We start from the raw sequence: 56,951 nt of genomic DNA on the forward strand, positions 1-56,951 counted from the left end.
CGCGGCGGGGGTGGTGCTTTTCCTTATTTTATGTAATTTGATCTACCTCTTTGCCCACGTAGGGGGCGCCGTCCTCGGGGTCGGCCTCGGGGCGCCGGGGGGGGGGGGGGGGCCCCCCCCCCCCCCCCCCCACCCCACGCGTATGTGGGCCTTCGCACACTCTCCCTTCGCAGGTCAACACGCAGTTGACGGCCGTTCTCGCCCCGTGGTGGACTGCCGGAGCCAAGTACGGCGGCATGAGAGGAAGCCGGTGCGAATCCGGCGCGGTCCCGCCACTGTCATCGGGGAAGAAACTCCCCGGGAGCCAGGAACTCTCACCGCCGGTCTCGTCGAACCAGGGCGTGGACACCCTGAGTGAGGACATATCGCCATGCGCGGCTGCCCGTTGCCCGTTTCGCTGAGTACAAGGGTTCCACTCCACCCCACGGCCGGCTGACCCCGTGCGTGCCGATCGCGTCTTCGCGTACGGCGCCGCCGCCGGCCTCCTCGGCGACCTGCTGCTCGGCGATCCCCGCCGAGGGCATCCGGTCGCCGCGTTCGGGCGGGCCGCCGCGACCGTGGAGCGGGCACTGTGGCGGGACCACCGCGGGTGGGGCGCGCTGCACACGGCCGTCTGCGTCGGCGGTGCCACCGGTCTCGCCGCGCTCGCGAGTCGTTCCGTACGCACCTCACGTACCGCCTCCGTCGCCCTGACCGCCGCCACCACCTGGGCCGTCGTCGGAGGGACCTCCCTCGGCCGCGAGGCGCGGGCGATCGCCGGCGCGCTCGAGGCCGGTGACCTCGAAGTGGCCCGGGAGCGGCTGCCGCATCTGTGCGGGCGCGACCCGCAGGCGCTGGACGCCGACGGCGTCGCGCGTGCCGTCGTCGAGTCCGTCGCCGAGAACACCTCCGACGCGGTGGTGGGCGCTCTGGTCTGGGGCGCCGTCGGCGGTGTGCCGGGGCTCGTCGCCTTCCGCGCCGCGAACACCCTCGACGCCATGGTCGGGCACAAGTCCCCCCGGTACCGGCGCTACGGCTGGGCCTCCGCCCGGCTCGACGATGTCGCCGGCTGGCCGGGAGCCCGGCTGACCGCCGTCCTCGCCGCCGTGGCCGGGTCCGACCCGCGGGGCGCCGTGCGCGCCTGGCGCTCGGACGCCCGCAGACATCCGAGCCCCAACGCCGGTCCCGTGGAGGCCTCGTTCGCCGGAGCACTAGGCGTGCGGCTCGGCGGAACCCTCTCGTACGGGGGACGGGTCGAACACCGGCCCGTACTCAATGACGGGGGGCGCGCCGTCCAGGTCCAGGACATCGAACGGGCCGTACGGCTCTCCCGCCGCGTCGGCCGGCTCGCGCTCGGCGTGAGCGCCGCCGGACGGGTTCTGCTCACGGTTCTGCTCACCAGGAAGGGGCGTACCGCATGAGCGGCGGGCTGCTGATCGCCGGGACCACCTCCGACGCGGGCAAGAGCGTCGTGACCGCCGGGATCTGCCGGTGGCTGGTGCGCCAGGGCGTCAAGGTCGCGCCCTTCAAGGCGCAGAACATGTCCCTCAACTCGTTCGTGACGCGCGAGGGCGCCGAGATCGGGCGGGCGCAGGCCATGCAGGCGCAGGCCGCCCGGGTGGAGCCGACCGCGCTGATGAACCCCGTGCTGCTCAAGCCGGGCAGCGACCGCAGCAGTCAGGTCGTCCTGATGGGCCGGCCGGTGGGCGAGATGAGCGCCCGCGGGTTCTTCGGGGCGTCCGGGCCCGCGGCGGAGGCACCGTCAGCCGCCGTGGCCCCCGGGGACAGGCTGCGCGGCGGGCGCCAGGAAGCACTCCTCGGGACCGTCCTCGACTGTCTGGCCCAGTTGCGGGGCACGTATGACGCGGTGATCTGTGAGGGGGCCGGCAGTCCGGCCGAGATCAATCTGCGGCGCACCGACATCGTGAACATGGGGGTGGCGCGGAACGCGGGGCTTCCCGTGCTCGTCGTCGGCGACATCGACCGGGGCGGTGTGTTCGCCTCGTTCTTCGGGACGGTCGCCCTGCTGTCGCCGGAGGACCAGGCGCTCGTCGCCGGGTTCCTCGTCAACAAGTTCCGGGGTGACGTCTCGCTGCTGGAGCCCGGTCTCGACATGCTCCACGGCCTCACCGGGCGGCGCTCCTACGGCGTCCTGCCCTTCCAGCACGGTCTCGGCATCGACGAGGAGGACGGGCTGAGGGTCTCGTTGCGCGGGGCCGTCCGCGAGTCGGCGGTCTCCTCCCCCGTCGGGGCGGACATCCTGCGCGTCGCGGTCTGCGCGATCCCGCTGATGTCCAACTTCACCGACGTGGACGCGCTGGCCGCCGAACCGGGCGTCGTCGTGCGGTTCGTGGACCGGGCCGAGGAGCTGGCCGACGCGGATCTCGTCATCGTGCCCGGAACCCGGGGCACGGTGAAGGCACTGGCATGGCTGCGTGAACGCGGCCTCGCCGACGCGATCGCGCGCCGGGCCGCCGAGGGCCGTCCCGTGCTCGGCATCTGCGGCGGCTACCAGATCCTCGGACAGCACATCGAGGACGAGGTCGAGTCGCGGGCCGGTCATGTCGAGGGACTCGGACTCCTGCCCGTACGCGTGCGGTTCGCGCGGGAGAAGACGCTGACACGACCGGTCGGCGAGGCCCTCGGCGAGCAGGTCGAGGGGTACGAGATCCACCACGGTGTCGCCGATGTGAGCGGCGGCAACGCGTTCATGTGCGACGACGAGGGAAACAGCCTGGACGGGTGCCGGGTCGGCGCCGTCTGGGGCACGCACTGGCACGGATCACTGGAGTCGGACGGCTTCCGGCGGGCCTTCCTGCGCGAGGTGGCGGCCGCCGCGGGCCGCCGTTTCGTACCGGCGGCCGACACGTCGTTCGCGGCGCTGCGCGAGGAGCAGCTGGACCGGCTCGGCGACCTGATCGAGGAACACGCGGACACGGACGCGCTCTGGCGGCTCATCGAGTCCGGCGCACCGCAAGGACTGCCCTTCATTCCACCGGGAGCACCCGCATGAGCACAGTGTTGTTGTTGTCGACCGCCGACACGGATCTGCTGGCGGCCCGTGCCAGTGGCGCCGCCTACCGGATCGGCAATCCGACCCGGGTGGACGTCGCGGGCGAACTCCCCGCGCTCGTCGAGGGCGCGGACGTGGCCGTCGTACGGCTGCTCGGCGGCAAGCGGGCCTGGGAGGACGGGCTGGCCTTCCTGAAGACGTCCGGCATCCCTACCGTGCTGCTCGGCGGTGAGTCCGTCCCCGACGCCGAGCTCATGGCCGAGTCCTCGGTGCCCGCCGGAGTGGTGGCGGAGGCGCTGCGCTATCTCGTCGAGGGCGGCCCGGCCAACCTGACCGAACTGGCCCGGTTCCTCTCGGACACCGTGCTGCTCACGGGCGAGGGCTTCGAGGCGCCGCACAAGTCGGCGGAGTTCGGCGTCCACGGCGAACGCGCCTTCGTCGAGGGCCGCCCGACCGTCGGTGTGCTGTTCTACCGGGCCCACGAGCTGTCCGGGAACACCGCGTTCGTGGACACGCTGTGCGACGCGATCGAGGCCCGCGGCGCCAACGCCCTTCCCGTGTACTGCGGTTCGCTGCGCGGAGCCGACCCGGCCCTGTACGAGATCCTCGGCCGGGCCGACACGCTCGTCGCCACCGTCCTCGCGGCCGGCGGCACCCACGCCTCGCAGGCCTCCGCGGGCGGCGACGAGGAGGCCTGGGACATCGGGGCGCTCGCCGACCTCGACATCCCGGTGCTCCAGGGGCTCTGTCTGACCTCGTCGAAGAGTGCCTGGGACGCGTCGGACGCGGCCCTGTCCCCGATGGACGCGGCGATGCAGGTCGCGATCCCGGAGTTCGACGGCCGTCTCATCACCGTGCCGTTCTCCTTCAAGGAGCAGGGTCCGGACGACGTGCCGGTGTACGTCGCCGACCCCGAGCGGGCCGCCCGGGTCGCCGGAATCGCCCTGCGGCACGCCCTGTTGAAGCACAAGCCGAACGCGGAGAAGAAGCTCGGGATCGTCTTCACCGCCTACCCGACCAAGCACTCCCGGGTCGGCAACGCGGTCGGTCTCGACACGCCCGCCTCCGCCGTACGGGTCCTCGACGCGCTCCGGGACGCGGGCTACGCCCTCACCGAATACCCCGACAACGGCGACGAGTTGATCCACCGGCTCATCGCGGCCGGCGGTCACGACGTCGAGTGGCTGACCGAGGAACAGCTCGCCGCCGCTCCGGCGCGCGTGCCCCTCGCCGACTACCGGGCCTGGTTCGAGACGCTCGACCCCGCGCTGCGCGAGGGGATGCTGGAGGCCTGGGGCGAGCCGCCGGGCTCCCTCTACATCGACGGCGACGACATCGTGCTGGCCTGCCTGCAGTTCGGGAACGTCGTCGTGATGATCCAGCCGCCGCGCGGCTTCGGCGAGAACCCGATCGCGATCTACCACGACCCGGACATGCCGCCGTCGCACCACTACATGGCGGCCTACCGCTGGCTGGAGGCTGAGTCTTCTCAAGGCGGTTTCGGCGCTGACGCCGTCGTGCACATGGGCAAGCACGGCACGATGGAGTGGCTGCCGGGCAAGGGACTCGGGCTCAGCGGCGGCTGCGCGCCCGACGCCGTCCTCGGCGAACTCCCCCTGGTCTACCCGTTCATCGTCAACGACCCCGGTGAGGGCACCCAGGCCAAGCGCCGCGGTCACGCCACCGTCGTCGACCATCTCGTACCGCCGATGGCACGCGCCGACACCTACGGGGATCTCGCGAAGCTGGAGCAGCTCCTGGACGAGTACGCGCTCGTGTCCGACCTGGACCCGACGAAGGCCCCCGCGGTCCGCGCGCAGATCTGGACCCTCGTCAAGGCGGCCGAGCTCCATCACGACCTGCACGTCGACGAGCAGCCGGACGACGGCGACTTCGACGAGTTCGTGATGCACATCGACGGCTATCTGTGCGAGATCAAGGACGTGCAGATCCGCGACGGCCTGCACATCCTGGGCGGCGGTCCGGAGGCCGAGCCGCGGGTGAACCTGGTGCTGGCCGTGCTGCGGGCCTCGCAGGTCTGGGGCGGCGCGGCGAACGCGCTGCCGGGTCTGAGGGCCTGTCTGGCCGAGTACTTCGGCCTGGTGGAGAAGGAGTTGCTCGCCGAGCCGGGCGCTCCGCTGAAGGTGCCCGTCGAGCTGACGGACCTCGTCGAGGGCCCGGCCCGCACGGCGGCCGACGCGATCGACCTGCTGGAGCAGCTGTGCCGCCGGGCGGCGCTGGGCATGGAAGAGCGCGGCTGGGACGCGGCCGCCGTCCCGGCACTCGTGCGTGACGTGCTGGGTGTCGAACTCCCGGACGCCGTCGCGGTGCTGGAGTTCGCGTGCCGCGAGGTCGTGCCGCGGCTCGCCCGGACGACGGACGAGATCGGGCACATCCTCAAGGCCCTGAACGGCGGTTACGTCCCGGCGGGCCCGTCGGGTTCACCGACGCGCGGCCTGGTCAACGTCCTGCCGACGGGCCGCAACTTCTACTCGGTCGACCCCAAGGCCATTCCTTCCCGGCTCAGTTGGGAGGTCGGGCAGTCCCTCGCGGACTCCCTCGTGCAGCGGTATCTGCAGGACACGGGCGCCTACCCGACGTCCGTCGGGCTGACGGTCTGGGGCACGTCCGCCATGCGCACCCAGGGCGACGACATCGCGGAGATCCTCGCGCTGCTCGGCTGCCGTCCGGTGTGGGACGAGGCCTCGCGCCGGGTCACCGGCTTCGAGATCGTCCCGCTGGACGAACTCGGCCGCCCGCGCATCGACGTCACGGTCCGCATCTCCGGCTTCTTCCGGGACGCGTTCCCGCACGTCGTCGGTCTGCTCGACGACGCGGTGCGCGCGGTCGCCGAACTGGACGAGCCCGCCGACCGGAACTACGTGCGCAAGCACGCCGACGAGGACACCGCCGAGCACGGCGACCGGCGGCGCGCGACGGCCCGTATCTTCGGCTCCAAGCCGGGCGCGTACGGCGCGGGTCTGCTGCCCCTGATCGACGCCCGCAACTGGCGCTCGGACGCCGACCTCGCCGAGGTGTACGCGGTGTGGGGCGGCTACGCCTACGGGCGCGGGCTCGACGGGCGGGCGGCGCGCGGCGACATGGAGACGGCGTTCAAGCGCATCGCGGTCGCCGCGAAGAACGTCGACACCCGCGAGCACGACCTCGTGGACGCCGACGACTACTTCCAGTACCACGGCGGCATGGTCGCGATGGTGCGCCATCTGACGGGCACCAGCCCCGAGGCGTACGTCGGCGACTCGGCCGTGCCCGACCAGGTGAAGACGCGCACCCTCGGCGAGGAGACGCACCGTGTCTTCCGCGCCCGGGTGGTCAACCCGCGCTGGATGGCCGCGATGCGCCGGCACGGCTACAAGGGCGCCTTCGAGATGGCGGCGACCGTCGACTACCTCTTCGGGTACGACGCCACGGCCGGGGTCGTGGACGACTGGATGTACGAGAAGCTCAGCGCGGAGTACGTCTTCGACGCGGAGAACCGGGACTTCATGAAGAAGTCCAACCCGTGGGCGCTGCGCGGCATCACCGAGCGGCTCCTGGAGGCCGCCGACCGCGGGCTGTGGGCCGAGCCGGACGCGGACACGCTGGAGCGGCTGCGCGCCACCTATCTGGAGCTCGAAGGCGACTTGGAGGGCGACGACCAGTGAGTACCCCGTTCCCGTTCACGGCGGTGGTCGGCCAGGACGACCTGCGCCTCGCGCTGCTGCTGAACGCCGTGTCGCCCGCCGTGGGCGGCGTGCTGGTCCGCGGCGAGAAGGGCACCGCCAAGTCGACGGCCGTACGCGCGCTGTCGGCGCTCCTGCCGGGCGTCGACGTCGTCACCGGGTGCCGGTTCTCGTGCGACCCGGCCGTCCCGGACCCGGCCTGCCCCGACGGACCGCACGAGCCGACGGCGTTCGAGTCCCGTCCCGCCCGCATGGTCGAGCTGCCCGTCGGTGCCTCCGAGGACCGGCTGGTGGGCGCGCTCGACATCGAGCGGGCGCTCGCGGAGGGCGTGAAGGCCTTCGAGCCCGGACTGCTGGCCGACGCGCACCGCGGCATCCTGTACGTGGACGAAGTGAACCTGCTGCACGACCACTTGGTCGACCTGCTGCTGGACGCGGCCGCGATGGGCGCCTCGTACGTGGAACGCGAGGGTGTCTCCGTACGGCACGCGGCACGGTTCCTGCTCGTCGGGACCATGAACCCCGAAGAGGGCGAACTGCGGCCGCAGTTGCTCGACCGGTTCGGTCTGACGGTCGAGGTCGCCGCCTCGCGGGAGCCCGACCAGCGGGTCGAGGTCGTCCGGCGCAGGCTCGCCCACGACGACGACCCGGCCGGCTTCGCGGCGCGCTGGGCCGACGAGGAGTCCGCCGTGCGGGCCCGGATCGTGGCGGCCCGCGCGCTGCTGCCCTCCGTGCGGCTCGGCGACGGGCCGCTGCGGCAGATCGCGGCGACCTGCGCGGCCTTCGAGGTGGACGGTATGCGCGCCGACATCGTGATGGCCCGGACCGCGACCGCGCTCGCCGCGTGGGCCGGACGGACCGAGGTGATCGCCGAGGACGTACGGCAGGCGGCGCTGCTCGCGCTGCCGCACCGGCGGCGGCGCAACCCCTTCGACGCGCCGGGACTCGACGAGGACAAGCTCGACGAGACGCTGGAGGAGTTCGGCGGCTCGGACGGCGGACCGGACGACGAGACGGACCCCGACCCCGACCCGGACGGGCCCGGGGGCGGCGGGCAGCCGCCCGAGGACGGGCCGGACGACGGCTCCCCCGCCGGTGACGTCCCCGCGCAGGGCGAGCCGTCGGACGACGGGCAGGCCCCGGCCGGGCAGGGCGCCGGCGAGCAGTCGCCCGTACGGGCCGCCGAGCCCTTCCGGACGAAGATGCTGAGCGTGCCCGGACTCGGCGAGGGCGCGGCCGGGCGACGTTCGCGCGCGCGGACCGAGCACGGCCGCACGACCGGGTCGCGGCGTCCCCGGGGGACGCTCACCAAGCTGCACCTGGCGGCGACCGTCCAGGCCGCCGCCCCGCATCAGCTGGCGCGCGGGCGGTCGGGGCGCGGCCTCGTCGTACGGCGGGACGATCTGCGGCAGGCGACGCGCGAGGGCCGTGAGGGCAACCTCGTGCTCTTCGTCGTGGACGCCTCCGGTTCGATGGCGGCACGGCAGCGGATGAGCGCGGTCAAGGGCGCCGTGCTGTCGCTGCTGCTCGACGCGTACCAGCGGCGGGACAAGGTGGGCCTGGTGACCTTCCGCGGGTCGGCCGCCGAGGTCGCCCTGCCGCCCACCTCGTCGGTGGACGCCGCCGCCGCCCGGCTGGAGTCGCTGCCGACCGGCGGCCGGACGCCGCTCGCGGCCGGGCTGCTGCGGGCCCACGAGGTGCTGCGGGTGGAGCGGCTGCGGGACGCCGCCCGGCGTCCGCTGGTCGTCGTCGTGACCGACGGGCGGGCCACCGGCGGAACCGAACCCGTGGCGACGGCCGGGCGCGCCGCGCGGCTGTTCGCGGCGGACGGGGTCGCGTCGGTGGTCGTCGACTGCGAGTCGGGGCCGGTACGGCTCGGGCTCGCGGGGCAGCTCGCCGGGGAGCTGGGCGGTACGCCGGTGACCCTGGACGCGCTGCGGGCCGATTCCATCGCCGGGCTGGTCCGGGATGTGCAGGGGACTTCGAGGAGGGCCGCGTAGTGCCGCAGGGGCAGCCGAGTGTCGTACCGGACGACGGACTGACGACTCGTCAGCGCCGTAACCGGCCGCTGGTCGTCGTGCACACGGGGATCGGCAAGGGCAAGTCCACCGCCGCGTTCGGGCTCGCGCTGCGCGCCTGGAACCAGGGGTGGCCCATCGGGGTGTTCCAGTTCGTCAAGTCGGCGAAGTGGAAGGTCGGCGAGGAGAACGCGCTGCGTGTGCTCGGCGCCTCCGGCGAGGGCGGGACCGTCGACTGGCACAAGATGGGCGAGGGCTGGTCCTGGGTCCAGCGGGACGCTCAGATGGACAACGAGGAGAAGGCCCGCGAGGGCTGGGAGCAGGTCAAGCGTGACCTCGCCGCCGAGACGTACAAGCTGTACGTGCTCGACGAGTTCGCGTACCCGATGCACTGGGGATGGATCGACACCGACGAGGTCGTCGCGGTGCTGCGGGACCGGCCGGGCACCCAGCACGTCGTGATCACCGGGCGCAACGCCCCGGAGAAGCTGGTCGACCTCGCCGATCTCGTGACCGACATGTCCAAGGTCAAGCATCCGATGGACGCCGGCCAGAAGGGCCAGAGGGGCATCGAGTGGTGACGTCCTCCGTTCCCCGGCTGGTCATCGCCGCGCCCTCCTCGGGCAGCGGCAAGACCACCGTCGCCACAGGGCTGATGGCGGCCTTCGCCGCGCGGGGGCTCGCCGTGTCCCCGCACAAGGTGGGGCCCGACTACATCGACCCCGGGTATCACGCGCTCGCCACCGGGCGCGCGGGACGGAATCTCGACGCCTATCTGTGCGGGGCCGAGTTGATCGGGCCGTTGTTCGCGCACGGGGCGCGCGGATGCGATCTCGCGGTCGTCGAAGGCGTGATGGGGCTGTACGACGGGGCCGCGGGCGAGGGGGAACTAGCGTCCACGGCGCAGGTGGCGAAGCTGCTGCGGGCGCCGGTGGTGCTGGTCGTCGACGCGTCCTCGCAGTCGCGGTCGGTGGCCGCGCTGGTGCACGGGTTCGCCTCCTGGGATCCCGCGGTGCGGGTCGCGGGGGTGATCCTCAACAAGGTGGGGTCCGAGCGGCACGAGGCCATGCTGCGGGAGGCGCTGGACGCGTCCGGGGTACCGGTGCTCGGCGTACTGCGGCGGGCTCCACAGGTCGACACGCCGTCGCGCCATCTGGGGCTGGTACCGGTCGCCGAGCGGCGCTCGGAAGCGGTCGAGGCGGTCGCCGCGATGGCCGCGCAGGTGCGCGCCGGATGCGATCTGGACGCGCTGCTCGCGCTGGCGCGCGCTGCGGGTGAGGTGCCGGGGACGGCGTGGGACGCGGCTGAGGCGGTGCGTTCGCAGGACGGAGCCGAGGCGGTTCGCTCCTCGGTCGCGGCCGGGGTGAAGCGGGTAGCCGTCGCCGGTGGTCCCGCCTTCACCTTCTCCTATGCCGAGCATGCCGAACTGCTCACCGCCGCCGGAGCCGAGGTCGTCACCTTCGATCCGCTCCGGGACGAGCAACTGCCCGACGGGACGGGCGGGTTGGTCATCGGCGGCGGCTTCCCCGAGGTGTACGCACCCGAGTTGTCGGCCAACGAACCGCTGCGCAAGGCCGTGGCCGAGCTGGCGTTCGGCGGGGCGCCGGTCGCGGCCGAGTGCGCCGGACTGCTGTACCTGGCGCGGGAACTGGACGGGCGGCCCATGTGCGGGGTCATCGACGCGGAGGCCCGGATGCACGAGCGGCTCACCCTCGGCTACCGGGACGCCGTGGCCGTCAGCGACAGTGTGCTCGCCGCGGCCGGTACGCGGATGCGCGGGCACGAGTTCCACCGGACCGTCGTGGAGCCCGGCGCCGGGGCCGCTCCCGCCTGGGGGCTGCGCGCCCCCGAGCGGCGCGTCGAAGGTTTCGTACAACAAGGTGTGCACGCCAGTTATCTGCACACGCACTGGGCGTCCGAGCCCGGTGTGGCCCGTCGGTTCGTGGAGAGGTGCCTGACGTCATGAGCAGCAAGCTGATCGGAGTCGGGGTCGGTCCCGGCGACCCGGAGCTGGTGACCGTCAAGGGCGTCAACGCTCTGCGTGCGGCGGAGGTCGTCGTCGTCCCCGTGATGGCTGCGCCGGACGGGAAGGACGGCGGCGAGCGGGGGCGGGCCGAGGCGACCGTCCTGCACTACGTGCCCGAGGAGAAGGTCGTCCGGGTCGTGTTCGCGCTCAACGAGCGGAGCGACCGGGGGCGGCGCGAGGCCGCCTGGAACGCCGCCGGCGCACGGGTCGCGGGCCTTCTCGGCCGGCACGGCACGGTCGCCTTCGCCACCATCGGCGACCCCAACGTGTACTCGACCTTCACCTATCTCGCCCACACCATCGGGGAGCTGGTTCCCGGCACGGTCGTGGAGACGGTGCCCGGCATCACCGCCATGCAGGACCTCGCCGCCCGGTCGGGGGCCGTGCTCACAGAGGGGACCGAGCCGCTCACGCTCGTCCCGGTGACCGCGGGGGCCGCCGTGCTCAAGGACGCGCTGAACGGGCCCGGCACGGTGGTCGCGTACAAGTTCGGGCGGCAGGCCCAGGAGGTCGCCGAGGCGCTGCGGGACAGCGGGCGGATCGACGACGCCGTCTGGGGGTCGGCGCTCGGCCTGGAGGACGAGTCGATCCGGCCGGCGGCCGAGCTCGACGGGGAGCCGCTCCCCTACCTCTCGACACTCATCGCGCCCGCGCGCCGCGACGGGAAACGCGGCGGAAAACTGTGACCCGCACCCCCGCCCGCACCCGCCACGCGGCCGCGGCCCCCGCGGCGTCCCGCACCGGCCCACGTCCGGCCCGTCCGGCACACCCGGCGACCCGAGCGGGCTCAGGCCGCGATGCCCACCACCAGCCAGATGAAGGCCACGCCCGCGACCGTGCACAGCAGGGTCGAGCGGGCGGGGTGCTCGTGGTGTGCCTCCGGGAGGATCTCGGCGGCGGCGAGGTAGAGCAGTACGCCGCCGAACAGGCCGAGATAGCCGCCGAGCAGCCGCTCGGGGATGGTGAAGAAGAGGGTGGAGGCGGCGCCGATCATGGGGGCCGCCGCGTCCGCGTACAGCATGAGCAGGGCCTTGCGGCGGGCGTTCCCGTACAGGCTCGTGATCGTGTACGTGTTGAAGCCGTCCGCGAAGTCGTGGGCGATCACTGCGAGCGACACCGCGAGCCCCATGCCCCCGCCGACCTGGAAGGCGGCGCCGATCGCGACGCCGTCCATCGCGCTGTGGCCGACCATGGCACCGGCCGCCGTGAGGCCCACCTCGGGCGCCCGTCCGTCGTGCTCCTCCCCGCCGTGCGCGGCCTGGCGGTGGGCGAGCAGGCGTTCGACCAGATGGGCCAGCAGAAAGCCGGCCACGAAGAGCAGCAGCGCGGCCGGTACGCCGAACACCTCGGTGCCCGCCGCGGCCAGTGCCTCCGGCAGCAGATCGAGGCCGACCACGCCGAGCATCAGTCCGCCGGCCAGGCCGAGGACCAGATGACGGCGGTCGGTCACGCGCTGTGCCGTCCAGCCACCGGCCAGCGTCATCAGGAACGCGCCGAGCGCGACGAGGACCGCCATAGGCCCTTGCTATCCGATCAACCCCCGTTCGCGCACCTCCGGCGACGGCCCCGAGCCCACTGAACTTTCGCAGCACCCCTGATTTTTCGTAGGAGAGGACCGATTCCCATGGCCGATGCCCCCACCGGCAAAGTGACCTTCGTCGGTGCCGGCCCCGGCGCCGCCGACCTGCTGACGTTCCGCGCCGCGCGCGCCATCGCCGAGGCCGACGTCGTGATCTGGGCGGCGAGCCTGGTGCAGGCCGAGGTCCTCGACCACGCGCGCGAGGGCGCCGAGATCCTCGACTCGGCGAAGATGTCGCTGGAGGACGTCGTCGCCGTGTACGAGCGGGCCCGTGCCGAGGGCCTGCGGGTGGCGCGGATCCACTCCGGCGACCCGGCCCTGTGGGGCGGTACGCAGGAACAGGTCGACCGGTGCGCCGAACTCGGCATCGAAACCGAGATCGTGCCGGGCGTCTCGTCCTTCTCCGCCGTGGCCGCGATCGCGCAGCGCGAGCTGACGATTCCCGAGGTCGCGCAGTCCGTGATCCTCACCCGGCTCGGCGGCGGCAAGACGCCGATGCCGCCCGGGGAGGACGTACGGGAGTTCGCGAAGCACGGCACGACGATGGCGCTGTTCCTGTCGGCGGCCCGCAGCGGCCAGCTCGTACGGGAGCTGCTGGAGGGCGGCTATCCGACGACCACGCCGGTCGTGGTGGCCTACCAGGCCACCTGGCCGGAGGAGCTGATCGTGAAGTGCACGATCGGCACGCTGGAGGAGACCGTCAAGGAGCACAAGCTCTGGAAGCACACCCTCTTCCTGGTCGGCCCCGCGCTCGACGCGAGCGGCACCCGCTCGCACCTCTACCACCCCGGCCACTTCCACGGCTTCCGCAAGGCCGACCCCGAGGCGCGCGCCGAGCTGCGCGCCGCGCGCCGGAGCGGTGCGCAGGGCCCCGCGTCGTGAGCGTGGACGTCGTCGGCGCGGAAGGGGAGTCCGTCGGCGCGGAGGGAGAGTCCGTCGGCCCGGCGGACCGCTCCGTGGTGATCACCGTCGTCGGTACGGGCACGGGGGCGCCGCTGTCCCCGGACGCCCGCGGGGTGCTCGCGGAGGCCGGGCTGGTCGTGGGTGCCCGACGGCATCTGGCGGCGGCCGGGCTGCCCGAGCGGGCCGAGCAGGTGGTCCTCGGGCCGCTGGCACCGGCGCTCGACCGCATCGCGCGCTACGCGGACGAAGGAACGGGCGGGGGCCCGGTCGTGGTGCTCGCCTCGGGGGACCCCGGGTTCTTCGGGATCGTACGGGCGCTGGCCGAGCGGTTCGGGGCGGAGCGGCTGGACGTCCGCCCCGGTGTCTCGTCCGTGGCGACGGCCTTCGCCCGGCTCGGGCTGCCCTGGGACGACGCGGTGGTGGTCAGTGCCCACGGCCGTGAGCTGCGTACGGCCGTCCAGATCTGCCGGTCGCAGCCCAAGGTGGCCGTGCTGACCGGTCCGGGGTCCGGGCCCGCCGAGCTGGGTGCCGCGCTCGTCCACCGCGGCGCGGAGCGCGTCCTCGTCGTGGCGAGCGCCCTCGGCGACCCGGAGCGCGAGAGCGTCGAGCGGGTCACGCCCGCCGAGGCCGCCGCCCGCGACTGGGGCACGGCGGTCAGCGTCGTGCTGTGCCTGGACGAGGCGCGGGCCCTCGCTCCCGTGCGGACCGTCGCCGGGCCGCGTCCCGGGCCCGACCGTTGGGCTCTGGACGAGGACGAGTTCGCCCACCGCGACTCGATGATCAGCAAGTTCGAGGTACGGGCGCTGGCGCTGGCCCGGATCGGACCGCGGCTCGGCGAGCTGGTCTGGGACGTCGGCGCGGGCTCCGGTTCCGTCGCCGTCGAGTGCGCGCGGTTCGGCGCCGCGGTCACCGCGGTCGAGAAGACCCGGGACGGCTGCGACCGCATCCGCGCCAACGCCGCCGCGCACGGCGTGGACGTGCGGGTCGTGCACGGGGCCGCGCCCACGGTGCTGTCCGACCTGGACGATCCGGACGCGGTCTTCATCGGCGGCGGCGGACGCGAACTGCCCGCCATCGTCACGGTGTGCGCGCGCCGGGCCCGGCGGGCCGTCGTGATCGCCATGGCCTCGCTCGACCGGGTGCCGGCCGCCCGGGACGCGCTCACCGCCGCCGGGTTCGCCTGCGACGGCGTCCTGTTGCAGTCGTCGCGGCTCGCCCCGCTGCCGGGTGACGTCTCCCGGCTCGCGGCGACCAATCCCGTCTTTGTGCTGTGGGGCGTCCGGCCTCCGGCCCCTACCGAAGGAGTCCTCCAGTGATCGGCCTGATTTCCGCCACGGCGGCGGGCGCGGCGGCCCGTGACCGGCTGGCCACGGCGTGGTCCACGCGTGCCCGGGTGTACGACGGACCCGTGGCGGACGCCGTGCGGCGGGCCTTCGCGGAGTGCGACCAGGTGGTGTGCTTCCTCGCCACGGGCGCGGTCGTACGGCTCGTCGCGCCGCTGCTCGCCGACAAGGGATCGGACCCCGGGGTGGTGTGCGTCGACGAGGCGGGACGGTTCGCCGTGTCACTGGTCGGCGGCCACGCGGGCGGGGCGAACGAACTCGCCCGCGAGGTCGCCGAGTTGCTCGGCGCCGAGCCGGTGGTGACGACAGCGACCGACGCGGTGGGCGTGCCCGGTCTCGACACCCTGGGCTTCCCCGTGGAAGGCGATGTCGCCGGGGTCTCGCGGGCCATGCTGGACGGTGAACCCGTGGTGCTGGAGGCGGAGTCGCCCTGGCCGCTGCCCGCGCTGCCGCCGAACGTGGGGAGCCCGGCGGAGTCGGGCGCCGCCGTCCTGCGGATCTCCGACCGCGACCGGGAACCCGCCGCGCGCGAAGTCGTCCTGCGCCCGCCGTCCCTCGTCGTCGGTGTCGGCGCCTCCCGGGGCGCGCCCGCGGAGGAGGTCCTCGGACTCGTCGAGGACGCCCTGCGCGATGCCGGTCTCTCCGTGCGGTCGGTCGCCGAACTCGCCACCGTCGACGCCAAGTCCGAGGAGCCCGGCATCGTCGGGGCCGCCGCGCGGCTCGGGGTCCCGGTCGTCACGTACAGCGCCGAGGAGCTGGCGGCGGTGGCGGTCCCGAACCCCTCCGACGCGCCACTCGCCGCCGTGGGAACCCCGTCCGTCGCGGAGGCCGCTGCGCTCGTCGGCGGGGGTGAACTCCTCGTCCCCAAGCGGAAGTCGGTGCGGGCGGACGGACAGCCCGCGATGGCGACCTGCGCGGTGGTGCGCCGGCCGGCCCGCGGGCGGCTCGCGGTCGTGGGCCTCGGCCCCGGAGCCCGCGATCTGCTCACGCCGCGCGCGACGGCGGAGCTGCGGCGGGCCGCGGTGCTCGTCGGGCTCGACCAGTACGTCGACCAGATCCGCGACCTGCTGCGGCCCGGCACGCTCATCCTGGAGTCGGGGCTCGGCGCCGAGGAGGAGCGGGCGCGCACGGCGGTGGCCGAGGCGCGGCGCGGGCAGGCCGTCGCCCTGATCGGCAGCGGCGACGCGGGCGTGTACGCGATGGCGTCGCCCGCACTGGCCGAGGCGTCCGACGACATCGACGTCGTCGGGGTGCCGGGGGTGACCGCGGCGCTCGCTGCCGGGGCGATCCTGGGGGCACCGCTCGGCCACGACCATGTGTCGATCAGCCTGTCCGACCTGCACACACCGTGGGAGGTCATCGAGCGCCGGGTACGGGCGGCGGCCGAGGCCGACATCGTCGTGACCTTCTACAACCCGCGCAGCCGGGGCCGGGACTGGCAGCTCCCCAAGGCGCTCGCGATCCTCGCGGAGCACCGGGAGCCGACGACGCCGGTCGGTGTGGTGCGCAACGCCTCCCGCCCGGACGAGTCGAGCCGGGTCACGACGCTGGGGTCCCTGGATCCGGCGATCGTCGACATGATGACCGTGGTGACCGTGGGCAACACGGCGACCCGTGAGATCGCCGGGCGCATGGTGACCCCGCGCGGCTACCGCTGGCAGGAGGAGGCCAAGTGAGCCAGGTGTTCCCCGGGACCCGGGTCGTGCACCCCATCGAGCAGGAGTCCTTCCGGCGGCTGCGCGCCCGCCTGGACACCTCGCACTTTCCGCCGCTGACGCGGGCGGTGGTGGAGCGGGTGATCCACTCCGCCGCCGATCTGGAGTACGCGGACGATCTCGTCACCGACGAGGACGCCCTGCTGCGGGCGCACGCGGCGCTGCACGCCGGCGCACCCGTCGTGGCGGACGTCGAGATGGTGGCTGCGGGCATCACGCGCCGCGCCACCGTCTGCCGCCTCAAGGACGCCAAGTCCGGCCCCGGCCTGACCCGTTCGGCGCACGCGGTGCGGCTCGCGTACGAGGAGGTCGGGCCCGGCGCGCTGTGGGTGATCGGCTGTGCGCCCACCGCGCTGGAGGAGTTGCTGCGGCTGGACGCCGAGCCGGCGCTCGTCATCGGGCTGCCCGTCGGCTTCGTCGGCGCGGCCGAGTCCAAGGCCGCGCTCCGCGAGAGCGGCCTTCCCGCCGTCAGCAACGTGTCCGAGAAGGGCGGTTCGGCGGTCGCGGCCGCCGCGCTCAACGCCCTGCTGTACCACCCTGTTCCGCAGGCCGCCCAGGCCTCGAAGACCGATCGGGCCGAGACGGCCTCGACGACCGCTGAGGCCACCTCGGCCGCCAAGGAGACATCGTGACCACCCCGCCCCCCGCGCTGCTCATCGCCGGACACGGCACCCGGGACGAGGCCGGAGCCGAGGCCTTCCGCTCCTTCGTACGGGAGTTGGGGCGCCGCCATCCCGAACTGCCCGTCGCCGGGGGGTTCATCGAGCTGTCGCCGCCGCCGCTCGGTGACGCCGTGAGCGAACTGGTCGAGCAGGGGGTACGGCGTTTCGCCGCCGTGCCGCTGATGCTGGTGTCCGCCGGGCATGCCAAGGGCGACATCCCGGCGGCGCTGAACCGCGAGAAGGAGCGGCACCCCGGGATCTCGTACACGTACGGGCGTCCGCTGGGCCCGCATCCGTCGCTGCTCGCCGTGCTGGAGCGGCGGCTGGACGAGGCCCTCGGCGGCCGCGCGCGGACCCCCGAGGACCGGGCCGATGTGACCGTGCTGCTGGTGGGCCGCGGGTCCACCGACCCGGACGCCAACGCCGAGGTGCACAAGGCCGCGCGGCTGCTGTGGGAGGGCCGCGGGTACGCGGGCGTCGAGACGGCGTTCGTGTCCTTGGCGGCACCGGATGTGCCGTCCGGCCTCGACCGCTGCGTGAAGCTGGGCGCGCGCCGGATCGTGGTCCTGCCCTACTTCCTGTTCACCGGCATCCTCCCGGACCGGGTGCGGCGGCAGACGGAGGGCTGGGCCACGGCGCACCCGGAGATCGAGGTGCGCTCCGCCGACGTCATCGGCCCCGAGCCCGAGCTGCTCGACCTGGTCATGGAGCGCTATCGGGAGGCCGTCAAGGGCGACCTGCGGATGAACTGCGACTCCTGCGTCTACCGGATCGCGCTGCCCGGCTTCGAGGACAAGGTGGGGCTCCCCCAGCAGCCGCACTTCCACCCGGACGACGACGGCCACCACGACGGCCACGGTCACCACCATCACGGGGGACACACGCACTCCCATGCGCACTGACGAGGCCGCCGAGGGCGGGCACGATCTGCGGCACCACGGGGACGCCGAGGTGCGCGACGACGGTTCCACGCTCACCGATCTCGCCGTGAACGTACGCGCGGACACCCCGCCCGCGTGGCTGCGCGAGCGGATCGCCGCGTCGCTGACGGGGCTCGCGGCCTATCCGGACGGGCGGGCCGCGCGGGCCAAGGTGGCGGCACGGCACGGGCTGCCGGTGGAGCGGGTGCTGCTCACGGCGGGCGCGGCCGAGGCCTTCGTGCTGCTCGCGCGCGCCCTGAAGGTACGCCGGCCGGTCGTCGTGCACCCGCAGTTCACGGAGCCGGAGGCCGCGCTGCTGGACGCCGGCCACACGGTCGGGCGCGTCCTGCTGCGCGAGGAGGACGGCTTCCGGCTCGACCCGGCCGCCGTCCCCGAGGACGCCGACCTCGTCGTGATCGGCAATCCGACGAATCCGACGTCGGTGCTGCACCCGGCGGCGGCCATCGCCGAACTGGCCCGCCCCGGGCGGGTGCTGGTGGTCGACGAGGCGTTCATGGACGCGGTGCCGGGTGAGCGCGAGGCCCTGGCCGGGCGGACGGACGTGCCCGGCCTCGTCGTGCTGCGCAGTCTCACGAAGACATGGGGTCTGGCGGGGCTGCGGATCGGCTATGTGCTCGCCGATCCCGGGACGATCGCCGACCTGAAGCGCGCCCAGCCGCTCTGGCCGGTCTCCACGCCCGCCCTCGCGGCGGCAGAGGCCTGTGTGTCCTCGCAGGCACTCGCGGAGGCGGCGCACGCGGCGCGCCGGATCGCCACGGACCGGGCCCATCTGGTGGCGGGGCTGCGGGAGTTCGCCTGCCCGGACGGGCTGTGGGTGGCGGAGCCGGCGGAGGGGCCCTTCGTCCTGGTCCGGCTGCCGCGGGCCTCCCGGGTACGTCGAGCGCTTCGCGATCTCGGGTTCGCGGTGCGGCGCGGGGACACGTTTCCCGGGCTCGGGGACGAGTGGCTGCGGTTCGCGGTGCGGGACCGGGCGACGGTCAACCGGTTCCTGCAGGCGCTGGACCGGGCGGTGACCCTGAGCGGGGGTGAGGCGGGCCCTGTTCCCCCCTCACCCCCCTCACCCCCCTTGCCCGGCCCGAAGCGGCCGCCACCCCCGCCCGGCCCCCGTCCGGAACTGCCGCCCTGGTCCTCCGCTTCGGCCTGAACGGCCTCGCCCTCGAACGCCGGAGAGGCTGAACGTTTCAGCCTCTCCGGCGTTCGAGGAACGGGGACGGGGTCCGGGCGGCGCCCTGTGCGGCGGGACCTGTGCGCCGGGCTCTTCGGCGGCCGTCAGCTCCGGCGGCGGCGGGAGAGGGCGACCGCTCCGCCGCCCGCGGCGAGCAGCGCCACCGCGCCGCCGGCCAGATACGGCGTCATGGAGCTGCCCCCGGTCTCGGCCAGGCCCTCCTCCGCGGGAGCGCCCTGCGGTGTCACCTCGGCCACCGGGTCGGCGGGGTCGGAGGGCTCAGCCGGCGCGGCCTCCTGGGTGACGGGCGCCGCCGGCGACTCGCAGGTGGCCTTCGCCAGCGTCAGCGTGCCCTCCACCTCGGCCACGTTCAGCTTCAACGGGTTGATGGACACCTTGAGTTCGAGCGCGGAGGCGGCGGCCGTACGGGTGGTGGTCTCGGTCTTGGAGAGGTCGAGCCGGACCTCACCGACCCCGGGAACCTTCACATGCGTCGGGCCGCCCGTCGTCAGCGTGACCTTCTTGCCGAGGACGGTGACCGATCCCAGCAGGTTGGCGGTGGCGACGGGTTTCTTCCCCGCCTCGCAGGTCGCCTTCGAGGTCACGTCCTCGACCTCGATGAGCGACAGCAGCGGCAGCCCGGGGACATGGACGGCGGCGTGCGCGAGGCGGGTGGAACCCTCGGCCTTCCCGGCGGAGACGCCGGCCTTGGCTGTGGCGACGTCCGCGCGCAGCACGCTGAACGGACGTCCGCCGTCGACGCCGTCCAACTGGGCGGTGAGCGCGGTCTTCTCGGCGCTGTTCGGTGCCTGCACCTCGTTCAGGGAGACCGCGAGCGGGACGTTCACGGTCTTGTTGAGGAGGGACACGTCGAGTCCGGTGCGGAGCACGACGGCGCTCGCGCGACCGTGGTCGTCGGTCGCGTGGGCGGAGCCCGCGCCGGCCAGCGCGGTGGGACCCGCGGCGAGGACGGTCGCGGCCGCGGTGACGGCGAGACGGCGTGCGGGCATACGGTGGTTGATGCTGTTCAAGGGTGGGACCCCCATAGGAGAAAGCCTGGGACCCCGAAAGAATTACGCACTGAGAGTGAACAGTCAGCCACCTGACGTGAGTTCACTCCATCGTGGGGTTTCCGCGCATGTCTTCGAATCCCGAGGCACGGCTGTTCCCCACCGTCACCCGCTCAACGCCCCTGGACGAACGCGCTGGTTGACGCGCCGGTCGATGACGGGTCGACGCGCCGGAGCGCACCCGGTGGTGCGTAACGAGCGCGCCACCCCGGCCGTCACGCTCCGTCAACCACGCCCGCGTCGGCCGCGTCGCCGTCTCGCCCGCGTCGGCTGCGTCAGCTGACGGTCCGCCCGTTGAGGACCACCCGTCGTGGAGCCGCCAGGACCCGTACGTCGGCGCGCGGGTCCTCGTCGTAGACCACGAGGTCCGCGGGCGCGCCCTCGTCGAGGCCGGGCCGCCCGAGCCAGGCCCGGGCGCCCCAGGTGGTTGCGGAGAGGGCCTCGACGGGCGGGATGCCGGCGGTGACGAGCTCGGCGACCTCGCCCGCGACGAGGCCGTGGGCGAGGGAGCCGCCCGCGTCGGTGCCTACGTAGACCGGGATTCCGGCGTCGTACGCGGCGCGCACGGTGTCGTGGCGGCGCTCGTGGAGGCGTCGCATGTGGGCCGACCACTGGGGGAACTTGGCCTCGCCGCCGGCCGCGAGCTGCGGGAAGGTGGCGATGTTCACGAGGGTCGGGACGATGGCGACGCCGCGCTCGGCGAAGAGCGGGACAGTGTCCTCGGTGAGGCCGGTGGCGTGCTCGACACAGTCGATGCCCGCCTCGACCAGGTCGCGGAGCGAGTCCTCGGCGAAGCAGTGCGCGGTGACGCGGGCGCCGAGCCGGTGCGCCTCGGCGATCGCGGCCTCGACGGCCTCGCGCGGCCAGCAGGCGCTCAGGTCGCCGGTGCCGCGGTCGAGCCAGTCGCCGACGAGCTTGACCCAGCCGTCGCCGCGCCGGGCCTCCTGGGCGACGTACGCGACGAGGTCCTCGGGCTCGATCTCGTGGGCGTAGTTGCGGATGTAGCGGCGGGTGCGGGCGATGTGCCGGCCCGCGCGGATGATCTTCGGGAGGTCCTCGCGGTCGTCGATCCAGCGGGTGTCGGAGGGCGAGCCGGCGTCCCGGACGAGGAGGGTGCCGGCGTCGCGGTCGGTCAGCGCCTGCTTCTCGGAGACGTCCGCCGGGACCGGGCCGTGGGCGTCGAGCCCGACATGGCAGTGCGCGTCGACCAGGCCGGGCAGTGCCCAGCCCTCGACGGTGCGGAGGTCACGGGCGCCGCCGGGGCGCTCGTACGAGATCCGGCCGCCGACGACCCACAGCTCGTCGCGGACGTCGTCGGGTCCGACGAGGACCCGCCCCTTCACGTGCAGTACCGGGTGATCGCTCATGGGTTGCACCTTAGTGAAGCGGCTCCCCTTCCCCGCCCGGCTCCCCTACCCCGCCCGCCCACCCGGTCCTACTCCTTGTCCGTCCGGTCCGGTGTCGTGTTCTCGACGTCCGCCATCGCCGGGTCGAGCAGCCGGGACAGGAAGTGGCGCGTCCGCTCGTGGGTCGGGTTGCCGATGACCTGCGCCGGGGTGCCGTCCTCGACGATCACGCCGTCGTCCATGAAGACGACCCGGTCGGCGACCTCGCGAGCGAAGGTCATCTCGTGGGTGACGACCATCATCGTCATGCCCTCGTCGGCGAGCATCCGCATGACGGCGAGCACCTCGCCGACGAGTTCGGGGTCGAGCGCCGAGGTCGGCTCGTCGAAGAGCATCACCTCGGGCCCCATGGCGAGCGCGCGGGCGATCGCGACGCGCTGCTGCTGGCCGCCGGAGAGCGAGGCCGGGTAGGCGTCGGCCTTCTCCGCGAGGCCCACCCGGGTGAGGTTCTCGGCGGCGATCCGGGCCGCCTCCGCCTTGTCCCGGCCGAGCACCCGGCGCTGCGGCAGCGTGAGGTTCCCGGTCACCGACAGATGGGGGAAGAGGTTGAACTGCTGGAAGACCATGCCGATGCGGCGGCGTACGGCGTCGATGTCCACGTCGGGGTGCGTGACCTCCGTGGTCCCGACGAACACCTGGCCCTTGCTGGGCTCCTCCAGCAGGTTCACACAGCGCAGCAGGGTCGACTTGCCGGAGCCGGACGGACCGATGACGCAGACGACCTCGCCCTGCCCGACCTCCAGGTCGATGCCGCGCAGGACCTCGTTGTCGCCGAAGGACTTGTGCAGGTCCTTGACCTGGATCTCTGGCGTGCTCACTTGGTGGCCTCCCCCGTCTTCGCTTCGAGACGTCGTACGAGAAAGCCGAGCGGCACCGTGACGAGCAGATAGCACAGGCCCGCGACGAGGATCGGCGTGGAGTTGGCGGTCGTGCTGGCCAGGTCGCGGCCGTACTTGGACAGCTCGCGCTCCTCCAGGGTGACGCCGAGGAACAGCACCAGCGAGGAGTCCTTGAAGAGGGTCACGAGTTCGTTGGTGAGCGGCGGGAGAATGATCCGGAACGCCTGCGGGACGATGATCGAGACCATGGCCCGCGCGTGCGAGAAGCCGAGCGAACGGGCCGCCTCCATCTGCCCCTTGGGCACGGCCTGGATGCCCGCGCGGAAGGTCTCGGCCATGTAGGCGGCCCCCACCAGACCGAGCGCGATGGCGACCTTTCCGTACGTTCCGCCCGGGATCTCCGTGCCCGGGAACGCGAGCGGTACCGCGACGCCCACGAAGATGAAGATCACCAGGGCGGGCAGACCGCGGAAGACCTCGATGTAGATTCCGGCGAACCAGCGGTAGGGGCCCACCGACGACAGACGCATCAGAGCGATGACGATGCCCAGCACGAGTCCGACGACGAAACCGAACGTCGTGTAGAGGACGGTGTTCTTCAGCGCGAGCGTGATGACGTCCGGGAACATCTGCTTGACCAGGTCCCACTGGAAGAACTGGTTCTTCAGACGGCCCCAGTCCGCCGTGACCGCGAAGGCGATCACGACGGCGGCGAAGACGACGTACTGCGCGCCGCGCGAGAGCGAGCGCTTCTGGCGCCGGCTCAGGCCGGACCTGCGGGGCTGGAGGGGTGTGTCGGCATCACTCATGAGGTGGAGGGGGAGGCGGAGGCCGCGGCGTACGGGCCGATCCACTGCTCGTAGAGCTTCTTGTACGTGCCGTCGGCCTTCGCGTCCGCGATGGCCTTGTTGATGGCGGCGACGAGTTTAGTGTTGCCCTTCTTCACCGTGAAGCCGTACTGCTCACCGGTGTTGAGGTTGTCGGCCACCTTGAAGGCGTCGGCGTTGGCCTTGTCCTTCAGCCAGCCCTGCACGACCGGGTAGTCGATGATGACGGCCTGCACCTGACCGCTGCGCAGGCCGCTCAGCACCGCGTCGGAGGACTCGAAGGAGACCGGGTCGAAGCCCTGCCCCTTCGCGTAGTCCTCGCCGGTGGTCTGCGCCTGGGCGCCGAGCTTCTTGCCCTTCGCCTTGACGTCGGCGAGGGAGTTGATACCGCTCTTCTTGTCGACCAGGACGGCCTGGGTGGCGTCGAAGTACGGGTCGGAGAAGTCGACGTTCTTCTTGCGCTCCTCGGTGATCGTCATACCGGCCGCGGCGAGGTCGCACTGCTCGGAGTTGAGGAACGCGCCCGTCTTGAAGTTCTCGAACGGCGTGTCGACGATGGCCTGCTTCACGCCCAGGTCCTTGGCGACCAGGTCGATCAGCGACACGTCGAAGCCCTGCACCTTGCCGTCGATCTCCGACTGGAACGGCGGGTACGGCAGATGGGTGCAGGTCGTGAGCTGACCGCTCTTGACCAGGGGGACCCCGCCCGAGGTGGTCGTCTTGCCACCCCCGTCGTCCGAGGAGCAGCCGGCCACGAGCAGCAGCCCGGCCGTGGCGGTGGTGGCGGCCAGAATGCGGGTCCGGCGTCCGAGGACCGAGTTCACGGAGACCTCCAGTGGGGGGAACAGAGGGTTCTGATTATAAGGAAAGGTTTGAGTTGCTCAAATCAATCCGATGGTTGCTGGTCCGTCTGGCCTCAGAATTCGCCGTTCCGGGTGCGCCGGGGGCCGACGGTTACGCTCTGATCGTCGACACCACCGTGAGCGAAGAGAGCAGCGCCGTGACCCACCCCTTTCTTGACCTGGCGCCGCTGAGCGCCGCCCACTTCGCGTCGATCGAGGACCGCGTCGCCCGGCTGCTCTCCACCGACCAGGACGTCGTGATCATGCAGGGCGAGGCGCTGCTGCCCCTGGAGGGGGCCATTCGCGGCACGGCCGGTCCCGGCACCACGGCCCTGAACGTGATCACCGGCCCCTACGGCCAGACCTTCGGGGACTGGCTGCGGGACTGCGGGGCGACCGTGATCGATCTGGCGGTGCCCTTCCACAACGCGGTCACCGCCGAGCAGATCCGCGAGGCCTTCGCCGAGCACCCGTCGATCGACTTCGTGTCGCTCGTGCACGCCGAGGCCGCCACCGGGAACACCAACCCGGTGGCGGAGATCGGCGAGGTCGTCCGCGAGCACGGCGCGCTCTTCTGTCTGGACGCCGTCGCGTCGATCGGCGCCGAACCGGTGCTGCCGGACGCCTGGGGCGTCGACCTGTGCGTGATCGGGGCGCAGAAGGCGATGGGCGGCCCCGCCGGTGTGTCGGCGGTGTCGGTGAGCGAGCGGGCGTGGGCGCGGATGGCCGCGAACCCCGCCGCGCCGCGCCGTTCCTACCTCTCCCTGCTGGACTGGAAGGAGCGGTGGGTCGACGGAGGCCGCACGGCGTTGCTGCACGCGCCGGCGCAGTTGGAGATGCTGGCCCTGGAGGCGTGTGTCGAGCGGATCGAGGGCGAGGGCCTCGACGCGATGATGACCCGTCACGCCTCGGCCGCCGCGGCCACCCGGGCGGGGGCCGTGGCTCTCGGCGGGGGGCTGAAGCCGTTCGTGCACGCCGACCGCGACGCGGCGCCCGTCGCCACCACGCTGCAGGTACCCGAGGACGTGGACGCGTCCGCCGTGGTCGCCAAGGCGCTGGCCGCTGATCCCGCGCTGCCGCTCGCCGCGGGGGGCGGCGCCCTCGCGCAGTCGATGATCCGCGTGAACCACTACGGCCCCGACGCCACCCGGGGTGTCGTCCACTCCAGCCTCGCGGGCCTGGGGGCGGCGCTGGCCGAGTCCGGCTTCCCGGTGGACCTGGAGGCGGCGCGCCGGGCCGTGGCGCTGGCCTGGGACTGATCCCGGGATGACCGGCGGGGGCGTCCGCGCCTCCGCCGGGGCGGAGAACCCCGGCGCGCCGAGGGGCCGGAGCGAGGAACCCGACCGACCGGCCTTCAGCCGGGGCACGGAATCCGAACGCGCAACGCGACGGGAATCGCACATCCCGCCCATACACTTATTCAGTCCTTAATTCAGAGCCGAATTATTCGAGTTATTCGGCGCAGCTTCCCGCATTCTTCTGCCCTCTTTCCCCGTACCTAAACGCAAAGATTTCGCGAACGCCGGCGAAGCGATTCGGGGAGGTCACCTGCACATTTCATTGTTGTGACACACTCCACAATGCGTCCGTTTTCTGCGGTATTTTCCGGGCGGATATGCACATAAGGCACTGCCCGCGCCACCCTTTCACGGGCGCGTGATAACACATGAGCGCGTTCCGTGTAACCCCTTCCGGCGATGCAATTTGAACTTTCCGTCGGTAAATTCAATCCGCATGACCGCCGCACACGCAGACCTGTCAGCGGAATTCCTGGAAATGCCGGAGGGCCTTCGGATCGACCGTCCGGAGGTGGCCGACGGGGCCGCCCTCTGGCGTATCGCCAAGGACTCCCGAACCCTCGACCTGAACTCCTCGTACAGCTATCTGCTGTGGTGCCGTGACTTCGCCGGCACCTCGGCGGTGGCACGCGACGCCGACGGGCGGCCCGTCGGTTTCGTCACCGCGTATGTGCGCCCCGAGCGTCCACGCACCCTCCTGGTGTGGCAGGTGGCCGTCGACGCGGCCCACCGCGGCCGCGGACTGGCCGCGCGACTGCTCGACGGGCTGACCGCGCGGGTGGCGGCCGAGCGGGGGCTGTCCGTCGTCGAGACCACCATCACTCCGGGCAACACCGCCTCCGAGCGCCTGTTCACATCGTTCGCACGGCGCCATGGCGCGGCCGTCGAGCGCGAGGTGCTGTTCGAGACGGGGCAGTTCCCCGACGGACCGCACGACCCCGAAGTGCTGTACCGCATCGGCCCCTTCTCCCTCTGAACTTCTCCCCTTCCCCCACACGCTTCGAGGAGCGATTCGCCGTGACCATCACCCAGCCGGACCTGAGCATCTTCGAGACCCTGGAGTCGGAGGTGCGCAGTTACTGCCGCAGCTGGCCCACCGTCTTCGACCGGGCCCGGGGCAGCCGGATGTACGACGAGGACGGCCACGAGTACCTCGACTTCTTCGCCGGTGCCGGGTCCCTGAACTACGGGCACAACAACCCGGTGCTGAAACGGGCCCTGATCGACTATCTGGAGCGCGACGGCGTCACCCACGGTCTCGACATGTCGACGACCGCGAAGCGCGGCTTCCTGGAGGCCTTCCAGAACCTGGTGCTGCGGCCGCGCGACCTGCCGTACAAGGTGATGTTCCCCGGCCCGACCGGCACCAACGCCGTCGAGTCCGCGCTGAAGCTCGCGCGCAAGGTGAAGGGGCGCGAGGCGATCGTGTCGTTCACCAACGCCTTCCACGGGATGTCGCTCGGCTCGCTCGCCGTGACGGGCAACGCCTTCAAGCGGGCCGGTGCCGGGATCCCGCTCGTGCACGGGACCCCGATGCCGTTCGACAACTACTTCGACGGCCTGGTCCCGGACTTCCTGTGGTTCGAACGGCTCCTGGAGGACCAGGGCTCGGGGCTGAACCAGCCCGCCGCGGTGATCGTCGAGACCGTGCAGGGCGAGGGCGGTGTCAATGTCGCGCGGCCCGAGTGGCTGCGCGCCCTCGCCGACCTGTGCGAGCGCCGCGACATGCTGCTGATCGTCGACGACATCCAGATGGGCTGCGGGCGGACCGGCGCGTTCTTCTCCTTCGAGGAGGCGGGGGTCGTACCGGACATCGTGACCGTCTCCAAGTCCATCAGCGGATATGGGCTGCCGATGTCGCTGTGCCTGTTCAAGCCCGAGCTGGACATCTGGGAGCCGGGCGAGCACAACGGCACCTTCCGCGGCAACAACCCGGCGTTCGTCACGGCCGCCGCCGCCCTGGAGGCCTACTGGGCCGACGGCTCCGCCATGGAGAAGCAGACCCGCGCCCGCGGCGAGCAGGTCGAGCAGGCGCTGATCTCCATCACCGAGGAGAACCTCGCCGACATCAAGGAGTACCGGGGCCGCGGGCTGGTCTGGGGCATCGAGTTCAAGGACAAGGCCCGCGCCGGCCGCGTCGCGCAGCGTGCCTTCGAACTCGGGCTGCTCATCGAGACGTCCGGCCCCGAGAGCGAGGTCGTGAAGCTGCTGCCCGCGCTCACCATCACCCCCGACGAGCTCGACGAGGGCCTGCGCACCCTCGCCCGCGCCGTGCGCGAGACCGTCTGAGAAGCACGAGAAGCACGAGAGAGAGGCAGCGCACCACCGTGATAGTCCGTTCGTTCAAGGATGTTGAAGGCACCGACCGGCATGTGCGGGCGGCGTCCGGCACCTGGGAGAGCAAGCGCATCGTCCTCGCCAGGGAGAAGGTCGGTTTCTCTCTGCACGAGACGATCCTGTACGCGGGTACGGAGACGCGGATGTGGTACGCGAACCACATCGAGGCCGTGCTCTGCGTGGAGGGCGAGGCCGAACTCACCAACGACGAGACCGGCGAGAAGCACTGGATCACGCCCGGGACGATGTACCTGCTGGACGGCCACGAGCGCCACACCATGCGCCCCCGGACCGACTTCCGGTGCGTCTGCGTCTTCAATCCGCCCGTCACGGGACGGGAGGACCACGACGAGAGGGGCGTCTACCCTCCCCCAGAGCCGAATGCCTGGGGGGACCCCCAGCTCACCGAACCCGAGGAGGTGTGACACACCGATGACCACACTCACCGATCCGTACCCCAGCCGCGCCGCCACCGAAGTGGCCGTGCCCCGACAGGACCCGGTGGTCTGGGGCGCGCCGGGCGAGCCCGGCCCGATCTCGGTCCCCGAGCTCCAGTCGTACGAGCGCGACGGCTTCCTGCCCGTAGAGGAGCTCATCACCGAGGACGAGGTCGCCGTCTACCGGCAGGAGCTGGAGCGGCTCGTCGCCGATCCGGCGATCCGTGCCGACGAGCGCTCGATCGTCGAGCCGAGGACCCAGGAGATCCGGTCCGTCTTCGAGGTGCACCGGATCAGCGAGATCTTCGCCCGTCTCGTGCGCGACGAGCGCGTCGTGGGCCGGGCCCGGCAGATCCTCGGCTCGGACGTGTACGTCCACCAGTCGCGGATCAACGTCAAGCCGGGCTTCGGGGCCAGTGGCTTCTACTGGCACTCGGACTTCGAGACCTGGCACGCCGAGGACGGGCTGCCGAACATGCGGACGGTGTCCGTCTCGATCGCGCTGACCGAGAACCACGACACCAACGGCGGTCTCATGATCATGCCGGGGTCGCACACGACGTTCCTCGGGTGTGCGGGGGCCACACCGAAGGACAACTACAAGCAGTCGCTCCAGATGCAGGACGCCGGAACGCCCTCCGACGAGGCGCTCACCCGCCTCGCGGGCCGGCACGGCATCAAGCTCTTCACGGGCCGGGCCGGTTCGGCGACCTGGTTCGACTGCAACTGCATGCACGGTTCGGGGGACAACATCACCCCGTTCCCGCGCAGCAACGTCTTCATCGTGTTCAACAGTGTCGAGAACGCGGCGGTGGAACCGTTCGCGGCCCCCGTGCGCAGGCCGGAGTTCATCGGGGCGCGGGACTTCACGCCGGTGCGGTGACCTCCTCCCCCGTACGGGGTACGGGCCGGGGTCTCTCCCCCACGTACGGGAGAGACCCCGGCCCGCCGTTTCAGGGCCGCCGCGCCCGGGTGGTTCCTACAGCCACGCCAGTGACGCGGCCCGTTCCAGTACGGCGCTGATCGCGGCCTCGTCCCCCGTCGCGACCCGGGGCACCTCGCCGGGTGCGTGGCGGCCGCCGACGAGCAGGCAGAAGTCGACCGGTTCCAGGACGAGTTCGGCCCGTACGGGCTCGTCCTCGGAGCCGAGCACCCACCGCGCGTCGGGTCCCCCGCCGGCCACCGCGAACAGCACCGGAGGCGCCGTGGGCCCGAGGGCCGTTCCAAGGACACGCACCGCGAGGCGGACGAGCTGCCACAGATGGGGGTCCGGCGGCGGGGGCACGGTGATTCCGAGGGCCCGTCCGATGTCGTCGGTGTGGATCCATGTCTCGAAGGCCCGTACGACGAAGTGGTCCGCGACGGGCAGCCGGGATCCCATCAACGTGGTGGCGTGCGCGGCCCGTTCGGGATCGGTCGCCTCCGGTGCGGCCAGCAGCGCGGCGGCCTGCGCGCTCCACGCGGCGACCGTCTCCTCGGGCGGGCGCCGGTGCTCGCAGGCGATCACCTCGGCGGTCCGGGCGGCCCAGGCGTCCTGCCACGGCATCTCCCGCGCTCCGGACGGCTCCGGCATCCGGGCCGCGAGGCCGAGGTGCCGCGCCAGCGGCTCGTCCGCCGCGATCAGATGGGCGACGGTGGCGTGCACGTCCCAGTCGTGCACGACCGGCGTGCCCCAGGGCCCCAGGCCTTCCACCTCCCGCAGCAGCGAGAGGAGTCCGGCGACCGCGGCGGCGTAGGGGGCGGCGTGCCGGGCCACGCGGGGAGCGGCCGGGCGGGAGCGAAGGGCGAGGGCGAGTACGCCGTCGGCGGTGCCGTCCGCCGGGGAGGCGCGCCGCGGGCCGTCCAGCAGCCGTACCGTCTCGCGCAGACGTTCCGCCTCGGCGGCGCAGGACTCGCACTCGGCCAGATGGAGCGGGACCGTCTTCTCGTCGGCGGGGGTCAGGGCGCCGACGGCCCAGGCCGCCAGCAGGTCCCGCATCCGTTCATGGTGGGTGCTCATCGTCCGCCGCCCTTCCGGGCCAGGTCCGGCAGGACGGCCGCGCCTCGCCCTGCTGCCCCCACCCTACGCACGTGTCCGGCTGCCGGAGCCCCTCGCGCCGCCATCACGCGCCCCGTTCCAGTGCGGGATCCGGCGGGTCGGCGAGGGACTCGGCGAGTCTGCGCAGGGCCGCGCGCAGCCGGGTCTTCGCGGTGCCCTCCGGGATACCCAGTTCCACGGCGGCCTGCCGGTAGGTGCGGCCCGCGAAGTAGGCGAGGTGGATCACCTCGCGCTGGGGCTGCGGGAGTTCGGCGAGCGCGGTGTGCAGCAGCAGTGAGCGCTCACGGTCGACGACCGTCTCGTCGGGACCCGGCGCCGCGTCGGGGATGGAGTGCAGCGCCGCGTCGTCGGCGCGGGCGTCCTTGCGCTGCCGGGCCTCGCCGCGCACCCAGTCCACCGCCCGCCGGTGGGCGAGCATGGACAGCCAGGTGCGCAGCGAGCCACGGCGGGCGTCGAAGGCGTACGGCCTGCTCCACAGCTGTGCGAAGACCTCCTGCGCCACGTCCTCGGCGGCCACCGGGCTGCGGGTGACCCGTACGGCGACCCGCCGGACCAGCCCGCCGTACGCGGCGTACACCTCACCCAGCGCGGACTCGTCGCCGTACACCAGCCGCCGGTGCAACTCGGCGTCAGTGAGCGTCGGTTCCACCGGCACCACCACCTCGTGGTGCCCTTCCTAGCGCCCCGCCGCGGCCGGCGCCAGAGGGCCGGGGCGGGCCGGCGGATGCTCAGCCGGGCAGCACGTCGAGCAGCCGGTCGACGTCGTCCGGGGTGTTGTACAGATGGAACGCCGCCCTCAAGTTGCCCGCACGGTCGGAGACTTCGACACCGGCGCGACTCAACTCACCCTGGAGGCGGCCGAGTCCGGGCACGGAGACGATCGGGGAGCCGGGGGCGGGGACCGGTTCGTGGCCCCGTTCCCGCAGGCCGGTCCGGAAGCGGTCGGCGAGCGCGAGGTCATGGGTGTGCACCCGCTCCACGCCCAGTTCCTCAAGCAGTTCCAGTGAATGCCGGGCTCCGGCGTACGCGAAGAGGCTGGGGCTCTCGTCGAACCGCCGTGCGGAGTGGGCGAGTTCCTCGACGGGGCCGTAGCAGCTGTCCCAGGGTGCCTCGCCCGCGACCCAGCCGGCGAACACCGGGGTGAGTCCGCCGAGGTCCTCCGGGACGACCAGGAAAGCCACGCCGCGCGGGCAGACGAGCCACTTGAAGGCGACGGAGGAGACGTAGTCGAAGGCGTCCGCGCGCAGCGGCATCCATCCGGCGGCCTGGGAAGCGTCGATGTACGTACGGGCGCCGTGCTCCCGCGCGGCCTCCCGGATCGCTTCCAGCGCGGCGGTCCGGCCGTCCGCGGACTGCGCGGCGCTGACCGCGACGAGCGCGGTGCCGGAGTGCACGGATTCGGCGATCCGCTCCAGGGGTACGGCGCGGACCTTGAGGTCGCCGCGGACATGGAAGGGGGTCACGACGGAGCTGAAGTCGGCCTCCGCGGTGAGGACTTCGGCGCCCGGGGGCAGCGAGGCCGCGATCAGTCCGGTGTACACGGCGACCGAGGCCCCGGCCGCCACCCGGCGCTCGGGCACCCCGACGAGACGGGCGAACGCCGAGCGGGCCGCTTCGACGTCCGCGAACATGTCAGCGGGCTGCCCGGCGGCCACGGACTCCACGGCGGCCCGCATCGCGGTCACGGTGCGGGCCGGCAGCAGGCCGGTACTCGCGCTGTTCAGATAGGTGTTCTTCGGGGCGAACTCGGCACGGACGAGGGTCTCGAAGGTCTCCATGGGACCACTCTGGGCCCGGAGCGTGCCCAGGTCCATTGCGGATTTTTACGTGGTATCCCCAAGGAGCGCTTATGAATCGGCTCCGACCTGCGCTCTTCGCTTCCGCGGCACCGGCCCGCGCTGTTCCGTTCCGGTGCTCCGACCTGCGCTGTTCAGTGCTGGGGAACGGCGCAGCCGTCCGGACCACAGGCCTCCGCGTCGACGCCCTCGTCCTGGATCAGCTTGAGCTGCGGCCGCTCGCCCCATGCCTGGGCCAGCGCCTGGGCGAAGACCTCGGCGGGCTGGGCGCCGGAGACGCCGTACGTGCGGTCGAGGACGAAGAAGGGAACGCCGTTCGCGCCCAGCTCGGCGGCCTCGCGCTCGTCGGCGCGGACGTCGTCGGCGTAGGCGGTCGGGTCGGCGAGCACCGCGCGGGCGGCGTCGGCGTCGAGCCCGGCGGCGACGGCCAGTTCCACGAGCCGCTCGTCGTCACCGAAGACGGTCCGCTCCTCGGCGAAGTTGGCCTGGTAGAAGAGGCCGATCAGCTCGTCCTGGGGGCCCCGCTCCTTGGCGAGGTGCAGCAGGCGGTGCATGTCGAAGGTGTTGCCGTGGTCACGGTCCCGGGTGCGGTACGCGAGGCCCTCGGCGGCGGCCTGCGTGCCGAGGTTCTCCTCGCCCGCCTGCGCCTGCGCCTCGCTCATGCCGTACTTCTTGGTGAGCATCGTGATCACGGGCTGGATGTCGCCCTTGGCGCGGCCCGGGTCGAGCTCGAAGGAGCGGTGCACGACCTCGACCTCGTCACGGTGCGGGAAGGCGTCCAGCGCCTTCTCGAAGCGGGCCTTTCCGACATAGCACCACGGGCAGGCGATGTCGCTCCAGATCTCGACGCGCATTCTTCGGCTCATTCCAGGTCGTGCGGATACGGGACACCCTCCGGGGGCGCGAGTGTGTGAACGTTCAAACGGCTCAGGTCATTCCCCGGGCGCGGACCCGGGCGCGGACCCGTTCACCGCGTACCGCAGATACCGGTGGTGATCGCCGTCCGCGGGCGGGTTCTCCGGGTCGGGCACCCAGCCCAGGCGGGTGTAGAAGGACTGGGCGCGCCGGTTGTCGACGTGCACGTCGAGTGTCGCCGTGCGCTTCCCGTCCGCCTGCCACTCCTCCACGCAGGCCGCGTGCAGCTCCGTTCCGATGCCGGCCCGCCAGCGGCCGGGGTCGACGTGGAACTGGTAGAGCTTCACGGTGTCGGCGGGGGCGCCCTCGGTCGTACGGAAGGAGGCGATGCCCGCGATCCGGCCGTCCTGCACGATGCACAGCACATGGCCGTCGGGGCGCTCGATGGCGCTCCGCCAGGCGGCGAGCCAGTCCGTGCCGTCCTGCGGCACCCCGTCCGGGTAGTACGTCGCCCGGGCCCGGGCGTGCAGGTCGGCGACGACGGCCGCCTCGGCGGGCAGCGCGGTCCTGATCACCCGGCGCACATGGTTCACACGGTCCTCGATCACGCAGCAGAGGACGTGCCGGCGGACGGTGTGGTTCCGGAAGCCCGGTCGCTAGTTGCCGTCGCGCAGGTCGCGCGGCCAGGACGGCCGGAACTCGATGCCGTCGTACGTCACCACACAGCCCTCCCCCATCGGCGACTGCGTCATGAAGCCCACGAGCGCCGCCCCGGTGTCCTTCTCGTCGGCCAGGGTGAAGAGGCGGACGAAGATCCAGCGCTCGCCGTCGCGGGAGGCGTGGAAGGCGAAGGCACGCCCCGTGCGGCTGACCCGGAGCCAGACGGAACTGCCGTCCACGGTGAAGGAGTTGGCGTCGTCGGAATGCCCCTGGGTGACCACTGTGCAGACGGTGGGCACGTCCGGGGAGTACTCCAGGCACAGTTTCGCCCAGGTCCGCTCCCCGACGTGGACGTAGAGCACGCCCGCGTCGAAGGCCGCCCCGAAGCCGACCGTCACGCGGGCGATCAGCTGGAAGTCGCCCTCCGGCTCTCCGAGCAGACGCGGCGCGTCCGAGGCCGAGTCGAGCCCCTCACCGGTGGGCGGCACGAAGCGGTCCTGCCGGGGCCCGGCCCAGCCGGTGAGCACGCCGTCCTCGTACGACCAGTGCCCGTCGGGCCCGTAGGTGCGGAGGGAGAAGGGGAGTTCGGGGAGTGTGACGTCCATGGGTGGAGTCTCTCAGGTTCACGGCCACGCCCTGCGGGGGCACGGGTGCCGCGTGATCAGCCACGCGGCACCCGCGGCCCGCGAAGGACCGGCAAATACCGGCAAGGAGCGGCCAGGACCGGCAAGGACCGAGAAGGAACGGCCCCGCGGCTTGGGGACTACCGCTCCAGGCGCCCGTCGTACCGTCGGGGCAGCCCCAGCGGGTTGTCGTCCCGCAGCTCGGGCGGCAACAGCGCCTCGGGCACCCCCTGATAGGCCACCGGCCGCATCCACCGCTCGATGGCGCTGCCGCCGACCGACGTGGAGGTCGAGGTCGTCGCGGGGTACGGCCCTCCGTGGTGCTGGGCCGGAGCGACGGCCACCCCGGTGGGCCAGCCGTTCACCAGCACGCGGCCCGCGAGGGAGGTCAGCTCGGCGAGGATCTCCGCGCCGCGCCCCTCGCCCGCCGCCTCCTCCGCGGAGAGCTGCACCGTGGCCGTGAGGTTGCCCGGCAGCCGGGAGAGCACCGCGCCCGCCTCGGACTCGTCCTCGTAGCGCGCCACGACCGTGAGCGGCCCGAAGCACTCCTCCAGGAGCAGATCGTGCTCGCCCTCGGCCGCGAGCCTGCTCGCGGGCACGGTCAGGAAGCCGGGGCTCACCGTGTGCTCGCCGCCCGCGCCGGGTGTCACCGGGGCGTGGACGTCCGGGAGTCCGGCGCGCTCGGCGACCCCGGCGATGAAGTTGTCGCGCATACGGTGGTCGAGCAGGACCCCGGAGGCGGTGTCGCTCACCGCGTCGGTCAGGGACTTCAGCAGACGGTCTCCGGCCGCGCCGGCCGGCGCGAGCACCAGGCCCGGCTTCACACAGAACTGGCCGACGCCCAGGGTCATCGAGCCGGCGAGCCCCGCGCCGATCTCCTCGGCGCGCTCGGCGGCCGCGGCCTCGGTGACGACGACGGGGTTGAGGGAGCCCAGCTCGCCGTGGAACGGGATCGGCACCGGACGCGCCGAGGCCGCGTCGAACAGCGCGCGCCCGCCGCGGATCGAGCCGGTGAACCCGGCCGCCGCGATCAGCGGGTGGCGGACCAGCTCGACACCGGCCTCGAAGCCGTGGACGACGCCGATGACGCCGACGGGGATGTCGTGCCGGGCGGCGGCCCGGCGCAGGACGGCCGCGACCAGTTCGGAGAGCGCGGGATGGTCGGGGTGGACCTTGACGACGACCGGGCAGCCCGCGGCCAGCGCGCTCGCCGTGTCGCCGCCGGCGACCGAGAAGGCGAAGGGGAAGTTCGAGGCCGAGTACACGGCGACGACGCCCAGCGCCACCTTGTAGCGGCGCAGGTCCGGGATCGGCGGGGTCGCCGTGCCGTCGGGGTGGTTGATGACGACGTCGAGAAAGGCGCCCTCGTCGACGATCGAGGCAAAAGCACGCAACTGGTAGCAGGTGCGGGCGAGTTCACCGGTGAGCCGGACCGGGCCGAGCGCGGTCTCCGCGTCGGCGGCCTCGACGAGCTGGTCCTTGGCGCCTTCGAGCAGGTCGGCGGCGGTGCGCAGGAACGCGGCGCGTACGGCGCGGTCGACGAGAGCGGGGCGCGCGGCGTGCGCGGCGCGGACGGCCTCGTCCACCTCCTGGGCTGTGGCCTCCACCGCAACCTGTTCCCGCTGCTTCCCGGTTCGGGGGTCGACACTCCAGACTGGTGCTGCTGCCACCGCGGGTCCCTTCAGATGTGATGCCACAGTTCTTGTGTCACTCACCAGGGGTGTTCGATATGCTGAACGCTGTCTCTGATGGTGAATATCCTGTTGGAGACTATTTCCCGTCCAACGAAGGGGTCAAGGGCGATGTCGGCAGGCGAGACAGGCGGCGGGGCGCAGGTCAAGTCCGCGGTGCGGACCGTGGAATTGCTGGAGTACTTCGCCGGCCGGCCCGGAATGCACTCCCTTGCAGCGGTCCAGGAGGCCGTCGGTTATCCCAAGTCCAGCCTGTACATGCTGCTGCGGACGCTCGTGGAGCTCGGCTGGGTCGAGACGGACGCGACGGGCACGCGGTACGGCATCGGCGTACGGGCCCTGCTGGTCGGCACCTCGTACATCGACGGCGACGAGGTGGTCGCCGCGGCCCGCCCCACCCTCGACCGCCTCTCCGACGACACCACGGAGACCATCCACCTCGCGCGCCTGGACGGCACGAACGTCGTCTATCTGGCCACCCGGCAGTCGCAGCACTACCTGCGCCCCTTCACCCGGGTCGGCCGCAGGCTCCCCGCGCACTCCACCTCGCTCGGCAAGGCGCTGCTGGCCACGCACACCGACGAGCAGGTCCGCAAGCTGCTGCCCGAGACGCTCCCCGCGCTGACCGAGCACACGATCACCGACCGGGAGAAGCTCATCGAGGAGCTGCACCAGGTGCGGGACCAGGGCTTCGCGGTGGACCGCGAGGAGAACACGCTGGGACTGCGCTGCTTCGGTGTGGCGATCCCGTACCGCACACCGGCCCGTGACGCGATCAGCTGCTCGGTGCCGGTGGCCCGGCTCACCCCCGCGCACGAGCAGATGGTCAAGGACGCCCTGTTCGACGCCCGCGACCGTCTCACCCTGGCCACCCGCAGGCTCTGACCGGTCCGGGCTCCGGCGGGTCCCCACGAGGGCGGCTTCACGAGGGGCCGGCACGACGGCGGCTTCATGAAGGACTCATGAGAAATCCGGGCGGATGGGAACGATTCCCTCCGGACCGCTCGTCCTTCTGTGCGGGATGAACAAGACGATCAGGCGGGCCGCCGTCTTCAGTCTGCTGCTCGTGCTCTCCCTGCTGGTCAGGGCGACATGGGTGCAGTTCTACGACGGCCGGGCACTCGCGGACGACAAGGACAACCGACGGAACGCGATCTCGCTGTACGCGAACCCGCTCGGGAACATCATCGTGGCCGGAGACGCGATCACCGGTTCGGCGAAGACGAAGGGCGGCGACCTCAAGTACAAGCGGACGTACAAGGACGGCAGCCTGTACGCGGCGGTCACCGGCTACAGCTCGCAGGTGTACGGGGCGACCCAGCTGGAGGGCATCTACCGGAACCTGCTGGACGGCACGGACATCCAGCTGAAGAACCCGCTGGACTCCCTCACGAACAAGCGTGCCGACCCCGGTGATGTGATCACGACGATCGACCCGGGTGTGCAGAAGGCCGCGTACGCGGCGCTCGGGAACAAGAAGGGCGCGGCCGTCGCGATCGACCCGAAGACCGGCAAGATCCTCGCGGTCGTCTCGACACCGTCGTACGACCCGACGTCGATCAGCGCGGGCAACACCAGCGTCTGGCAGCGGCTGACCAAGGACGCCGACAAGCCGCTGGTCAACCGCGCGCTGCGGCAGCCGCTGCCGCCGGGCTCGACGTTCAAGCTGGTCGTGGCCGCCGCCGCGCTGGAGAACGGGCTGTACTCGGACGTGGACGCGAAGACGCACAGCCCGGACCCGTACACGCTGCCGAACACGACGACCGTCCTGAAGAACGAGAACACGTCCGCACCCTGCGAGAACGCCTCGATCCGGGTCGCGCTCCAGTACTCCTGCAACAACGTCTTCGCGAAGATGGCCGTCGACCTGGGCCAGGACAAGGTCAGGTCGATGGCGGAGAAGTTCGGCTTCAACGACACGACGCAGGACGTGCCGGTGCGGGCGTACACGAGCGTGTACCCCTCGGGCATGGACAAGTCGTCCACGGCGCTGACCGGCATCGGGCAGTTCGACGTCACCGCGACCCCGCTCCAGATGGCCATGGTGTCCGCCGCGATCGCCAACGACGGCAAGCTGGTCTCGCCGCACATGGTGTCGCGGACGAGCGACGCCGACGGCGATGTGCTGAAGAACTACGACGACAGCACCTTGACCGAGAGGATCGTCGGCTCGGACACGGCGCGGCAGCTCCGGTCCGCGATGCAGACGGTCGTCGAGGACGGCACGGGCACGAACGCCATCGTCCCCGGCGCGACCGTGGGCGGCAAGACCGGCACGGCCCAGCACGGCGAGAAGAACAGCAAGACGCCGTACGCCTGGTTCACGTCGTACGCGAAGTCCGACTCCAACGGCAAGGAGGTCGCCGTCGCGGTCATGGTCGAGCAGTCGAACGCGGCGCGCTCGGAGGTCAGCGGCAACGGACTGGCGGCACCGGTCGCCCAGGCGATGATGCGGGCGGCGCTGCGGGACTGACGCGCTCGTGGCCCCGCGCTCCTGCGAGCCCGGGGCCACGAGGGCCGGCTACCTCACCCCGAGCAACTGCTCCACCGGGTCGATCGCGAAGTACACGAGGAACAGCGCGGAGGCCGCCCACAGCAGCCAGTGGACCTCCTTGGCCTTCCCGAGCACCGTCTTGATCAGGACGTACGCGAGGAACCCGGCCCCGATGCCGTTGGTGATCGAGTAGGTGAACGGCATCACGGCGATGGTCAGGAACGCCGGGATGGCGATCTCGTACTTGTCCCAGTCGATGTGCTTGACCTGGGTCATCATCAGGAAGCCGACGGCGACGAGCGCGGGCGCTGCGGCCTGCAGCGGGACGATCGTGAGGATCGGCGTCAGGAACAGCGCGAGCGCGAACAGCCCGCCGGTGACCAGGTTGGCGAAACCGGTGCGCGCGCCCTCGCCGACACCCGCCGCCGACTCGATGTACGACGTCGAGGAGGAGGCCGAGGCCGCGCCGCCCGCGACCGCGGCGGCGCCGTCGATCAGCAGCACCCGCCCGAGGCCCGGCACCTTGCCCTCCTCGTCCAGCAGACCCGCCTCGGCGCTGATGCCGACGACCGTGCCCATGGTGTCGAAGAAGTCGGACAGGACGAGGGTGAAGACCAGCAGCACGACGGTGATCGCGCTGGTCTCGCCGAACGCGCCGAACAGGCTGAACCGACCGAGCAGCCCGAAGTCCGGTGAGGCCACCACGTCGTCGGGCACCTTCGGGGTGGTCAGGCCCCAGCTCTTGATGTCCGCGACGGAGTTGATGACGATCGACACGACCGTCATCGTGACGATGCTGATCAGGATCGCGCCCTTGACCTTGCGGGCGAGCAGACCGATGGTCAGCAGGACCCCGAGGCAGAAGACGAGAACCGGCCAGCCGGCGAGCGCGCCCGTGCCGCCGAGCTGCACCGGCACGGTGGTGTTGGCCACGTCCGGGATACGGGTGGCGAAGCCGGCGTCGACGAAGCCGATGAAGGCGATGAACAGGCCGATACCGACGCTGATCGCCTGCTTCAGCGGCTGCGGGATCGCGTGCATGACGGCCTCCCGCAGACCGGTCACCACCAGCACGCAGATGAGCAGACCCTCCAGGACGATCAGGCCCATCGCGTCGTCCCAGCTCATCAGCGGGGCGATCTGGAAAGCGACGACCGCGTTGAGGCCGAGTCCGGCGGCGAGCGCGAGCGGGAGGTTGCCGCCGACGCCCATGATGATCGTCATGACCGCGGCCACCAGGGCGGTGGCGGTGGTCAGTTGGACGGCGTCGAGGTGGTGGCCGAACTTGTCCTTGGCGCTGCCCAGGATGATCGGGTTCAGGACGAGGATGTAGGCCATCGTGAAGAACGTGGCGAATCCGCCGCGTATCTCCCGGCCGAAGGTGGATCCCCTCGCGGATATCTTGAAGAATCCGTCGACACTGCCTGCCGCCGGGGGTGCGGCACTTGGCCGGTCGGCCACCTTCTGCGCTTCGGACATGGTGATACTCCTCGTTACCTGCGTGCTTGGTGCGCGGATGCTGGCTGGATTGTGCCCCCGATCAAGCACTTTCAGGTTTTCCCCGTGTTACGGAATCGAGTTCGGCCCGCCATACGTCGTTCGAAGATCCGGACGACCCGCTGGTACGCTCACGCATCTCGCCCCACCGGAACGCCCTTTCCCCACAGGCGAATCACCGGGGCCGTATACGCCGCACCCGCACCGGTGCCACAGCCGTAGCGAGGAGAGGTACCCCGTGGGCACTGTCGTGGACGACGCCGCCTCCGTGGAGTTCCACGCCTTCTTCGAGCGGCACTACGCCGAACTGGCCCGCCTGGCCAACCTGTTGACGGGCGAGCCGGACGCCGCGGACGATCTCGCCGCCGACGCGCTGCTCGCGCTGTGGCACCGCTGGGACCGGGTGCGGGCGGCGGACCATCCGGTGGCGTACGCGCGCGGTGTGGTCGCCAATCTCGCCCGCACTCGGATCCGCGCGGCGGTGCGCGAACGGCGGCGGATCACGCTCTTCTGGTCGCAGCGCGAGGACAGGACCGAGAACCCCGACGTACCGGGCACGGTCGATGTCCAGGGGGCGCTGCGCCGGCTGCCGTTCCGCAAGCGCGCCTGTGTCGTGCTGCGGCACGCCTTCGATCTGTCCGAGAAGGACACCGCGCTCGCCCTCGGGATCTCCGTCGGTACGGTGAAGAGCCAGACGTCGAAGGGCATGACCGAACTGAAGCGGCTGCTCGGCACCGACGGGGCGTCGGTACGGGTGCACGCGGGAGTGCTGCCCACGGGTGGGGCCGGAGGGGCAGTCCGATGAGGGAGGCGCGGGACGTGCACGACGAGCTGCGCGCCGGGCTGCGCGAGGCGGCCGAGGCGCACGAGCCCGACCGCGCGCACATCCTGGCCCGGGTGGAGCGCGGCATGGCGGGCGCCGACGAGCGGCGGCCCTCGCGGCGCGCGGCGCGCCCGCCGCTGCTCGGCTGGGCCCGTGTCGTGGGCGCCACGGCCGCGGTCGCGGGCGTCCTCGCGGTGGCCGGCTACGCGGTCGCCTCGGCGGTGAAGGAGGACGCCCCGCCGCAGCGGACGGTCGCGGTCTCGCCGACCCCCGACCCGTCGCCGGACCCGACCGGGCGGGCGCCGGTGGCGCCCGAGCCCAGCCGTCGCTCCGGTACGCCGAAGGAGCCGGACGAGCCGGGTCCCTCGCGCTCGGACACCCCCACGGCCAGCGCGCCCACCGCGACCCGGGCGCCCGCCGGGAAGACCGCAGACGGCTCGTTGTGGTCGGACGGCTCGGTCGACCCGCACAGCAACGACTTCTGGGCGCAGAGCGATGTCACCCTGAAGACCGGCAGGCAACTCACGGCACTCACGGTCGAGTTGAAGATCCGGCAGACCGGCGGGGTGAGCGACGCGGGCGCCTGGCGTTCGCTGCCCGAGAGCGACTTCACAACGACGGTCGCCGAGCGCGACGGCTTCCTCGTCTACACCTGGGTGCTCAGGCCCGGACACACGGTCTGGCCGGGCGAGTGGGTCTTCGCGGGCCAGTACGACCACGACCGCGGCGGCCGGGACGCGAAGGACGACGGCTACAGGGTGACGGCGACCGCGAAGGGCGGCGAACGGTCCACCGTGGCCGGGGACTTCGCGGCCCAGGACGCCGACGACGGCGACTCGTAGCGGCAGAAAGATCAGCGGACGCGGCAACCCTTTCCCGGGCGGTGACGACCAGGAGACGCACCATCTCCTCACCACCCAAGGAACTCGGTCCATGACTGCACGAGTTGAACAGCGCCTCCGCCACCGCCGCCGGGTCACCGGACGGCGTGCCGTGATCGGTGGCGTGTCCGCCCTCGCCCTGACCGGCGCGGCGATCGTCACGACCTCGATGCTGGGCTCGGCGGGCGCGGCGACGACCTGGCCGGAGGCCAGGGGCAGCAAGGCCGTGTCGTCGACGATCTCCGTGTCGGGCACCTACGACGGCAAGCTGACGAAGTTCTACGGCAGCGGCGCCCTCGGGACCAGCGGCCAGGACGAGGACCAGGGACCCGTCTTCGAGCTCGCGGACGGCGCGGTCCTCAAGAACGTCATCATCGGCACGCCCGCCGCCGACGGCGTCCACTGCCTGGGCAGTTGCACCCTGCAGAACGTGTGGTGGCTGGACGTCGGCGAGGACGCGGCGAGCTTCAAGGGCACGTCGTCCTCGGCCGTCTACAAGGTCTACGGCGGCGGCGCCAAGGGCGCGGACGACAAGGTCCTGCAGTTCAACGGCGCCGGCAAGCTGGTGGTCAGCAAGTTCCGGGTCGAGAACTTCGGCAAGCTGGTGCGCAGTTGCGGCAACTGCAAGAAGCAGTTCAAGCGCACGGTCGTCATCGACGACGTCGATGTGACGGCGCCGGGCAAGGCCATCGTCGGAATCAACACCAACTACGGCGACACGGCATCGCTGCGCCACATCCGTGTCCACGGCGACACCAAGAAGAAGATCAAGACGTGTGTCCGTTTCGAGGGCAACAGCACGGGCAAGGAGCCGAAGGAGCTGGGCACCGGCCCGGACGGAACATCGTGCAGATTCACGGCGTCGGACGTCACGTACGACTGAGTCTGTCGTTTTGTTCGCGCGTCGGAAACAACCTCACGTTCGTTTCTGACGTCCTCGACGGTGGACCTGTCGGCCTGAGCCCCCCTCGGCCGGCAGCAGGACGCCCCCGCCGGTGACGACCGGCGGGGGCGTTCGCCCGTGCGGACGGGCCCGGAGGTCAGGTCCGGGCCCGCGGGGGTGGGCCTCAGCTCACGAAGTACGTGGGGTTCGGGAGCTTGTACGTCTTGTCGGCGTAGCCGCCGTCGAGGTCCGAGTACTGGTCGCCGAAGTTGGCGACGATCTCGTACCCGAGCGACTCGATGTGCTTGCGGGTGCCGGCCTTGTACTGCACGGTCGTGCAGTTCCAGGCGGCGGCGGTGGCGCAATCACTCAGGTACGCGGGCGGGTTGGCCGCGTCCTTGAGGAACATGTGCCCGGCGTCGAGGTTGACGTCGACGCCGATCTTCTTCAGGTTGTCGACGGCGGAGACGCGCTGCGCCTCCTTCAGGCCCGAGTTGTAGAAGACCTCGACGCCCTTGGACGCGGCGTACTCGACGAGTTCGGGGCTGCCGAAGACGGCGGGACGGTTCGCCTGGGCGACGTAGGCGGCCCAGGAGGCGGAGTTGTAGGTGTAGTTGGTCTTCTTCTCGTAGTCGAGGGAGAGCAGCAGCGTGTCGTCGATGTCGAAGACGACCGCGGGCTTCTCGTGCCGGTGGTGGGCCTTTCGGGCGGCCCGGTCGATGTACCGCTTCGCGGCGGCGTCGAGGCGCGCCAGGTCCTTGGCGTACGGGCTGTCGGGGGACGCCTGGTACACCCCGTTGCTGTCGGCCGTGGTGCCGTAATAGGTGTCGATGTCCTTGACGAGGACCCCGATGTTGTAGGGCTCGTGCGTCGAGTTCGCCGTCGACTGACCGGCGGTGGCGACGCCGGTGCCGTACAGGGCGGCACCGGCGACGACACAGGTGGCGGCGACGGCCGCGATGCGTAGTGACTTATGCATGACAGGAGTTCTACGCGCGTCACGTCGCTGGACGCGAGGCCTTTTGCCGGATCGATACATACTTTTCGGCCGACATGGGCCTCGCGTCGCACGAATCGGGCCTCACGAACTGCCCGGCGGGAGTCAGTTCATGGTCGCGCCGATGGTCGTGCTGCCCGTCGTGAGGAAGGTGGTCGCGGGCAGTGTCCCGCTGGAGGAGCGGGAGTTGTAGGTGGTGGCCGCGTCCGTGGAGAGGAACGGCGGGGTGGAGATGCCGGAGTCCCAGTTGTTGTCGGCCGACGTCACCGAGGACCCCTTGGACACCGCCGCGGTGCCGTTGCCCACGGCGAGGTTCTTGCCGAGCTTGGCGGCGCTGGTGGCGAAGTAGTAGCCATACTTGCCGTTGGCGTAGGCGGTGGTGCGGTTGATGACGATGGCGCCGGTGTTGGAGTTCTCGGTGAAGCCGCTGCCGGCGTCGTCCCACGCGGCGGAGTTGTTGACGACATGGGCGACGACCTCGCCGTCGCCGCCCAGCTTGTAGCCGTTGCCGTCGCCCGCGAAGGCCGAGTCGCTCCAGCGGTTCCTGCCGTTGCCGAAGGACCAGGTGTGTTCGACGGTGACGGGCGAGGAGAAGGACCAGAAGTCGATGCCGTCGTCGGAGTTGTTGTACAGGCGGGCTCCGGTGATCAGGTTGCCGCTGCCCGAGCCGAACTTCACGGCGACGCCGTCCGCGTTCTCCCCGTGATTGGCGGCGTCGTAGTTGCCGTACGAGTCGATGTTCCTGACCGTGTTGTTGACGGTGCCGTCGCCGGTCAGGGTGAAGCCGGAGTCGCCGCCGTTGATGGTCTTGATGCTGTTCCAGGTGGTGCCGGTGCAGGACTGGCAGACGACCGCGCTGTCCGGGGAGTTCTGGAACGTGAGGTTGGAGACGTTCCAGTAGTCGGCGGTCAGTTTGAAGATCCAGTCGCCGGACGGGAGCGAGGAGCCGTCGATCTTCACGGTCTCCGAGCCGTACGCCGTGAGCGTGACCGGCGAGGACGAGGTGCCGTTCGTCGCGGACTGGAGCGTGGCCGTCGGGTAGTAGGTGCCGCCGCGCACCTGGATGACGGTCCCGGCGGTGGCGCCGGAGATCGCGCTGGTCAGTTCGGCGGTGGTGTCGACGACGACGGTCGCGGCCTGCGCCTGGGTGGGGAGGACGGCGAGGCCTGCGCCGAGCGCCAGGGTGGCGCATAAGGCGAGAGCGGTACGACGAGACATGGAGTGCGGTCCTTTCGTCGTGCTGGGGGATCGAACGGGGGACATCACGGGCACCAGTCGCCGAGGTAGGCGGCACGGGTGTGCCGTTCGGCCTCCGTGTCCGTGAGCTGGGGACGGTTCTCCGGAACGGTGATCGCCGCTCCGGGTCCGGTGTTGCGGTACTCGCGAAAGCGCATGGACTGCCACGGATAGGCCGCGCGCATGTCCGTGTAGGGCGCCACCGCGTCGATACCGGGCCCGAGTTCCGTCCCGCGGACCACGAGCGAGGGCCACGCCGTGGTCTCGTACGAGGGGACCCAGGGCCGGGCGATCTTGTACGCCGCGTCCTCGGCGCCGGAGGTGACGCGGCAGCCGGCGGCCAGGAAGCCGTGGGGGTTCGCGCGGGCCGTGGACGGCGCGAAGACCATGCCCTCGGGTCTGAAGGCGACATCCCGGTCGAGGGTGTGGAAGTGGCAGCGCTCGAACACCGCGGTGGCCCGGCCGAAGACGAAGTCGACGTCGCCCTCGATGTAGCAGTCGCTGTAGAGGTGACGGTCGAAGGCGGCCAGGTCCGTGGTGTCCGCGAGCAGCGTGTCCTGGTGAGCGAGCAGACGCACCCGCGCGAAGGACGAGCGGTCGCCGGTGACGTAGGCCGCGACCGCCTGCGTGCCGGTGATCTCCGGATGGTCCGCCCGCAGCCAGTCGTTCGCGATCGTCAGACCGCGCACGGTCAGCCCGGGAGCCGCCGAGGTGAGCGTGGCGGAGCCCGCGGTCCCGTAGGTGCCGGAGCCGTCCGGTTTCGGCGTGCCGTTCGCCCGGTCGAAGACGATGACCGCGTCCCGCGGGTCACGGGTGGCACCGCGGAGCGTCAACTCCCCTTTGCCGGCGGGGATGTCGATCACTTCGCGGTACGTTCCCGGGTGGACGACGATCGTCTGCCCGGGGCCGTCCACCGCGTCCACGGCGGCTTGGACCGAGTCGCCGGGACGCACGTGCAGGACACGGCGGCCGTGGGCGGCGGCCGGGGTGGCGCCGAGGGTCGTGAGTCCCCCGACGGCACCGGCGAGGAGCGTGCGCCTGCGCATCTCAGCACCCCCTCCCCGGCGTCCAGTCACCGAGGTACGCCTCACGGGTCGCCGACCGGGCCTCCTCGTCGGTGAGCTGGGGCCGGTTCTCCGGGACGCTGATCACCGCGCCGGGGCCCGTGTTGCGGTACTCGGCGAAGCGCTGGTTCTGCCACGGATAGGCGGCGGACATGTTGGCGTAGGGCGCGACCGCGTCGGTCCCGGCGTCCAGACGCGTGTCGCGGACGGTCAGCATGGGGCGGGCGGTCGTGTCCGAGCCGGGCACCCAGGGGCGGGCCAGCTTGTAGTACGCGTCCGGTGCCGCGCTGCTGATCCGGCTGCGGGTGACCAGGTATCCGCGCGGGTCGGCGACGGCCGTGGAGGGCGCGAAGACGAAGCCGTACGGGGCGCCGGCCAGGTCCGTCCGGTTCAGGGTGCGGAAGTGGCAGGACTCGAAGACCGCCGTCGCCCGCCCGAAGACGAAGTCCACGTCCCCCTCGATGCAGCAGTCCCGGTAGTACTGCCGGGCGAAGGTGCCGAGGGCGATCGAGTCGGCGTACAGCGTGTCCTGGTGGCCGAGGAACCGGCACCGGTGGAACGCCGAGCGGTCGCCCTGCACCTTGATCGCCACGGCCTGGGTGCCGGTGATCCCGGGATGGTCGGCGCGCAGCCAGTCGTTGGCGAACGTGATCGAGCGGGCCGTGAACCCGTCGGTGCGCACGGTGGTCGTCGCGGACCCGGTGGTGCCGTAGGTGCCCGAACCGTCGGGCTTGGGTGTGCCGTTGGCGTTGTCGTACACGACGACGACATCGCGCGGCTCGTCGGAGGCGCCGATCCAGGTCATCTCGGACCCCGCGGCGCCGGGCAGACCGGTCGCCGGGTCGACCGCGCCGACCGAGACCGTCTCGCGGTACACGCCGGGCGCGATGACCAGGGTGAATCCGGCGCCGGTCGCCGCGGTCACGGCGGCCTGCACGGTGGTGTGGTCGCCGAGGCCGCCGGGGTGGACGTACAGCGTCCTCGCGTCGAGCCGTGCGGACGGCGAACCGTGGCGTCCGAAGGGCGGGCGCCCGGTGGCGCGGGCGGGGGCCGCGAGCCCGAGAGCCAGTGCGGCTCCGGTGCTCGCGGCGACGAACGCCCTTCTGCTGACGGGGTGTCCGGCCATGGTCAGCAGATCTCTCCGGCGCCCGCGCGGTGGTCGACGATGTCGGGGACGGCCCTCGGCGCGTCGACCTTCGTCCGCAGGGTCGGTGTCCATCCGGCTCCGGACTGGAGCGTCTCGGCGGGGATCTCGGCATTGTGCACGGCGATCAGATCGGTCCGTACGCCGTTGACGTAGTTGTCGGCTGCGGACAGCGGCGCCTCCTTCCACTTCTTCAGGACCTTCGCGGCACTGACCGAGTCGGACAGCGTGAACGCGTTGTGCTCGGCGACGAGTTGGGACTCCATGCCGATACCGAAGCTGTACGAGTAGGTGGCGTCGGCGACGAAGTGGTTGTTGTAGGAGTCCACCTGTCCGAAGCGGACGCGCGGTGCGCGCTCGACGAGGCCGGTGAACAGGTTGTGATGGAGGGTGACCTTCAGGTGGCCGCGGTCCACGGCGGCGGTCGCCGCGCTGTCGCTGTTGCCGATCAGGATGGTCTTGTCGTGGTCGGCGAAGACGTTCCAGGAGGCGGTCACGTGGTCGGCGCCCTTGACGATGTCGAGTTCGCCGTCGTGCTGCTCGAAGATCCGGCCGTAGTAGGTCGGCAGCGAGCTGTCCGGGTGGTCGCCGTCCGTGAACGTGTTGTGGTCGAGCCAGACATGCGTGGCCCCGTAGACCACCGCGCTGTCGTACTCGGAGTTCCAGTTGCCGGTGTCGCCGTCGGTCGGGTCCCACTGCGGGAAGCAGTCGAGGGGGCTCTCGAAGGTGAGGTTGCGGACGATGACGTTGTCGACGTCCTTGATCTGCAGGCTCGCGCCCTTGATGCCGGCGTCGCGGCCGATGCCGACGATGGTGGTGTTGGCGGGGACATACGCCTTCATGGCGGTGTCCTGGTTGGCGGCGGAGGCAGCGCGCAGATCCTCCTGCTCACCGCTGACCACCTGGTCGTAGCCCCACACCGCGGGGTCGTAGTCGGCGAGGTACCGGTCGAAGTCGTAACCGGGCGCCGCGAAGGAGTCGCAGCCGTCGGCGTTGGCGTCGATCGTGCCCTTGACCTTGATGATCTTCGGTGCGCTGCCGTCGGCGGCGAGCGCGGCCCTGAACTCCGCCCAGGTCGTGACGGTGTGGACCTGGGCGGCCTCGGCGGCCGAGCCGCCGGTGGTGCCGGTCCCGTCGGACGCCCAGCCGTCGCCCGCGGCGAGCGTCTGCCGGCCGAGTTCGCGGGGCTGGGCCTGGGCGGTGGTGCCGGTGACGGCGAGGACGAGGGCGGTGCAGCCGATCAGCACGCCCGCTCTCCGCGCGGCGGTCGCGCACAGCGCTGTGGCATGCCCATGCCATTTCTGTGTGTTCATGGTGCGGCTCTCTTTCGGCTCAAGAACTCAAAGACTCAAGGGGTTCAGGGGGTTCAGGGGCTCAGGGGGTTCAGGGGCTCAGGCGGTGGGCCAGGTGATCCAGGACTCGGGTATCTCGGCGTCGAGACGGCGTACGTCCCGGGGCGAGAGCACCCGGCGGTGCAGCAGTCCGGCCGCGACGAGACGGGCCACGGCGATGGCGCCGGGCGGGTTGAAGTGCGTGTTGTCCTGTTCGGTCGCGGTCCAGTTGAAGTACTTCTTCGTCTCCTCGACTCCGAGCCGCTGCCACAGGGCGATGGACAGGGCCTGGATGTCGAGGAGCGCCACGTGCTCGTCCGCGGCGAGCGCGCGCATCGACACCGGGTAGTCGCCGTGGGTCGGCACCGCGTTGCCGTCCGCGTCGAACTTTCTGCGCTCGACCGGGGTGGCGAGCACCGGCCGGGCACCCCGGGTCCGCGCTCCCTCGATGTACTGCCGCAGACAGTCCTGGAACGTGGTCCACGGCTCGGTGTAACGCGTCGGGTCGGCGGTCTTCTCGTCGTTGTGCCCGAACTGGACGAGCAGGAGGTCGCCGGGCCGGATCACGTCGAGGATCGCGGCGAGGCGCCCCTCGTCGATGAAGCTCTTCGAACTGCGGCCGTTCACGGCGTGGTTGGCGACCACGATGTCCTCGTGGAGGAAGAACGGGAGCGCCATGCCCCACCCGGTCTCGGGTGCGGCGTCGGCGTACTTCTGGGCGGCGGTGGAGTCGCCGGCGATGTGGAAGGTGCGCGACCGGCGGTCCGGGCCGGCGGACGCGAGGCCCGACGCGGCGACGGTGAGGGGGACGGCGGCGACCGCCGCCAGGCCGACCTGTCTACGGCTAAGAGACACGGGGGTGCCTTTCAACAGGGACGATGGGAGCGCTGCGTGAACGGTGCGGGACGGTATCGACGTGCGGCTCCGCCGCGTGGCGCGACCAGCCGCGACCGGTCCGGGGGCGCAGAACGACCACGCGCCCCCGAACCGCCCGTGTTCAGCTCGACCAGGGGGACTAGGGCCTGTCCGGCGGATCATGCCGGAGACGCGGGGTCTGATCAGGCGCCGCAGGTTTCCTCCGACTTGATCCGCCGGACACCCCCTAGTGGTGGGCCTTCCAGTCGGCCTGCGCCTTGTTCAGCTGGTCGGCCAGCGTGTCCAGGAAGTCCTTGGCGCTCATCTTGCCGAGCAGCACCTTCTGGAAGTTCGGCTCGTTGTCGGCCTTGGAGATGGTGTTCCAGTCGGGCAGGTAGTACGGCAGCTGCACGATCTTGGTGCCGGTGCCGTTCAGCGCCTCGGCGGCGAGCTTGGTCGGCTCGGCCTGCTGGATCCACGCGTCCTTGGCGGCGTCGGTGTTCGCCGGCACCTGGCCTGCGGACTCGTTGAACTTGGAGTTCTCCGCCGCCGAGACCGCGAACTCGATGAACTTCCAGGCGGCCGCCTTGTTCTTGCCGGACTTGAACAGGCTCAGCCCGTCGACCGGGTTGGAGATCTGTACACGTGTGCCGTCGTCCATCGTGGGGTTCGGGACGCCGCGGAACTTGCCGGCGCCCAGCGCCTTCAGGTGGTCCTGGTAGGAGCCGAGGTTGTGGTTCAGCATGCCGATGGTGCCGCTGTCCCACTGCGCGACCATCTTGGTGAAGTCGTTGTTGACGTCGGCGGACGGGGTGACCTTCTTGTACAGGGCGACGTACTTCTCCAGGGCCGCCACGTTCTTCGGGTCGTTGACCGTGGTCTTGTCGCCGTTCCAGAACGAGGTGATCCCCGTCTGCCCGTACGCCGCGTCCAGCGCCGGGGCGATGGAGCCCTCGCCCCCGCGGATGGTGAAGCCGAACTTGTTCTTGCCCTTGTCGGTGAGCTTGTCGGCGGCGTCGTAGAACTTCGACCAGGTGGTCGGCTCATCCAGGCCCGCCGACTTGAACAGGTCGGTGCGGTACCAGAGCGTGCCGTTGTTGGCGGAGGTCGGCACCTGGTACAGCGTGTCCCCGCCACCCGCGGCCCGGCTGACGTCGAGCAGGTTCTGGCTCAGCTTGCCGCTCAGCGAGCTCTTCTCGACCCGGCTGTCCAGCGGCTCCAGCGCTCCCTGGACGGCGACCTCGGCGAGCATCGCGGTGCCCACGCCGCCGACGTCGGGCAGGCCGCCGCCCTGGATGGCGGTGTCGTACTTGGACTGGGCGCTCGCCGCCGGGATGCCGACGTAGTTGACCTTGATGTCCGGGTACTTCTTCTCGAAGTCGGCGATGATCTGCTTCCAGATGTCGGTGCGGACACCGCCGTTGTTGTCCCAGAAGGTGATCTCGCCCTTGCCGGAGCCCTCGGTGCCCTTGTCCCCCGCGCTGCCGCTGCCGTCGTCTCCGCAGGCGGTGACGGTCAGCGCGAGCACGGAACCGAGGGCGACGGCCACGGCCGCGCGCCTGGCTCCACGGGCGCCGGTCCTGACCGGACCGGTACCCAGTGGGCTGATCTTCTGTGGGCTGATCTTCATTGGTCGGCTCTCTTCTTCTGGATCCAACGGGGTTGTGGGGTCGGTGAGGTGTCCTCGGAGATCGGCACCCGGCTGCTTCCGGAAGGGACGCGCCCTTCCCTCCACATCCGGCAAGCGCTTGCTACGGAGGTGCGACATTGTGGCTCCCAACAGGCGGACGAACGGCAGGAATCGACCCTCAGCGGGTCGCGGTGACACGGAAACGCGTGAACGTGGCGGCGCCGGCGTGGCCCCCGCCGGCCGGCGCCTGCGCGAACAGACCGAGCAGGGCGCCGACCCAGCGCCAGCCGGTCGCGGCGAAGACCTGCCCCGAGGGCTGCCGGCCGTCGCCGACGTCGTAGGAGAAGCGGCAGCGGGCCCCCGCGCCGATCTCGATCCACAGCCGGGCCCGGCCCTCGGGCGCGGTCCGTGCCGGAGCGGCCTCACGCTCGCTCCCGCCCGGCTCCGGGGACACGGGGGGTGCTCCCCCGGCGACCGGCTCGGCGAACCGGTGCACGAGCCGCACCGATCCGTCCGGCTCCCGCTGGAGCCCGATCCAGCTGAACGCGTCCCCGAGCACCGTGAGCCCGGCCCGTGCCCCGGGTTCCTCGCTGTCGAGGCGCAGGTCGACCCGGACGGTCGCGGCGGCACCCGGCAGCCGCTGGGTGAGGACATGGGGCAGCGCGCGCAGGTCGTGCGGGTCCTCCGTACGGACGCAGCTCAGCCGGAGTCCGTCGCCGGAGTGCTGGGTGGCCCAGCCGTCCTGGGGGTTGGCGGTCCACTGCCACTGGCGTCCGAAGCGGCCGCCGGGGAAGTCGTCGTCGGTGGCGGGCGCGGACGGCGGCTGGGACGGCAGATCCGGCTTCCGGTGTACGGCGACGGGGACACCCCGGTCGCCGAGCACCGGCCAGCCTCCCCCACTCTCGGCTTCTCCCGCACTCTCGGCTTCGCTCGAGCGGGGGGACCCCCATGAGCGGGAGGTACCCCCATCGCCCCAGCGCATCGGCTGGAGGTGGACCACCCGCCCGTAGGGCCCGCGCTGCTGGAAGTGGACGAACCAGTCCTCGCCCGCCGCCGTGCGCACCCAGCCGCCCTGGTGCGGGCCGTTGACCCGGGTGTCGCCCTGTTCCAGGACCACCCGCTCCTCGTAGGGCCCGAAGAAGCCGCGCGAGCGGAAGGCGCCCTGCCAGCCGGTCTCGACTCCCCCGGCGGGCGCGAAGATCCAGAACCAGCCGTCGTGCCGGTAGGCCTTGGGGCCTTCGAGGGTGAACCAGCCGGGAATCAGGTCGGCGTCGACGATCACCTTTCCCTCGTCGAGCAGCCCGGTGCCGTCGGGGCGCATCCGGTGTCCGGTGAGCCGGTTCTTCACTCCCGAACGGGACCTGGCCCAGGCGTGCACGAGATACGCCTCGCCGGTCTCCTCGTCCCACAGCGGGCAGGGATCGATGAGTCCCTTGCCCTCCTTGACCAGGTGCGGCCGGGTCCAAGGACCCCTGATCTCGGGGGCGTTGACCTGGAAGATCCCGTGGTCGGGGTCGCCCCAGAAGATCCAGAAGCGGTCGTCGTGGTGGCGCAGAGAGGGTGCCCACACACCGCAGTCGGGCCGGGGACGACTGAACTCGCCTGCGGGTTCCAGGCGTTGGAGGGCATGCCCGACGAGCGTCCAGTTGACCAGGTCCCGGGAGTGCAGCAGGGGCAGACCGGGGGCACGACCGAAGCTGGAGGCGGTGAGGTAGAAGTCGTCGCCGACGCGCAGCAGATCGGGGTCGGACCAGTCGGCGTCGAGGACGGGGTTGCGGTAGGTGCCGTCACCCAGGTCGGCGGAGGGCAAGGCCATCAGGGACTCACCGCCTTGCGGACCAGCGCCGCGGCCCCGGCCCGGTCGAGGGTGCCGTCGGCGACGACGGTGACGACCCGGCGTACGAGCGTGTCGCCCGCCTCGATCCCGATCCGGTGCTCGTGGGCGACGGAGGAGCCGACACCCGGGTACTGGGTGGTCCGGACGAACCACGGGTCGCGGCGCGTCTCCCCCGTCGCCCCGGCGAAGACGAGCGTCCAGCCGGCGCCCGCGAGAGCGAGCCAGTCGGCGGGGCGGGCGTGCACCGCCTCCTCGCCCTCGGCGTCGGCGGTGAACACGCGCGGGGCGCCCGCCTCCTTGCGGGCCCTCCAGAAGAAGCCGCCGTACGCCGCGCCCGGCCGTCCGTTGGTGGCCGGGCTGCCGAGGGAGAGCCCGCGCTCGGTGACGTTCGTGAGGGAGAACGTGAAGTCCAGCGCCCAGGCGGAGTCGGTGAGTTCGACGGCCGCGACCGTACGGCGTTCACGCAGCAGCTCGGAGCCGGCGGCCACCCAGCGCAGCTCCTCCACGAAGCCGTCCGGGTCGCGGAGCTGGAAGGCGGAGTGCCGCTGCGCGCCGTGGTTGTCGAGGTCGGTCGGCCCCTGATCGCGGACGTAGGTGCGACCGCCCCAGAAGTTGTGCCCCTCGACGTCGGGTACGGCGACACCGACGCCGAGGTGGTGTGCGTGGTCGGCGGGGCTGAGCTCGGTGACGGGCGTGCCGGCCAGGGTGGTGACGGGGTGCAGATACGGGCGCGGGGAGAGCCTGGCCGGCAGTGCGGGCCGGGTCACATAGCGGCCGACGGGACGGCCCCCGGCCCTGAGGACCAGCGACTCGTGGTTCATCCGGTGCTCACCTCGTTCGGGAGCGCCCAGGAGGCGCCCAGCTCGGAGTAGAGGGCGAGGGTGTCGGCGGCGGCCGCGACGAATCCGTCGATGCCGGGCACGACGCGGCGGTTCTCGCCGGGGAGCCTTTCCCAGGCGTCCGGGGGGAGCGCGATCGGGTCGGGCGCCTGCCGGATCGCTTCGACGACCTTCATGAAGGCGCCCGTCGACTCGGGGGCGACCAGGAGTTCGGCGCCGTCCGTCAGATGTCCGACCAGGTTCTCCAGCAGGTCCGTGCGGCCGTACTCGGTCTCCTCGGGGCCGTGCCCGGTCCGCTGTACGAGCACCCGGTCCTGCTTGTACCAGAAGGTGATCCGGCCGCCCGTGCCGTGCACCAGGACATACGGTTCACCGGGCTGTTCGGCGCAGAGCGTCGCGGCGACCGTGACCGGGCCCCCGGCGGTCGTGATCCGCACGCACGAGGTGTCGTCGGACTCGATGTCGTTGGCGCGCAGCAGTTCGGTCCGGATGTCGGTGACGTCCTCGGCGCGGGTCGAGCCGTCCAGCGCGAGGGCCGTGGCGACGACGTGGGCCAGCGGGTTCGTCAGGACACCGTCGACGACGTCCACGCCGTTCAGCCGGCGCTTTCCCGCCCAGGGTGCGCGCCGGTAGTACGCCTCGTCGCGCGCCCAGGCCCCCGCGCCGCCGATGCCGGTCACCCGGCCGAGCCCGCCCTCGGCGATCAGCTTCCTGATGGCGCGCACGGCGTGCGAGCCGAGCGACTGGAAGCCGATCTGGCAGACCGCTCCGGCCGCCGCGACCCCGTCGGCCATCCGGCGGAACTCGGCGTAGGAGGGGGCGGGCGGCTTCTCCAGGAGCAGATGGACGCCTCTGCACGCGGCGATCAGCGCCAGGTCGGTGTGCGTGGGGATAGGAGTGCAGATCACCGCGACCGCGGCGCCGGTGGAGTCGAGGAGGGCCCCGAAGTCGGCGGACTGCTCGACGTGTTGCCCGCCCAGCTCCTGCGCGGTCAGCGGGGTCAGCTCGCAGACGCCGACGAGGCGCACCAGGCCCTTGTCCTGGAGACGGCGGATGTTGGTCAGGTGCCAGGCTCCGTGGCCCCGGGCGCCCGCGAGGACGACGGGCAGCGGGAGTCCGGTGGGAGGCGTGTTCGCGGGGTGGCCCGCGGGCGCGTTCCGCGGACCGGCTCCGTGCCCGGCACGGCTCTGGTGCGAGGCGGGGATCATCCCTTCACCGCCCCCGCGCTGAATCCGGTGATCAGCCATTTCTGGATGAAGGCGAAGACGACGACCACGGGGACGGCGGCGATGATGCCGCCCGCGGCGAGCGCGCCGAGGTCGACGCTGTCGGAGCTCAGCAGGGTGTTGAGGCCGACGGGGATGGTCTGCTTGCTCTGGTCGCTGAGGAACATCAGGGCGAACAGGAAGTGGTTCCAGGCGTGCACGAAGGCGAAGGAGCCGACGGCGATCAACCCGGGCCGCAGCAGCGGGAGTACGACGATCCGGAAGGCGTCGAAGCGGTTGCAGCCGTCCACCCAGGCGGCCTCCTCCAGGGTGTACGGAACGTTCCTGATGAACCCGCTGATGAGGATCATCGACAGCGGAAGCTGGAACACCGTCTCGGCGATGACGACGCTGACCAGCGAGTTGATCATGTGGAGTTCGGCGAAGATCTGGAAGAGCGGGACCAGGAGCAGCGCGCCCGGCACGAACTGCGAGCAGAGCAGCGCGAGCATGAAGCCGCGCTTGATCCTGAAGTCGAAGCGGGCGAGCGCGTAGCCGCCGGCGAGGGCAACGAGGGTGGTCATCACCAGGGTGGCGACGGCGATGAGCACGCTGTTCTGGAAGTAGGTCCCGAAACTGCGCTCGGTCCACACCTTGTCGAAGTGCTCGAAGGTCATGGGCCAGGGCACGAGCGAGGTCGACCCGGCCGGGCGCAGCGCGAAGAGCAGGATCCAGTAGAAGGGGATCAGGGTGAAGAGCAGGTAGATGCCGAGGGGGACGTAGATCTGCCAGCGCGGGGCCTCGTCCCAGGCACGGCGCTTCCTCCGCTCGCGCGGGCGGGGTTCCTCGGCCGGCGGGGCGGGTGCGGCCGGAGCGATCGTCTCGGCGTCCTTGGTGATCACTTGTCCCCGCCTCCGAACTTGCTCAGCCGCAGATAGACGATCGAGCAGAACAGCAGAATCACGAACGCGACCGTGGTCAGGGCCGACGCGTAGCCGAAGTTGTGGGCGTCGACACTGGTGTTGGCGATGTAGAGCGGGAGGGTCGTCGTCTCGCCCGCGGGTCCGCCGCCGGTCAGCGTGTAGAGCAGGTCGACGTTGTTGAACTCCCACACCGCGCGCAGCAGGGTGGAGAGGATGATCGCGTCCTTGAGGTGCGGCAGCGTGATGTGCAGGAACTGGCGGAAGCGGCTCGCCCCGTCGACCTCGGCGGCCTCGTAGAGGTCCTTGGACACGGACTGGAGATCGGCGAGGATCAGGATCGCGAAGAAGGGGACACCGCGCCACAGGTCGGCGACCACGGCCGCCGAGAAGACGGTCGAGGTGTCCGACAGCCAGCTGGTCCCGTACGAGCCGATGCCCGCGTCGGCGAGGTAACGGGTGATTCCTGTCTGGGAGTTGTAGAGCAGCACCCAGATCGCCGAGGTCAGGACCCCGGAGACGGCCCACGGCGAGAAGACCAGCGCGCGCCCGGCCGCCCGCCCGACGAAGGTCTGGTTGACGATCAGCGCGAGCGCCAGACCGAACAGCAGCTGGAGACCCACCTCGACGACGACCCACTTCGCGCTGAAGGTCAGCGTGTCCCAGAACTGCGGGTCGTCGGTGAAGGCGTGCACGAAGTTGTCGAAGCCCGCGTAGCCGTTGCGCCACGGCTTGGTGGGGTTGTAGTTCTGCAGGCTGTAGTAGAAGACGCTGATGACGGGGTAGGCGATGAAGCCCAGCATCAGCAGCGCCGCCGGGGCGATCAGTAGATACGGAAGCCTGCGCGGGGTCGCGGAAGCACGGCGCCGCCGGGGTGGCGCGGGCGGTTTCGCCACGGCTGCGGCTTGGGGCATGACTGTTCTCCGTTCTAGCGGGTGCCGTGGAGCACGTGCCTGGTCCGTAGGAAGCGCTTGCTCGATGCGCAGAGGTCAAGCGCTTCGCGTACGGTGTTCGGGATACAGGCCGTTCGTCCTGCCGGTGGTTCGTGAAGCCCGGTCATTCGTGAAACCGATGGTTCGTGATGCCGGTCGTTCGTAAAGCCAGCCAAGTGGAGTGCGGCCGTGGGTCGTTCAGCCCGCGTACGGGTCCTGCACCTTGCCCGGCCGGGCAAGGAACGCGAAGTCGCAGCCGGTGTCTGCCTGGGTGATCTGTTCGTTGTAGAGCGCGCCGTAGCCGCGCTCGTAGCGGACGGGCGGCGGAGTCCACTCGCCGCGCCTGCGCTCCAGCTCTGCTTCGTCCACGTTGAGTCGGAGTGACCGTGCCTCGACGTCGAGGGTGATCGTGTCGCCGCTCCGCACGAGGGCGAGCGGGCCGCCGACGTACGACTCGGGCGCCACGTGCAGCACGCACGCGCCGTAACTGGTGCCGCTCATCCGGGCGTCGGAGATCCGCACCATGTCCCGGACGCCCTGCTTCAGCAGGTGGTCGGGGATGGGCAGCATCCCGTACTCGGGCATGCCCGGGCCGCCCTTGGGACCGGAGCCCCGCAGCACGAGGACGCTGTCCGCG

The 56,951-nt window shown here is 71.6% G+C and carries 50 protein-coding genes and 1 riboswitch (1 of these 51 running past the window's edge); of the genes, 23 read left to right on the plus strand and 27 right to left on the minus strand.

What is annotated here, in order from left to right; translation table 11 throughout:
- Positions 1-191 precede the first annotated feature (191 nt).
- A riboswitch (cobalamin riboswitch) is annotated at positions 192-335 on the plus strand.
- 105 nt (positions 336-440) lie between these two features.
- The 7 genes from ABZX90_RS07715 to cobI are packed head-to-tail and all read left to right on the plus strand — an operon-like array spanning position 441 to position 11,405.
- Positions 441-1,400, plus strand: a complete 960-nt coding sequence (locus ABZX90_RS07715) for a cobalamin biosynthesis protein (RefSeq protein WP_351128044.1) — start codon at positions 441-443, stop codon at positions 1,398-1,400.
- Entirely contained in the window at positions 1,397-2,992 is a 1,596-nt protein-coding gene (locus ABZX90_RS07720) for a cobyric acid synthase (protein ID WP_351128046.1), read from the plus strand. Before ABZX90_RS07715 ends, ABZX90_RS07720 begins: the two co-directional genes overlap by 4 nt.
- The gene (cobN, locus tag ABZX90_RS07725) at positions 2,989-6,657 is read left to right on the plus strand and encodes a cobaltochelatase subunit CobN (protein WP_355202388.1); all 3,669 of its coding nucleotides are present in this window, start codon (positions 2,989-2,991) and stop codon (positions 6,655-6,657) included. Before ABZX90_RS07720 ends, cobN begins: the two co-directional genes overlap by 4 nt.
- Positions 6,654-8,675: a putative cobaltochelatase gene (locus ABZX90_RS07730; RefSeq protein ID WP_355202391.1), complete on the plus strand. Its 2,022-nt coding sequence runs from the start codon at positions 6,654-6,656 to the stop codon at positions 8,673-8,675. The genes cobN and ABZX90_RS07730 overlap by 4 nt, the downstream gene beginning before the upstream one ends.
- Positions 8,675-9,274: a cob(I)yrinic acid a,c-diamide adenosyltransferase gene (gene cobO / locus ABZX90_RS07735; RefSeq protein ID WP_326788548.1), complete on the plus strand. Its 600-nt coding sequence runs from the start codon at positions 8,675-8,677 to the stop codon at positions 9,272-9,274. The genes ABZX90_RS07730 and cobO overlap by 1 nt, the downstream gene beginning before the upstream one ends.
- Positions 9,268-10,659: a cobyrinate a,c-diamide synthase gene (locus tag ABZX90_RS07740; protein ID WP_355202394.1), complete on the plus strand. Its 1,392-nt coding sequence runs from the start codon at positions 9,268-9,270 to the stop codon at positions 10,657-10,659. Before cobO ends, ABZX90_RS07740 begins: the two co-directional genes overlap by 7 nt.
- On the plus strand, positions 10,656-11,405 hold the full coding sequence (gene cobI, locus ABZX90_RS07745; RefSeq protein ID WP_355202396.1) for a precorrin-2 C(20)-methyltransferase: 750 nt from the start codon (positions 10,656-10,658) through the stop codon (positions 11,403-11,405). Before ABZX90_RS07740 ends, cobI begins: the two co-directional genes overlap by 4 nt.
- A gap of 101 nt (positions 11,406-11,506) precedes the next feature.
- Here the strand turns inward: cobI and ABZX90_RS07750 are convergent, their stop codons facing one another.
- Positions 11,507-12,235 carry a ZIP family metal transporter gene (locus ABZX90_RS07750; RefSeq protein ID WP_355202399.1) on the minus strand — a complete coding sequence of 243 codons (729 nt, stop codon included), beginning with the start codon at positions 12,233-12,235 and terminating at the stop codon, positions 11,507-11,509.
- Positions 12,236-12,343: 108 nt separating this feature from the next.
- Between ABZX90_RS07750 and cobM the strand changes: the two genes are divergently transcribed.
- From cobM to cobC, 6 genes are all read left to right on the plus strand, one after another.
- Positions 12,344-13,180, plus strand: coding sequence for a precorrin-4 C(11)-methyltransferase (gene cobM, locus ABZX90_RS07755; protein ID WP_355202402.1), 837 nt, complete (start codon positions 12,344-12,346; stop codon positions 13,178-13,180).
- A gap of 77 nt (positions 13,181-13,257) precedes the next feature.
- Positions 13,258-14,517 (plus strand): precorrin-6y C5,15-methyltransferase (decarboxylating) subunit CbiE, encoded by a 1,260-nt coding sequence (gene cbiE / locus ABZX90_RS07760; protein ID WP_351128151.1) that lies wholly within the window; start codon positions 13,258-13,260, stop codon positions 14,515-14,517.
- Positions 14,514-16,220 carry a precorrin-3B C(17)-methyltransferase gene (cobJ, locus tag ABZX90_RS07765; protein WP_355202405.1) on the plus strand — a complete coding sequence of 569 codons (1,707 nt, stop codon included), beginning with the start codon at positions 14,514-14,516 and terminating at the stop codon, positions 16,218-16,220. Before cbiE ends, cobJ begins: the two co-directional genes overlap by 4 nt.
- Positions 16,217-16,891 carry a precorrin-8X methylmutase gene (locus tag ABZX90_RS07770; RefSeq protein WP_355202408.1) on the plus strand — a complete coding sequence of 225 codons (675 nt, stop codon included), beginning with the start codon at positions 16,217-16,219 and terminating at the stop codon, positions 16,889-16,891. Before cobJ ends, ABZX90_RS07770 begins: the two co-directional genes overlap by 4 nt.
- Entirely contained in the window at positions 16,888-17,823 is a 936-nt protein-coding gene (locus ABZX90_RS07775) for a sirohydrochlorin chelatase (protein ID WP_355202411.1), read from the plus strand. Before ABZX90_RS07770 ends, ABZX90_RS07775 begins: the two co-directional genes overlap by 4 nt.
- A complete protein-coding gene (gene cobC / locus ABZX90_RS07780; protein ID WP_355202414.1) occupies positions 17,813-19,006 on the plus strand; it encodes an Rv2231c family pyridoxal phosphate-dependent protein CobC in 1,194 nt (397 codons plus the stop codon). Before ABZX90_RS07775 ends, cobC begins: the two co-directional genes overlap by 11 nt.
- Positions 19,007-19,131: 125 nt before the next feature.
- Here the strand turns inward: cobC and ABZX90_RS07785 are convergent, their stop codons facing one another.
- The 5 genes from ABZX90_RS07785 to ABZX90_RS07805 all read right to left on the minus strand — a co-directional run bounded on the left by ABZX90_RS07785 (position 19,132) and on the right by ABZX90_RS07805 (position 23,993).
- Positions 19,132-20,037, minus strand: coding sequence for an SCO1860 family LAETG-anchored protein (locus ABZX90_RS07785; RefSeq protein WP_355202417.1), 906 nt, complete (start codon positions 20,035-20,037; stop codon positions 19,132-19,134).
- 335 nt (positions 20,038-20,372) lie between these two features.
- The gene (locus tag ABZX90_RS07790) at positions 20,373-21,464 is read right to left on the minus strand and encodes an amidohydrolase family protein (RefSeq protein ID WP_351128070.1); all 1,092 of its coding nucleotides are present in this window, start codon (positions 21,462-21,464) and stop codon (positions 20,373-20,375) included.
- Positions 21,465-21,532: 68 nt separating this feature from the next.
- Positions 21,533-22,321, minus strand: a complete 789-nt coding sequence (locus ABZX90_RS07795; protein WP_351128072.1) for an amino acid ABC transporter ATP-binding protein — start codon at positions 22,319-22,321, stop codon at positions 21,533-21,535.
- Positions 22,318-23,151 carry an amino acid ABC transporter permease gene (locus ABZX90_RS07800; RefSeq protein ID WP_351128074.1) on the minus strand — a complete coding sequence of 278 codons (834 nt, stop codon included), beginning with the start codon at positions 23,149-23,151 and terminating at the stop codon, positions 22,318-22,320. The genes ABZX90_RS07795 and ABZX90_RS07800 overlap by 4 nt, the downstream gene beginning before the upstream one ends.
- On the minus strand, positions 23,148-23,993 hold the full coding sequence (locus ABZX90_RS07805) for a transporter substrate-binding domain-containing protein (RefSeq protein ID WP_355202422.1): 846 nt from the start codon (positions 23,991-23,993) through the stop codon (positions 23,148-23,150). The genes ABZX90_RS07800 and ABZX90_RS07805 overlap by 4 nt, the downstream gene beginning before the upstream one ends.
- Before the next feature lie 176 nt (positions 23,994-24,169).
- Here ABZX90_RS07805 and ABZX90_RS07810 point away from each other — a divergent pair, with 176 nt between their 5' ends.
- The 5 genes from ABZX90_RS07810 (at position 24,170) to thpD (ending at position 28,966) form a co-directional block, all read left to right on the plus strand.
- Positions 24,170-25,270, plus strand: coding sequence for an aminotransferase class V-fold PLP-dependent enzyme (locus ABZX90_RS07810; RefSeq protein ID WP_355202902.1), 1,101 nt, complete (start codon positions 24,170-24,172; stop codon positions 25,268-25,270).
- A 475-nt stretch (positions 25,271-25,745) separates the two neighbouring features.
- Entirely contained in the window at positions 25,746-26,285 is a 540-nt protein-coding gene (gene ectA / locus ABZX90_RS07815) for a diaminobutyrate acetyltransferase (protein ID WP_351128080.1), read from the plus strand.
- Positions 26,286-26,326: 41 nt separating this feature from the next.
- Positions 26,327-27,598 (plus strand): diaminobutyrate--2-oxoglutarate transaminase, encoded by a 1,272-nt coding sequence (gene ectB / locus ABZX90_RS07820; protein ID WP_351128082.1) that lies wholly within the window; start codon positions 26,327-26,329, stop codon positions 27,596-27,598.
- Positions 27,599-27,636: 38 nt separating this feature from the next.
- A complete protein-coding gene (locus tag ABZX90_RS07825; protein ID WP_351128084.1) occupies positions 27,637-28,071 on the plus strand; it encodes an ectoine synthase in 435 nt (144 codons plus the stop codon).
- A gap of 7 nt (positions 28,072-28,078) precedes the next feature.
- Positions 28,079-28,966, plus strand: coding sequence for an ectoine hydroxylase (gene thpD / locus ABZX90_RS07830; protein ID WP_351128086.1), 888 nt, complete (start codon positions 28,079-28,081; stop codon positions 28,964-28,966).
- Between the two features lie 96 nt (positions 28,967-29,062).
- Here thpD and ABZX90_RS07835 read toward each other — a convergent pair whose 3' ends face one another.
- The 7 genes from ABZX90_RS07835 to ABZX90_RS07865 form a co-directional block, all read right to left on the minus strand.
- On the minus strand, positions 29,063-30,082 hold the full coding sequence (locus ABZX90_RS07835; protein WP_351128088.1) for a maleylpyruvate isomerase family mycothiol-dependent enzyme: 1,020 nt from the start codon (positions 30,080-30,082) through the stop codon (positions 29,063-29,065).
- Positions 30,083-30,185: 103 nt separating this feature from the next.
- Positions 30,186-30,782: a sigma-70 family RNA polymerase sigma factor gene (locus ABZX90_RS07840; RefSeq protein ID WP_351128090.1), complete on the minus strand. Its 597-nt coding sequence runs from the start codon at positions 30,780-30,782 to the stop codon at positions 30,186-30,188.
- A gap of 67 nt (positions 30,783-30,849) precedes the next feature.
- Positions 30,850-31,899, minus strand: a complete 1,050-nt coding sequence (locus tag ABZX90_RS07845; protein ID WP_351128092.1) for an aminotransferase class V-fold PLP-dependent enzyme — start codon at positions 31,897-31,899, stop codon at positions 30,850-30,852.
- Positions 31,900-32,051: 152 nt separating this feature from the next.
- On the minus strand, positions 32,052-32,771 hold the full coding sequence (locus ABZX90_RS07850) for a DsbA family oxidoreductase (RefSeq protein WP_355202429.1): 720 nt from the start codon (positions 32,769-32,771) through the stop codon (positions 32,052-32,054).
- A 78-nt stretch (positions 32,772-32,849) separates the two neighbouring features.
- Entirely contained in the window at positions 32,850-33,380 is a 531-nt protein-coding gene (locus ABZX90_RS07855; protein ID WP_355202432.1) for a GNAT family N-acetyltransferase, read from the minus strand.
- 48 nt (positions 33,381-33,428) lie between these two features.
- Positions 33,429-34,037, minus strand: coding sequence for a DUF1349 domain-containing protein (locus ABZX90_RS07860; RefSeq protein WP_351128098.1), 609 nt, complete (start codon positions 34,035-34,037; stop codon positions 33,429-33,431).
- A 158-nt stretch (positions 34,038-34,195) separates the two neighbouring features.
- Complete coding sequence (locus tag ABZX90_RS07865; protein ID WP_351128100.1) at positions 34,196-35,725, minus strand: aldehyde dehydrogenase (NADP(+)); 1,530 nt, start codon at positions 35,723-35,725, stop codon at positions 34,196-34,198.
- A gap of 132 nt (positions 35,726-35,857) precedes the next feature.
- Here ABZX90_RS07865 and ABZX90_RS07870 point away from each other — a divergent pair, with 132 nt between their 5' ends.
- Together ABZX90_RS07870 and ABZX90_RS07875 are read left to right on the plus strand one after the other, a co-directional pair.
- Entirely contained in the window at positions 35,858-36,631 is a 774-nt protein-coding gene (locus ABZX90_RS07870) for an IclR family transcriptional regulator (protein WP_351128102.1), read from the plus strand.
- A gap of 136 nt (positions 36,632-36,767) precedes the next feature.
- On the plus strand, positions 36,768-38,219 hold the full coding sequence (locus ABZX90_RS07875; protein ID WP_355202905.1) for a penicillin-binding transpeptidase domain-containing protein: 1,452 nt from the start codon (positions 36,768-36,770) through the stop codon (positions 38,217-38,219).
- 48 nt (positions 38,220-38,267) lie between these two features.
- Here ABZX90_RS07875 and ABZX90_RS07880 read toward each other — a convergent pair whose 3' ends face one another.
- Complete coding sequence (locus ABZX90_RS07880; protein WP_351128104.1) at positions 38,268-39,719, minus strand: NCS2 family permease; 1,452 nt, start codon at positions 39,717-39,719, stop codon at positions 38,268-38,270.
- A 256-nt stretch (positions 39,720-39,975) separates the two neighbouring features.
- Here ABZX90_RS07880 and ABZX90_RS07885 point away from each other — a divergent pair, with 256 nt between their 5' ends.
- The 3 genes from ABZX90_RS07885 to ABZX90_RS07895 all read left to right on the plus strand — a co-directional run bounded on the left by ABZX90_RS07885 (position 39,976) and on the right by ABZX90_RS07895 (position 42,324).
- Entirely contained in the window at positions 39,976-40,542 is a 567-nt protein-coding gene (locus ABZX90_RS07885) for a SigE family RNA polymerase sigma factor (protein ID WP_351128106.1), read from the plus strand.
- Positions 40,539-41,402, plus strand: a complete 864-nt coding sequence (locus ABZX90_RS07890; RefSeq protein WP_351128108.1) for a hypothetical protein — start codon at positions 40,539-40,541, stop codon at positions 41,400-41,402. The genes ABZX90_RS07885 and ABZX90_RS07890 overlap by 4 nt, the downstream gene beginning before the upstream one ends.
- A gap of 91 nt (positions 41,403-41,493) precedes the next feature.
- Positions 41,494-42,324, plus strand: a complete 831-nt coding sequence (locus tag ABZX90_RS07895) for a pectate lyase (protein WP_355202438.1) — start codon at positions 41,494-41,496, stop codon at positions 42,322-42,324.
- A 184-nt stretch (positions 42,325-42,508) separates the two neighbouring features.
- On the opposite strand, the gene ABZX90_RS07900 is transcribed toward ABZX90_RS07895, so the two are convergent.
- The 13 genes from ABZX90_RS07900 to araD all read right to left on the minus strand — a co-directional run.
- The gene (locus ABZX90_RS07900; RefSeq protein ID WP_351128112.1) at positions 42,509-43,303 is read right to left on the minus strand and encodes an HAD family acid phosphatase; all 795 of its coding nucleotides are present in this window, start codon (positions 43,301-43,303) and stop codon (positions 42,509-42,511) included.
- Between the two features lie 123 nt (positions 43,304-43,426).
- Positions 43,427-44,539 (minus strand): chondroitinase-B domain-containing protein, encoded by a 1,113-nt coding sequence (locus tag ABZX90_RS07905; protein ID WP_355202441.1) that lies wholly within the window; start codon positions 44,537-44,539, stop codon positions 43,427-43,429.
- 44 nt (positions 44,540-44,583) lie between these two features.
- Entirely contained in the window at positions 44,584-45,603 is a 1,020-nt protein-coding gene (locus tag ABZX90_RS07910) for a pectinesterase family protein (RefSeq protein WP_355202444.1), read from the minus strand.
- Between the two features lies 1 nt (position 45,604).
- A complete protein-coding gene (locus ABZX90_RS07915) occupies positions 45,605-46,747 on the minus strand; it encodes a pectinesterase family protein (protein WP_355202447.1) in 1,143 nt (380 codons plus the stop codon).
- 2 nt (positions 46,748-46,749) lie between these two features.
- Positions 46,750-48,078 carry a pectate lyase gene (locus ABZX90_RS07920; RefSeq protein WP_355202450.1) on the minus strand — a complete coding sequence of 443 codons (1,329 nt, stop codon included), beginning with the start codon at positions 48,076-48,078 and terminating at the stop codon, positions 46,750-46,752.
- A gap of 78 nt (positions 48,079-48,156) precedes the next feature.
- Positions 48,157-48,951, minus strand: a complete 795-nt coding sequence (locus tag ABZX90_RS07925; protein WP_355202452.1) for a rhamnogalacturonan acetylesterase — start codon at positions 48,949-48,951, stop codon at positions 48,157-48,159.
- Positions 48,952-49,198: 247 nt separating this feature from the next.
- Entirely contained in the window at positions 49,199-50,581 is a 1,383-nt protein-coding gene (locus ABZX90_RS07930; protein ID WP_351128123.1) for a sugar ABC transporter substrate-binding protein, read from the minus strand.
- A 178-nt stretch (positions 50,582-50,759) separates the two neighbouring features.
- On the minus strand, positions 50,760-52,397 hold the full coding sequence (locus tag ABZX90_RS07935) for a family 43 glycosylhydrolase (RefSeq protein WP_355202454.1): 1,638 nt from the start codon (positions 52,395-52,397) through the stop codon (positions 50,760-50,762).
- Positions 52,397-53,239: a PmoA family protein gene (locus tag ABZX90_RS07940; protein WP_355202457.1), complete on the minus strand. Its 843-nt coding sequence runs from the start codon at positions 53,237-53,239 to the stop codon at positions 52,397-52,399. Before ABZX90_RS07940 ends, ABZX90_RS07935 begins: the two co-directional genes overlap by 1 nt.
- The gene (locus ABZX90_RS07945) at positions 53,236-54,465 is read right to left on the minus strand and encodes a Gfo/Idh/MocA family oxidoreductase (protein ID WP_355202460.1); all 1,230 of its coding nucleotides are present in this window, start codon (positions 54,463-54,465) and stop codon (positions 53,236-53,238) included. Before ABZX90_RS07945 ends, ABZX90_RS07940 begins: the two co-directional genes overlap by 4 nt.
- Positions 54,462-55,340, minus strand: a complete 879-nt coding sequence (locus ABZX90_RS07950) for a carbohydrate ABC transporter permease (protein ID WP_355202908.1) — start codon at positions 55,338-55,340, stop codon at positions 54,462-54,464. Before ABZX90_RS07950 ends, ABZX90_RS07945 begins: the two co-directional genes overlap by 4 nt.
- A gap of 20 nt (positions 55,341-55,360) precedes the next feature.
- Positions 55,361-56,296 carry a sugar ABC transporter permease gene (locus ABZX90_RS07955; RefSeq protein WP_351128131.1) on the minus strand — a complete coding sequence of 312 codons (936 nt, stop codon included), beginning with the start codon at positions 56,294-56,296 and terminating at the stop codon, positions 55,361-55,363.
- A gap of 216 nt (positions 56,297-56,512) precedes the next feature.
- Positions 56,513-56,951 carry the 3' portion of an L-arabinonate dehydratase gene (gene araD / locus ABZX90_RS07960; RefSeq protein ID WP_355202464.1) on the minus strand. 1,292 nt of this gene lie beyond the right edge of the window, so 439 of the gene's 1,731 nt are visible here — the last part of the coding sequence; its start codon lies beyond the right edge, outside the window — the gene reads right to left on this strand; it ends in the stop codon at positions 56,513-56,515.

Source organism: Streptomyces sp. NPDC002935 (assembly GCF_040611295.1).
In the GTDB taxonomy this organism is placed as follows: Bacteria; Actinomycetota; Actinomycetes; order Streptomycetales; family Streptomycetaceae; genus Streptomyces.

What these genes read in the sequence shown, in the direction of transcription:
- ABZX90_RS07935 (WP_355202454.1), bottom strand. Translation starts at nt 52,397, where the DNA reads ATGGCCTTGCCCTCCGCCGACCTGGGTGACGGCACCTACCGCAACCCC.
- ABZX90_RS07860 (WP_351128098.1), bottom strand. Translation starts at nt 34,037, where the DNA reads ATGGACGTCACACTCCCCGAACTCCCCTTCTCCCTCCGCACCTACGGG.
- ABZX90_RS07905 (WP_355202441.1), bottom strand. Translation starts at nt 44,539, where the DNA reads ATGTCTCGTCGTACCGCTCTCGCCTTATGCGCCACCCTGGCGCTCGGC.
- ABZX90_RS07945 (WP_355202460.1), bottom strand. Translation starts at nt 54,465, where the DNA reads ATGATCCCCGCCTCGCACCAGAGCCGTGCCGGGCACGGAGCCGGTCCG.
- ABZX90_RS07900 (WP_351128112.1), bottom strand. Translation starts at nt 43,303, where the DNA reads ATGCATAAGTCACTACGCATCGCGGCCGTCGCCGCCACCTGTGTCGTC.
- ABZX90_RS07750 (WP_355202399.1), bottom strand. Translation starts at nt 12,235, where the DNA reads ATGGCGGTCCTCGTCGCGCTCGGCGCGTTCCTGATGACGCTGGCCGGT.
- ABZX90_RS07930 (WP_351128123.1), bottom strand. Translation starts at nt 50,581, where the DNA reads ATGAAGATCAGCCCACAGAAGATCAGCCCACTGGGTACCGGTCCGGTC.
- ABZX90_RS07920 (WP_355202450.1), bottom strand. Translation starts at nt 48,078, where the DNA reads ATGAACACACAGAAATGGCATGGGCATGCCACAGCGCTGTGCGCGACC.
- ABZX90_RS07785 (WP_355202417.1), bottom strand. Translation starts at nt 20,037, where the DNA reads ATGCCCGCACGCCGTCTCGCCGTCACCGCGGCCGCGACCGTCCTCGCC.
- ABZX90_RS07890 (WP_351128108.1), top strand. Translation starts at nt 40,539, where the DNA reads ATGAGGGAGGCGCGGGACGTGCACGACGAGCTGCGCGCCGGGCTGCGC.
- ABZX90_RS07955 (WP_351128131.1), bottom strand. Translation starts at nt 56,296, where the DNA reads ATGCCCCAAGCCGCAGCCGTGGCGAAACCGCCCGCGCCACCCCGGCGG.
- ABZX90_RS07850 (WP_355202429.1), bottom strand. Translation starts at nt 32,771, where the DNA reads ATGCGCGTCGAGATCTGGAGCGACATCGCCTGCCCGTGGTGCTATGTC.
- ABZX90_RS07800 (WP_351128074.1), bottom strand. Translation starts at nt 23,151, where the DNA reads ATGAGTGATGCCGACACACCCCTCCAGCCCCGCAGGTCCGGCCTGAGC.
- ABZX90_RS07845 (WP_351128092.1), bottom strand. Translation starts at nt 31,899, where the DNA reads ATGGAGACCTTCGAGACCCTCGTCCGTGCCGAGTTCGCCCCGAAGAAC.
- ABZX90_RS07790 (WP_351128070.1), bottom strand. Translation starts at nt 21,464, where the DNA reads ATGAGCGATCACCCGGTACTGCACGTGAAGGGGCGGGTCCTCGTCGGA.
- ABZX90_RS07940 (WP_355202457.1), bottom strand. Translation starts at nt 53,239, where the DNA reads ATGAACCACGAGTCGCTGGTCCTCAGGGCCGGGGGCCGTCCCGTCGGC.
- thpD (WP_351128086.1), top strand. Translation starts at nt 28,079, where the DNA reads ATGACCACACTCACCGATCCGTACCCCAGCCGCGCCGCCACCGAAGTG.
- ABZX90_RS07870 (WP_351128102.1), top strand. Translation starts at nt 35,858, where the DNA reads ATGTCGGCAGGCGAGACAGGCGGCGGGGCGCAGGTCAAGTCCGCGGTG.
- ABZX90_RS07880 (WP_351128104.1), bottom strand. Translation starts at nt 39,719, where the DNA reads ATGTCCGAAGCGCAGAAGGTGGCCGACCGGCCAAGTGCCGCACCCCCG.
- ABZX90_RS07915 (WP_355202447.1), bottom strand. Translation starts at nt 46,747, where the DNA reads ATGGCCGGACACCCCGTCAGCAGAAGGGCGTTCGTCGCCGCGAGCACC.
- ABZX90_RS07720 (WP_351128046.1), top strand. Translation starts at nt 1,397, where the DNA reads ATGAGCGGCGGGCTGCTGATCGCCGGGACCACCTCCGACGCGGGCAAG.
- ABZX90_RS07835 (WP_351128088.1), bottom strand. Translation starts at nt 30,082, where the DNA reads ATGAGCACCCACCATGAACGGATGCGGGACCTGCTGGCGGCCTGGGCC.
- ABZX90_RS07895 (WP_355202438.1), top strand. Translation starts at nt 41,494, where the DNA reads ATGACTGCACGAGTTGAACAGCGCCTCCGCCACCGCCGCCGGGTCACC.
- ABZX90_RS07875 (WP_355202905.1), top strand. Translation starts at nt 36,768, where the DNA reads ATGAACAAGACGATCAGGCGGGCCGCCGTCTTCAGTCTGCTGCTCGTG.
- cobC (WP_355202414.1), top strand. Translation starts at nt 17,813, where the DNA reads ATGCGCACTGACGAGGCCGCCGAGGGCGGGCACGATCTGCGGCACCAC.
- cobN (WP_355202388.1), top strand. Translation starts at nt 2,989, where the DNA reads ATGAGCACAGTGTTGTTGTTGTCGACCGCCGACACGGATCTGCTGGCG.
- ectA (WP_351128080.1), top strand. Translation starts at nt 25,746, where the DNA reads ATGACCGCCGCACACGCAGACCTGTCAGCGGAATTCCTGGAAATGCCG.
- cobM (WP_355202402.1), top strand. Translation starts at nt 12,344, where the DNA reads ATGGCCGATGCCCCCACCGGCAAAGTGACCTTCGTCGGTGCCGGCCCC.
- ABZX90_RS07910 (WP_355202444.1), bottom strand. Translation starts at nt 45,603, where the DNA reads ATGCGCAGGCGCACGCTCCTCGCCGGTGCCGTCGGGGGACTCACGACC.
- cobI (WP_355202396.1), top strand. Translation starts at nt 10,656, where the DNA reads ATGAGCAGCAAGCTGATCGGAGTCGGGGTCGGTCCCGGCGACCCGGAG.